51 protein-coding genes (1 of these 51 running past the window's edge) are annotated in these 57671 nt (G+C 37.8%); 13 read left to right on the top strand and 38 right to left on the bottom strand.

Annotation, left to right across the window (positions count from 1 at the left end; translation table 11 throughout):
• From AC58NB_RS12980 to AC58NB_RS12970, 3 genes are all read right to left on the bottom strand, one after another.
• A protein-coding gene (locus AC58NB_RS12980; RefSeq protein ID WP_497427264.1) for a hypothetical protein crosses the window boundary here: on the bottom strand, positions 1-127 show its beginning. Its footprint begins 227 nt before the window's first position; 127 of the gene's 354 nt are visible here — the first part of the coding sequence; it begins with the start codon at positions 125-127; the stop codon falls past the left edge of the window.
• Between the two features lie 236 nt (positions 128-363).
• Positions 364-783, bottom strand: a complete 420-nt coding sequence (locus tag AC58NB_RS12975; RefSeq protein WP_497427263.1) for a universal stress protein — start codon at positions 781-783, stop codon at positions 364-366.
• Between the two features lie 12 nt (positions 784-795).
• Entirely contained in the window at positions 796-2223 is a 1428-nt protein-coding gene (locus tag AC58NB_RS12970; RefSeq protein ID WP_497427262.1) for a SulP family inorganic anion transporter, read from the bottom strand.
• Between the two features lie 166 nt (positions 2224-2389).
• Here AC58NB_RS12970 and AC58NB_RS12965 point away from each other — a divergent pair, with 166 nt between their 5' ends.
• Positions 2390-2890 (top strand): recombinase family protein, encoded by a 501-nt coding sequence (locus tag AC58NB_RS12965; protein ID WP_497427261.1) that lies wholly within the window; start codon positions 2390-2392, stop codon positions 2888-2890.
• A 545-nt stretch (positions 2891-3435) separates the two neighbouring features.
• On the opposite strand, the gene AC58NB_RS12960 is transcribed toward AC58NB_RS12965, so the two are convergent.
• The 9 genes from AC58NB_RS12960 to cax all read right to left on the bottom strand — a co-directional run bounded on the left by AC58NB_RS12960 (position 3436) and on the right by cax (position 16759).
• Positions 3436-4959, bottom strand: a complete 1524-nt coding sequence (locus tag AC58NB_RS12960) for a glycine betaine uptake BCCT transporter (protein ID WP_497427260.1) — start codon at positions 4957-4959, stop codon at positions 3436-3438.
• 1822 nt (positions 4960-6781) lie between these two features.
• Positions 6782-8164: a 23S rRNA (uracil(1939)-C(5))-methyltransferase RlmD gene (gene rlmD, locus AC58NB_RS12955; protein WP_497427259.1), complete on the bottom strand. Its 1383-nt coding sequence runs from the start codon at positions 8162-8164 to the stop codon at positions 6782-6784.
• The gene (locus AC58NB_RS12950) at positions 8136-9038 is read right to left on the bottom strand and encodes a DNA-3-methyladenine glycosylase family protein (protein ID WP_497427258.1); all 903 of its coding nucleotides are present in this window, start codon (positions 9036-9038) and stop codon (positions 8136-8138) included. Before AC58NB_RS12950 ends, rlmD begins: the two co-directional genes overlap by 29 nt.
• Positions 9039-9116: 78 nt before the next feature.
• Complete coding sequence (gene recQ, locus AC58NB_RS12945) at positions 9117-11261, bottom strand: DNA helicase RecQ (protein WP_497427257.1); 2145 nt, start codon at positions 11259-11261, stop codon at positions 9117-9119.
• Between the two features lie 673 nt (positions 11262-11934).
• Complete coding sequence (locus tag AC58NB_RS12940; protein ID WP_497427256.1) at positions 11935-12738, bottom strand: hypothetical protein; 804 nt, start codon at positions 12736-12738, stop codon at positions 11935-11937.
• A 261-nt stretch (positions 12739-12999) separates the two neighbouring features.
• Positions 13000-13815 carry a delta-lactam-biosynthetic de-N-acetylase gene (pdaA, locus tag AC58NB_RS12935; RefSeq protein ID WP_497427255.1) on the bottom strand — a complete coding sequence of 272 codons (816 nt, stop codon included), beginning with the start codon at positions 13813-13815 and terminating at the stop codon, positions 13000-13002.
• A 158-nt stretch (positions 13816-13973) separates the two neighbouring features.
• The gene (locus AC58NB_RS12930; RefSeq protein ID WP_497427254.1) at positions 13974-14177 is read right to left on the bottom strand and encodes an SE1561 family protein; all 204 of its coding nucleotides are present in this window, start codon (positions 14175-14177) and stop codon (positions 13974-13976) included.
• A 138-nt stretch (positions 14178-14315) separates the two neighbouring features.
• Positions 14316-15137 carry a YfkD family protein gene (locus AC58NB_RS12925; protein ID WP_497427253.1) on the bottom strand — a complete coding sequence of 274 codons (822 nt, stop codon included), beginning with the start codon at positions 15135-15137 and terminating at the stop codon, positions 14316-14318.
• 557 nt (positions 15138-15694) lie between these two features.
• Positions 15695-16759 carry a calcium/proton exchanger gene (gene cax, locus AC58NB_RS12920; protein WP_497427252.1) on the bottom strand — a complete coding sequence of 355 codons (1065 nt, stop codon included), beginning with the start codon at positions 16757-16759 and terminating at the stop codon, positions 15695-15697.
• A 131-nt stretch (positions 16760-16890) separates the two neighbouring features.
• Here cax and AC58NB_RS12915 point away from each other — a divergent pair, with 131 nt between their 5' ends.
• The gene (locus AC58NB_RS12915; protein ID WP_497427251.1) at positions 16891-18069 is read left to right on the top strand and encodes an MFS transporter; all 1179 of its coding nucleotides are present in this window, start codon (positions 16891-16893) and stop codon (positions 18067-18069) included.
• Between the two features lie 475 nt (positions 18070-18544).
• Positions 18545-20452 (top strand): heavy metal translocating P-type ATPase, encoded by a 1908-nt coding sequence (locus AC58NB_RS12910; RefSeq protein WP_497427346.1) that lies wholly within the window; start codon positions 18545-18547, stop codon positions 20450-20452.
• A 402-nt stretch (positions 20453-20854) separates the two neighbouring features.
• On the opposite strand, the gene AC58NB_RS12905 is transcribed toward AC58NB_RS12910, so the two are convergent.
• A complete protein-coding gene (locus AC58NB_RS12905) occupies positions 20855-21691 on the bottom strand; it encodes a YihY/virulence factor BrkB family protein (RefSeq protein WP_497427250.1) in 837 nt (278 codons plus the stop codon).
• 32 nt (positions 21692-21723) lie between these two features.
• A complete protein-coding gene (locus tag AC58NB_RS12900; RefSeq protein ID WP_497427249.1) occupies positions 21724-22143 on the bottom strand; it encodes a hypothetical protein in 420 nt (139 codons plus the stop codon).
• A gap of 168 nt (positions 22144-22311) precedes the next feature.
• On the opposite strand from AC58NB_RS12900, the gene AC58NB_RS12895 reads away from it, so the two are divergent.
• Entirely contained in the window at positions 22312-23688 is a 1377-nt protein-coding gene (locus tag AC58NB_RS12895) for an alanine/glycine:cation symporter family protein (protein WP_497427248.1), read from the top strand.
• A gap of 54 nt (positions 23689-23742) precedes the next feature.
• Positions 23743-23976 (top strand): DUF1128 domain-containing protein, encoded by a 234-nt coding sequence (locus AC58NB_RS12890; protein WP_497427247.1) that lies wholly within the window; start codon positions 23743-23745, stop codon positions 23974-23976.
• Between the two features lie 48 nt (positions 23977-24024).
• Here the strand turns inward: AC58NB_RS12890 and AC58NB_RS12885 are convergent, their stop codons facing one another.
• The 3 genes from AC58NB_RS12885 to motA form a co-directional block, all read right to left on the bottom strand.
• Complete coding sequence (locus tag AC58NB_RS12885; RefSeq protein WP_497427246.1) at positions 24025-24543, bottom strand: type 1 glutamine amidotransferase domain-containing protein; 519 nt, start codon at positions 24541-24543, stop codon at positions 24025-24027.
• Between the two features lie 307 nt (positions 24544-24850).
• Positions 24851-25630 carry a flagellar motor protein MotB gene (gene motB / locus AC58NB_RS12880; RefSeq protein WP_497427245.1) on the bottom strand — a complete coding sequence of 260 codons (780 nt, stop codon included), beginning with the start codon at positions 25628-25630 and terminating at the stop codon, positions 24851-24853.
• The gene (motA, locus tag AC58NB_RS12875; RefSeq protein ID WP_497427244.1) at positions 25599-26414 is read right to left on the bottom strand and encodes a flagellar motor stator protein MotA; all 816 of its coding nucleotides are present in this window, start codon (positions 26412-26414) and stop codon (positions 25599-25601) included. Before motA ends, motB begins: the two co-directional genes overlap by 32 nt.
• Positions 26415-26826: 412 nt before the next feature.
• On the opposite strand from motA, the gene AC58NB_RS12870 reads away from it, so the two are divergent.
• Entirely contained in the window at positions 26827-27285 is a 459-nt protein-coding gene (locus AC58NB_RS12870; RefSeq protein WP_497427243.1) for a C40 family peptidase, read from the top strand.
• A 340-nt stretch (positions 27286-27625) separates the two neighbouring features.
• Here the strand turns inward: AC58NB_RS12870 and pflA are convergent, their stop codons facing one another.
• The 4 genes from pflA to AC58NB_RS12850 form a co-directional block, all read right to left on the bottom strand.
• On the bottom strand, positions 27626-28381 hold the full coding sequence (gene pflA, locus AC58NB_RS12865; protein ID WP_497427242.1) for a pyruvate formate-lyase-activating protein: 756 nt from the start codon (positions 28379-28381) through the stop codon (positions 27626-27628).
• Between the two features lie 103 nt (positions 28382-28484).
• Positions 28485-30743 (bottom strand): formate C-acetyltransferase, encoded by a 2259-nt coding sequence (gene pflB, locus AC58NB_RS12860; RefSeq protein WP_497427241.1) that lies wholly within the window; start codon positions 30741-30743, stop codon positions 28485-28487.
• Between the two features lie 331 nt (positions 30744-31074).
• On the bottom strand, positions 31075-31233 hold the full coding sequence (locus AC58NB_RS12855; protein ID WP_497427240.1) for a hypothetical protein: 159 nt from the start codon (positions 31231-31233) through the stop codon (positions 31075-31077).
• Positions 31234-31321: 88 nt separating this feature from the next.
• Positions 31322-32962, bottom strand: a complete 1641-nt coding sequence (locus tag AC58NB_RS12850) for a M20/M25/M40 family metallo-hydrolase (protein WP_497427239.1) — start codon at positions 32960-32962, stop codon at positions 31322-31324.
• 144 nt (positions 32963-33106) lie between these two features.
• On the opposite strand from AC58NB_RS12850, the gene menC reads away from it, so the two are divergent.
• Together menC and AC58NB_RS12840 are read left to right on the top strand one after the other, a co-directional pair.
• Positions 33107-34231 (top strand): o-succinylbenzoate synthase, encoded by a 1125-nt coding sequence (gene menC, locus AC58NB_RS12845; RefSeq protein ID WP_497427238.1) that lies wholly within the window; start codon positions 33107-33109, stop codon positions 34229-34231.
• Between the two features lie 60 nt (positions 34232-34291).
• Positions 34292-34510 (top strand): YczO family protein, encoded by a 219-nt coding sequence (locus AC58NB_RS12840; protein ID WP_497427237.1) that lies wholly within the window; start codon positions 34292-34294, stop codon positions 34508-34510.
• Positions 34511-35353: 843 nt separating this feature from the next.
• On the opposite strand, the gene AC58NB_RS12835 is transcribed toward AC58NB_RS12840, so the two are convergent.
• From AC58NB_RS12835 to AC58NB_RS12825, 3 genes are all read right to left on the bottom strand, one after another.
• Positions 35354-35554, bottom strand: coding sequence for a cold-shock protein (locus AC58NB_RS12835; RefSeq protein WP_497427236.1), 201 nt, complete (start codon positions 35552-35554; stop codon positions 35354-35356).
• A 270-nt stretch (positions 35555-35824) separates the two neighbouring features.
• Complete coding sequence (locus tag AC58NB_RS12830) at positions 35825-36280, bottom strand: hypothetical protein (RefSeq protein WP_497427235.1); 456 nt, start codon at positions 36278-36280, stop codon at positions 35825-35827.
• 139 nt (positions 36281-36419) lie between these two features.
• Positions 36420-36986, bottom strand: a complete 567-nt coding sequence (locus AC58NB_RS12825; protein ID WP_497427234.1) for a beta-class carbonic anhydrase — start codon at positions 36984-36986, stop codon at positions 36420-36422.
• Between the two features lie 175 nt (positions 36987-37161).
• Between AC58NB_RS12825 and AC58NB_RS12820 the strand changes: the two genes are divergently transcribed.
• On the top strand, positions 37162-38295 hold the full coding sequence (locus tag AC58NB_RS12820; RefSeq protein WP_497427233.1) for an amidohydrolase: 1134 nt from the start codon (positions 37162-37164) through the stop codon (positions 38293-38295).
• Positions 38296-38322: 27 nt separating this feature from the next.
• On the opposite strand, the gene megL is transcribed toward AC58NB_RS12820, so the two are convergent.
• From megL to AC58NB_RS12790, 6 genes are all read right to left on the bottom strand, one after another.
• Positions 38323-39504 (bottom strand): methionine gamma-lyase, encoded by a 1182-nt coding sequence (gene megL, locus AC58NB_RS12815; protein ID WP_497427232.1) that lies wholly within the window; start codon positions 39502-39504, stop codon positions 38323-38325.
• 164 nt (positions 39505-39668) lie between these two features.
• Positions 39669-40148: a Cys-tRNA(Pro) deacylase gene (gene ybaK, locus AC58NB_RS12810; protein ID WP_497427231.1), complete on the bottom strand. Its 480-nt coding sequence runs from the start codon at positions 40146-40148 to the stop codon at positions 39669-39671.
• Between the two features lie 14 nt (positions 40149-40162).
• Positions 40163-41839, bottom strand: a complete 1677-nt coding sequence (locus tag AC58NB_RS12805) for an ABC1 kinase family protein (protein ID WP_497427230.1) — start codon at positions 41837-41839, stop codon at positions 40163-40165.
• A 42-nt stretch (positions 41840-41881) separates the two neighbouring features.
• Complete coding sequence (locus AC58NB_RS12800) at positions 41882-42178, bottom strand: phasin family protein (RefSeq protein ID WP_497427229.1); 297 nt, start codon at positions 42176-42178, stop codon at positions 41882-41884.
• A gap of 187 nt (positions 42179-42365) precedes the next feature.
• On the bottom strand, positions 42366-43364 hold the full coding sequence (locus AC58NB_RS12795) for a Gfo/Idh/MocA family protein (RefSeq protein WP_497427228.1): 999 nt from the start codon (positions 43362-43364) through the stop codon (positions 42366-42368).
• 265 nt (positions 43365-43629) lie between these two features.
• Positions 43630-43860 carry an excisionase family DNA-binding protein gene (locus tag AC58NB_RS12790; protein ID WP_497427227.1) on the bottom strand — a complete coding sequence of 77 codons (231 nt, stop codon included), beginning with the start codon at positions 43858-43860 and terminating at the stop codon, positions 43630-43632.
• A 352-nt stretch (positions 43861-44212) separates the two neighbouring features.
• Here AC58NB_RS12790 and AC58NB_RS12785 point away from each other — a divergent pair, with 352 nt between their 5' ends.
• From AC58NB_RS12785 to AC58NB_RS12775, 3 genes are all read left to right on the top strand, one after another.
• Positions 44213-45844 carry a Na/Pi cotransporter family protein gene (locus AC58NB_RS12785; protein WP_497427226.1) on the top strand — a complete coding sequence of 544 codons (1632 nt, stop codon included), beginning with the start codon at positions 44213-44215 and terminating at the stop codon, positions 45842-45844.
• Between the two features lie 324 nt (positions 45845-46168).
• Positions 46169-46594, top strand: a complete 426-nt coding sequence (locus tag AC58NB_RS12780; protein WP_497427225.1) for a DUF1641 domain-containing protein — start codon at positions 46169-46171, stop codon at positions 46592-46594.
• A 90-nt stretch (positions 46595-46684) separates the two neighbouring features.
• Positions 46685-47866 carry an NAD(P)/FAD-dependent oxidoreductase gene (locus AC58NB_RS12775; RefSeq protein WP_497427224.1) on the top strand — a complete coding sequence of 394 codons (1182 nt, stop codon included), beginning with the start codon at positions 46685-46687 and terminating at the stop codon, positions 47864-47866.
• Positions 47867-47974: 108 nt separating this feature from the next.
• Here the strand turns inward: AC58NB_RS12775 and AC58NB_RS12770 are convergent, their stop codons facing one another.
• The 5 genes from AC58NB_RS12770 to AC58NB_RS12750 all read right to left on the bottom strand — a co-directional run bounded on the left by AC58NB_RS12770 (position 47975) and on the right by AC58NB_RS12750 (position 53083).
• Positions 47975-48241, bottom strand: a complete 267-nt coding sequence (locus tag AC58NB_RS12770) for a hypothetical protein (protein ID WP_497427223.1) — start codon at positions 48239-48241, stop codon at positions 47975-47977.
• A gap of 130 nt (positions 48242-48371) precedes the next feature.
• Complete coding sequence (locus AC58NB_RS12765) at positions 48372-48992, bottom strand: TetR/AcrR family transcriptional regulator (protein WP_497427222.1); 621 nt, start codon at positions 48990-48992, stop codon at positions 48372-48374.
• Positions 48993-49000: 8 nt separating this feature from the next.
• A complete protein-coding gene (locus AC58NB_RS12760; protein WP_497427221.1) occupies positions 49001-50965 on the bottom strand; it encodes an ABC transporter ATP-binding protein/permease in 1965 nt (654 codons plus the stop codon).
• A 254-nt stretch (positions 50966-51219) separates the two neighbouring features.
• Entirely contained in the window at positions 51220-51981 is a 762-nt protein-coding gene (locus tag AC58NB_RS12755) for an SDR family oxidoreductase (RefSeq protein ID WP_497427220.1), read from the bottom strand.
• A gap of 316 nt (positions 51982-52297) precedes the next feature.
• Entirely contained in the window at positions 52298-53083 is a 786-nt protein-coding gene (locus tag AC58NB_RS12750; RefSeq protein WP_497427219.1) for an SDR family oxidoreductase, read from the bottom strand.
• Positions 53084-53429: 346 nt separating this feature from the next.
• Here AC58NB_RS12750 and AC58NB_RS12745 point away from each other — a divergent pair, with 346 nt between their 5' ends.
• Positions 53430-54323, top strand: coding sequence for an SH3 domain-containing protein (locus AC58NB_RS12745; protein WP_497427218.1), 894 nt, complete (start codon positions 53430-53432; stop codon positions 54321-54323).
• Positions 54324-54436: 113 nt separating this feature from the next.
• On the opposite strand, the gene AC58NB_RS12740 is transcribed toward AC58NB_RS12745, so the two are convergent.
• The 3 genes from AC58NB_RS12740 to AC58NB_RS12730 form a co-directional block, all read right to left on the bottom strand.
• Positions 54437-55936 carry a malate:quinone oxidoreductase gene (locus AC58NB_RS12740; RefSeq protein WP_497427217.1) on the bottom strand — a complete coding sequence of 500 codons (1500 nt, stop codon included), beginning with the start codon at positions 55934-55936 and terminating at the stop codon, positions 54437-54439.
• Positions 55937-56434: 498 nt separating this feature from the next.
• The gene (locus AC58NB_RS12735) at positions 56435-57019 is read right to left on the bottom strand and encodes a class D sortase (RefSeq protein ID WP_497427216.1); all 585 of its coding nucleotides are present in this window, start codon (positions 57017-57019) and stop codon (positions 56435-56437) included.
• On the bottom strand, positions 57012-57671 hold a 660-nt coding region (locus tag AC58NB_RS12730; RefSeq protein WP_497427215.1), incomplete at its 5' end, for a SpaA isopeptide-forming pilin-related protein. The genes AC58NB_RS12730 and AC58NB_RS12735, both read right to left, overlap by 8 nt.

Genomic DNA, 57671 nt, shown 5'->3' with positions numbered 1-57671 from the left:
CAGAAAAAATAATGATTATACTAAATAAAGGAACACCACACCAAAATCCAAATGTAAGAAACAATATCATTAACGCGGCAAGAAAAATAAATATATTTTTCTTTATTGAATGAAAATAGATTTTCACTTTTATCCCTCCTAAGAAAAAGCACCTTTATTTCACCATATGTTCCAATACAGGTTGTTTAATGCCTAAAAGAAAAGGATTAGAATGTTGAAATAATCGGGGAGAGCGCTCAACCTACCTTTATTTTACATTATTTAATTCAGTAGCAATAACCATAAAAAAAGTAATCTTTAGACCAAATAAAAACGCAAAGGCAGTTAATACCTTTGCGTTCACTTAGGTTCTCTAGCAGTGGATTATTTCACAATTAAAGCAGGACAGGTAACCCGTTTTATGACTTTGTGGCTGACGCTTCCCAATACCATTTCTTGAAGACTATTTAATCCGCGGCTGCCAATCACGACAAGATCAACAGATTTTTCATTAGCATAACGGATAATCTCAGGACCAGGGGTTCCTTTTAAAATAGTTATTTTGATTTTCACGTTGGCTTCTTTGATCAGCTTTTCAATAGCAGCAAGCTTAGCACGGCGTTTAAGTTCTAAGCTTTCAGCTGAGTTTGCATGCAAAACCTCATTTTTAGCCTTATTAAAATCAATCACATAAACAACCTCTATTAATGAATCGGCTGTTGCACCAGCCAATTTCACAGCCTCATGCGCCGCTCTCAACGAATTTTTAGAACCATCAGCTGCCAATAAAATATGTTTATACATTATTTACCCTCCTTAATGTCCACTTGATAATTCCCAAAGCTTGTTATACAGTTGCTTACTTGTTGGATTCATCCCTTTGAGTGTAACCGCTACATCTTGCTCTTCCAGTTTATTCACTACCTTTACAATCGATCCAACCGCTGATTCATCCCAAAGATGACTGCTTGAGAGATCAATCGTAACTTCTTTTTCATCCACATTCTCAAATGCCTGGACAAAATGTTGTGTAGAGGCAAAGAATAATGGACCTTCCACGATATATACAGAGCCTTCCTTATGCACGTTTACTTTCGAAATTCTGCCAACGAAGAAAAGAGCACTAAGAACAACTCCAATCACAACACCAATTGCCAGGTTATCTGTATAAACCACAATTCCTACAGTAAGTACCATGACAATTGCCTCTGTACGAGGGGCAGTAACCATATATTTGAATGATCCCCAATCAAATGTCCCAATACTAACCATAATCATAATCCCAACCAGGACTGGCATTGGTATTTTAACCACTAAATCCCCAAGGACAATAATGAGGAACATCAAAAACAAGCCTGCTACAAGAGTAGATAAACGTCCTCTTCCTCCTGATTTCACATTAATAACCGATTGACCGATCATCGCACAACCAGCCATACCTCCAAAGAATCCATTGATAAAATTAGCGATTCCCTGCCCGCATGCTTCACGAGTTTTATTGCTTTTCGTATCAGTCATATCATCTACAATTTGTGCAGTCAGCAAAGATTCCATCAACCCAACGATTGAGAGCGCAATGGCATAGGGTAAGATGATTTGAAGCGTTTCTAAGTTAATTGGTACGTTAGGCAATAGGAATGACGGAAGACTTTGAGTGATAGTTCCTAAATCTCCAATTGTCTTCATATTCGCACCGGACCAAAGGGCCGCAATAGTTAATAGAATAATAGCAATTAGGGGAGCTGGTATCGCCTTAAAAAACCTTGGTACCGTGTAAACAATCAGAAGAGTCAGAGCAACATATAAATAGGTAATCCATCCCCCACCCCATATATGTGGAACTTGAGCCATAAATATCAGGATGGCGAGAGAATTCACAAAACCAATCATGACAGAATTAGGAATAAAGCGCATCAGCTTAGCAATTCCCAGTACCCCAAATAAGATTTGGATAATACCGGTTAGAATAGTGGCTGCCAATAAATAATCTAATCCATGATCTGCAACCAAATCGCCCATTACAAGCGCCATAGCCCCTGTTGCTGCGGATATCATCGCTGGTCTGCCACCAACAAATGCAATAATGACAGCGATACAAAATGATGCATATAATCCAACCATAGGATCGACGCCCGCAATAATCGAGAAAGCGATCGCTTCTGGTATTAATGCCAGTGCTACAACAATCCCCGATAATATATCTCCTCGTATATTACCGAACCATTGTGTTTTTAAAGATTGCATATTTTAACCCCTTTCGTTATAGTACATATAAACGTCCCATAATCAGACTGTTTTGGGACAACATTCCTTATCTTATCACGTGTATTCCCAAAAAGGAAATGTTTTGGGAAAGCGAGGAGAAAACATGATATATGGTTACAAACGCCCTATTGTGGGTGATGAAGATATGAAAAAACAATTGATCAATATTAAATATGATTCGTTATTTATAGAGGGTCATCCTTATGCTAAAAACCGCAGTCAACTGGAAGAATTGTTCATGCACCTACAATCTGGAGACCAACTCATTGTCCAGAGCCTTGTTGTTTTAGCAGATTCGTTGCACCAATTAGTTGACGTTCTGCGTATTGCAGATAAAGACAATGTTGAAATGATTTTTTTGGAGGAGAACCTAACAAACCGTACCATGCCAAAAATGGATTTTTCCCATTTGGCTGCCTTCTTTGCTGAGCTACAATCACAATGTTTACGCCATAGTACAACCTTTGGCTTACAAGGGGCCAAAGAGCAAGGCAAAATGATTGGACGCCCCAAAAAATCGAATGAGAGTTTAGAGCAAGCTTTTCAAATGTACGAAAGTAAACAATATACATTACAGGACATTAAAGAAAAAACAGGGATTAGTAAATCCACATTGTATCGCTATATAGATGCCATGAATCAGTAAATGTAAAACAACATCTCATTGATTCAAAAAGAATGCTCGTAAGCCACCAATATAAGATCCAGAGAGATTGAGACTCCCTGGGTTTTTTACTCTAATGAATTTAGGTATGCTTTTCACTAAAAAATTACCTATCATCTAATAGATCAATTAATTAATGCCAGTAAGGAACGTCCTTATATGAACTAACCACACATTTAACCACTCTTTACTATCTTAAATTAACAGTTTTTCTTCTCCGGAATATCAGCACCTCCTAAATCAATGAAACTTGATAACCAGATTTCCTTTCTTGATTTACTCTCCCATTAATTTACTTCCTCTTTCATCTGTTTATTTTTAAATTTGACCTTATGAATCTTCCTCTTTTTTTGTTTTTGAACACACATAATATAAATAACAAATGAAAAACAGCCCCTAAGAAGGAGCTGCATTCTATATTGATTGCTTCTATAAAAAGAAACGTTTCTTACTTATAAAACCCTGCTAATGGACTCAGAGATTATTTCTCTTTACAATCTTCATAACAAATGGTAAATGATCATAGATTAAACATCTGTTTTTTTCTTTAATGGTTTAGGTTTGATATTTAGGCCAAGCTCCTTTTTCTCTTTTGCTAAAGATCGATAAAGAGAGATCATCATTAACACTATAATAATAGAGAATGGAAAAGCCGCTATAATTAGTGAATTTTGAAGCGCCTGTAACCCGCCGCTATATAAAAGAATTAGCGCAATAGCCGATTGTGCAACTCCCCATGTTAGTTTTACGGAATTTGGAGGTGTGAGAGAACCGTATGTGGTTTGCATTCCCAACACAAATGTAGCTGAATCCGCAGATGTAATAAAAAATGTAGATATGAGCGTAATCACAATTATCGAAAGAATAGTAGACCATGGCAATTCACTCAAGACTGCAAATAAGACCTCTTCCGTGGCAAAGCCTGTTAAATCAATATTCCCTGCACTTTGGACATCAATTGCAGAAGTACCAAAAACAGAGAACCATATAAAGCTCACGAGAGCAGGCAGCAATAAAACACCGGTGATAAATTCTCGAATTGTCCTGCCTTTTGACACACGAGCTATAAATATACCGACAAAAGGAGACCATGAAATCCACCATGCCCAATAGAAAATGGTCCAACCGTTTATCCATGAACGATGTTCCTCATTAAGAGGAGCAATCCGGAAACTCATTTGAACAATATTTTGTATATATCCACCAATTGTATCGGTAAACATATTTAATGTCAGGATGGTTGGCCCTGCAATAAATATTAAAATAAGTAACACAAGAGCCAAACCGATATTTGCATTACTTAAATATTTGATTCCTTTTCCTAAGCCAGACCAAGCTGAAATCATAAACAGTACTGTAACCACAGCTACTATTATAAATTGGATAGTAAAGTTTTTTGGAATTCCGAATAAGTATGATAAACCACCATTAATTTGAACTGCTCCAAACCCGAGAGTGGTTGCAACCCCAATGACTGTAGCAAAAACTGCTAGTACATCAACAACCGTCCCCAGTGGCCCTTCCATTCGCTTTCCAAATATCGGTTTTAAAGTTGCCGAAATTAAACCCGGCTCATTTTTTCGGAACTGAAAGTAAGCCAATACAAGGGCTACTATCGCATATATTCCCCATGCATGAAGTCCCCAATGAAAAAACGTATACCTCATAGCCTCTTTTTGTGCCTCAGGTGTACCTCCTTCAGCCAACGGAGGAGTTAAGAAATGCGATAACGGTTCTGCTGCTCCCCAGAACACAAGGCCGATTCCCATTCCTGCACTAAATAGCATGGCAAACCAGGTACCCTTCGAAAACTCAGGCTTGTCCTCAGGCTTACCCAGCTTTATAGCACCAACCGGGCTAAATATAAGATAAACACAGAAAACTACAATGATCGTAACTAATATCAAATAATACCAGCCGAAGGAATTCGTAAGAAATGACTGAAAGTTTGCTGTTGCTTTTTCAAAGCTTTCTGGAGCTAACACACCATATAAAAGAGCTGCCAACACAATCCCTAAAGTAATCCAAAAAACGTTCGATACTTTTTTCATCAAATGTTCCTTTCTTTTAAATCTGTATTTCTAATCCCAAGTTTTTACATCATACATCAAACTGTTTAGAACCAACAGCAGTTTTTAGGTAAACCAGCATTCAACCTCTCAGTTTATACGCGCATCCAATCTATCAAAAGATAAGTTGAAATTGTGTTACCTAAACATAACGCAGTAGTTATAGTAAATTATTAATCTATTACCTTCTAAATACATTACAGGGTAGACAATAACTAAATTTAACTCTTTATCAGACAGATACCTTACTAGGATGAGGTTCAGTTACTGTTATCTGTTAGATGATTATTAGAGACCACGTATCATCCAGTACTTGCAGACAGAAAATCGTTCTTCTCTGCATCTATGCCCATCCGTGAGACATAAGCAGACTCGTCAAAGGAATACAAAGGTATATCCTACTACTCAGAATGCTAGATCTTAGTGCTTCTACCCTAAACAATTTTATTAAATGGATACAAATTCAAGATAAACTACCCAATCTACACATAAAACAATATTCCTTATATTATTCTAGTATAAACATTCACAAAACTCTAATTCAAATATTTAGGGCTGGTTCATACTAAACTAAATATAATTTGTTTGGTTACAAAATAATTAAAAATACCTAACCCACAGATCCTTCAGTTTAGTTATTGCATATACAAAAGAACTTTGCATCTGTACAGTATCCCAAAGCTAAAAGAAAAAAACTAATTCATAGGATGTTTCTCCACAGCGAAACAATTTTAAAACAAGAGAAGTACATAGGGGAAAATTAGTATGTAGAGTTAAAACGAAACAAAAAAGAAACAATTACTAGAATAATAAATGCATTAAGCAAAAATAGGCTGGCTTAAGTTCAGTACAATACCAAACTCAAACCAGCCAATCTGCTTCATAATAAAAACACTCACTTTATGGGATCACTACCAGAGTTCCTTTTTATCATCACCTTTCTTTAGCAATGTACAATCATCAAATTTAACCCTTAGATATATTTATTAGACACCAAAAATACACATAACTTTTCACGTAACTAGCTTACTATTCATGTTGATATCTTACTTTTTCCTTTGCCCATTCTGCGGACACGATTTACGCCACCTATCAAGGCTGGTATTAAGATAGGCAACATTACAAAGCTTAATAAATAAAAGTAGTCCAAGAATCACAATCATTGCCACTTGATGATTTCATGTCCGTCTGTTTCTCTTTTTCATTTATGTTGAACTTTATATGGAGTGGGAGAGAACTAAATAGATAATGTCTCATACATACAGATGAGCTGCACATTCTTTTTCTTTTTATCCTGTAGCAGAGGGTTGATTGGCATTAGAGATGAATGGAAGTGGGTACTTTCCTGCTGGATCATGAGGAATGAAAACTGAAAAAAGCCCGGATTCGTATCGGATGGAACCTAGGGAGATATTGAAAAAGACCCAAAAATTCGGAAAACTTTATTTTGTATAGGAAAACTATTTTATGGTTACACCTTCTGTTAAACATTAAAAAATCCTTGCTTTTTCACCCCTTCTCAACCCGCATTCCACCGGTCGAGTTAAAATAAAGTTTTGCTTCGAAACCCCCATTTTGGACTTTTTTTGAATCAAAAATGACCGTTTTTTTTTCCTGTTTTTTCACCGTTTTCTCGGCATATTAAATAAAGTTTTGGGAAAATCACCTGTAGAGAATTTGGAAGGAATCCAGATGGTACAAGGGTTTGAACACGAAAAGACCCCGATTTCGCAAGAGATTATTCATACGAAAACAGGGTCGATTAGCAAATGTTTATTTATGAGGCAACGAGTTTATTAATTGGTTACACCTTCAACATAATCTCTACAACACATTCAACGTGGGAAGTTTGTGGGAACATGTCTACTGGTTGAATATATTTTGGTCTGTATTTTTTGCTTAGGTAGTCCAGATCCTTGGCCAGTGTGGATGGGTTACAGGATACATAGACGATTTTTCTTGGACGTGTTCGCAGAATGGCATCCATTAGCTTTTGATCCAAGCCGCTTCTTGGTGGATCAACGACAACGACATCCGGTCTCCAGCCTTCGCGCAGCCATTTAGGCATGAGGACTTCCGCTTTGCCTACTTCATAGCTGACGTTATCCATGTTATGCTTCTTAGCGTTTTGGATGGCATCTTCAATCGATTCCGGAATGACATCCATCCCACGGACTTCTTTACAATAATCTGCAAGCCATAGTCCAATGGTTCCCACTCCGCAATAAGCATCTACCACTCGTTCATGACCATGAAGGCGGGCTGCTTTTTTCACTTCATCATAGAGCTTCACTGTCTGAACCGGATTCAATTGGAAGAAGGTACGTGCGGATAGCTCATAAGATAGATCGCCGAGTTCTTCTTCAATTGCTTCCTCTCCCCAGAGGTGAATGGTCTTTTCACCGAATACTAGCGGAGTCTGTTCTTTATTCACGTTTTGAACAATTGAAACCACTTCCGGTAAGCGTTTGTTGATTTCTTCAATGATTTGGCGCTTCTTAGGTAGCTTTTCAGAAATGGTGATAATCACTACTTGGACTTGGTCTGATGAGAAACCAACACGGGTTACGACTGTTTTAACGATCCCGCTTTTCTTCTTCTCATCATAGGCCGGCAATCCAAATTCCTGCAGGATATCTAGTACCGTACGGGTAACTTTATTTGTCGCATCATGCTGAACGATACAATTTTCGATATTAATCAGATCATGAGTGTTAGCCGCATAAAGACCAGCAATCAGTTCTTGTTTCTCATTGGTACCTACCTGGAATTGATTCTTATTACGATAATTCCATGGATTTTCCATACCAATTGTTGGACGGATATCTACATTGCTGGCATCAAATTTGCTATGACGCTCCAATGATTGAATAACAATATCACGCTTTTCCTTCAATTGTTGGCTATATTCTAAATGCTGCAATTGGCATCCGCCGCAAACGTCATAAACCGGACATGGTGCGTCAACTCGATGCGGTGATGCTTTTTTTATCTTTCTCACAAGACCTTCCGAATACTTCGGATGGACCTTCGTAATCTTTACTTCTACAATTTCATCCGGCAGAGCACCTGGTACAAATACGACTTGGCGTTTATAGTAGCCGACTCCCTCACCATTTATACCAAGGCGTTTAATTGTTAGTAAGATCTCTTGTCCTTCACGGACTAATGTTGCCTGTTCGTTCATCCATATTCCTCCGTTTTTCAATGCTTCTCCATAAGTAAAGCGTGGCGTAGCTTAAATAAGGGTGCCACTCCTTACTGAATTGCTCCATCTCTTCCATTGTTGGCTTTCGTTCTAAGTTATATAGCAACTTAATGGCATTTTGAATACCAATATCTGCTTTTGGAAATAAATTCGGACGGCCAAGGCCAAATAACAGGAAGTTTTCCGCAGTCCACCTGCCGACACCACGAATACTAGTTAATTCTGCTATAATTTCTTCATCCGTCTTTGTGCACAACTCTTCCAACCTGAGTTCACCACTTGCGACTTTTTCTGAAAGACCAATCACATACTCCGCCTTCCTGCCGCTGAATTTCATTCCTTTTAGCTCATCCACCGTCAGAGCAGCAGTTGTTGCTGGGGATGGATAAAACCATACTCCATCCTTTTGAAACCCATAGGTTGTGACAAAATCCTTCGTCAATCTCTGGGCAAACGTCATATTTAGCTGCTGGTGAATAATGTTTTTTACGAGGCAGCTGTATAGATCAAATTCCAAAATAAGCGGGGTTCCACGATGGAGAGTAAAAATGTCCTTTAGTTCTGTCCCTCCAAAATGGGCATGTATATCAGAAAGTGGTAGATGCCACTGAAAAATCTCCATTAAACGATTGGTAGCTAGTGTCTGTTCCTCTTTTCCGGTAATCACAAAAGCCGGTTCATCGACATTCCCAATCGCTTGAACGGTATATACATTCGGCTTTCCGTGAATCAGTAAGGGGACATGAATCAATCGATTACGGTAATCTATTTCATACAAAGGATCAAGACCGATCCTTTCCAATACAAGGTCAAAATCATAGGGAGCTTCTACATGGATGGTTTCTTTCCACATCACTATCACTCCTTTGCAGACTAGTCCCGTTATTATAACAGGTTTTACTGCGAAATGGGTACATAGGAAAACGGCCCATCAAATCGGAGCCGTATCCATTTTCTTCTTCAATAGCACCGCCTTGATAGCACTATAGCTGATTTCATCAGGAAGCCTTTCTTTTATTGGCTTTAAAAATTCACTATCTGACTGCTCAATAGCCTGCAAAATCTGTTCTTCCTCATCAGGCGAAAAGAAGAATTTCCAATCAAACGGCAATCCTTCCTCTACACAACGGAGCAAGTGGCCTTCAACCGTAATTGGAGACAAGTCTCTCTCCTTTGCTATGTCCTTCAATGTATGCCCTTGTTTATATAATTCGTACGTATCCAAATGTGAATTAGCTGATCCAGCCTTTGCTTTTTTCACTGCCGACTTGTTCTCAACTGCCACCGCAACCGATGCCTCATATTCATTTTCTTTTAAAAATCCACTGATTGCTTCAACAAATCGAACACCATATTTATCAGCCTTTTGGGCACCGACTCCCTTAACTTCAAGGAAGTCATCCGTAGTCTGCGGCAGTTTTACACACATATCATGCAAAGCTTGATCGGAGAAAATTAGATATGGAGGTACTTTTTCCTTACCTGCAATTTGTTTTCGAAGGTCACGCAGTACTTCAAATAAAGGATCATCTTTTGAAATGGTTGCAATACGCACATCTTCTTTTCTCATTACCGTTCGTTTACCGAGCAATACTTCCTTACCGGCAGGCGTTACAAATAAAAGCGGATATTGCCCGCCTGTGATTCCAATCAATTGTTCAGAGGTTAGAAAATCAATAAAATCAGCTACCTCTTTCGTTGATTGACTTTTCATCAGCCCGTAAGTAGATAAAGATTGAAAGTTCTGTTCAAGCAATTTTTTATTGGATGAACCTGTTAACACTTGAGCAATCATTGTTTTTCCAAAACGTTCACCTGTTCTGATCATACAGGATAATACCATTTGCGCATCCTTTGTTACATCCTTGGTGCTTCGTTCATCCAGACAATTAGAGCATCGTCCGCAATCCTCTGCCTCCAATTCACCAAAATAGTGCAGAATATAGGACTGCAGGCAGCCTTGTGTATGGCAATAATCACGCATTTGATAGAGCTTTTGCAGCTCTTGATTTTTATGATTCTCGTCCCCAAAGGATTGATCGATCAAGAAACGCTGAACCTGTACATCCTGCTCAGAATGAAGCAAAATACATACACTCGACAATCCATCACGTCCGGCACGGCCGGCCTCCTGATAATAACTTTCCATATTTTTAGGCATTTGAGCATGAATCACATAACGTACATTTGATTTATCAATCCCCATACCAAACGCATTGGTTGCGATCATGATGGAAATTTCATCGCTCAGAAATCTACTTTGCTCCATGTCGCGTTCAGCACTTGATAGACCCGCATGATACCTACCAACTGCGATGCCTTTTTGCTGCAGGCGCTCATATAGGTGATCCACTGTTTTCCTTGTAGCACAATAAATAATCCCTGATTCTTGTTTATTTTTCTTTACATATGCATCAATATATTTTTGCTTATTTTGTCCCTTTACGACCTGGAAGCTTAAGTTTTCCCGTTCAAAGCCGGTTATGACTGTACGTGATTCTTCAATATTCAGGGACCCGCGTATATCTGCCTGTACCCGCGGAGTAGCGGTTGCAGTCAAGGCCAGAACAACCGGATTTGAATCCAATTGTTCAGCTAATGATTGGATGCGTAAATAACTCGGACGGAAATCATGTCCCCATTGTGATATACAGTGAGCTTCATCGACGGCAATTAATCCAATCGGCAATTGGCGGATTTCTTCTATAAAACCTTGGGATTCAAGTCTTTCTGGTGCGAGATATAAAAGCTTATAAGCACCCTGCTGGATATCATACAAACGATCATTCACTTCACTCGCGGTTAGGGAGCTATTAATGTAGGTTGCGGGAATTCCTGCCTGATCCAGTGAATCTACCTGGTCCTTCATGAGAGAGATTAATGGAGAAATAACGAGGGTAACACCCGGTATCATCATCGCCGGGATTTGATAACAAATCGATTTACCTCCACCTGTTGGCATAATTCCAAGTGTGTCAATCCCTTGTAATACCTGCTCAATAATCCTGGCTTGTCCATCACGAAAATGATCATACCCAAAATACTTTTTTAAAAGAGAGCTCGCTTCTGTAAGCATACATTCCCTCCTCCGTTCATTTATCATTCTACCTTTCATTATAGCTTATCTGCCTCTAACTATTCTAGTAAGGCAGAACTGCAATAAGCGTCGAATCACCCAAAAATTTAATATTACGGTAAAACTGAGCAGCCAATGACCGAAGGCTCCCCTAATGCTACCTGATTCCCTTTATTCCTATTCAAAATGAAACAACTCGAAATGAAGGATATACAGAAACCCCTTTTAATCGGTACTTATCATCATAATACATTACTGGATCATTCCCTATTGGTTCCTATGGGGAAATTGGTGAATTTTATTTAGGAAGGCCAAATAGAGCGAGGAATCTTTCATCCTAAATTAAAAGACAGATAGTACTGAGAATAAACCTTCCGCTCTCTTTACTATCTGTCTTTTTCTATTCTCGATTATAAATAGCAAATACTATCTAATCAGGAGGTTGTGTACACTTAGGAGAATCTTCTTTTATTTCTTTTCACATTTTCATCAAAGAAGAATCTGTAATCCATTGAGTCTATCAACCATTCTTCGCCTTCTCATTATAGATCAGCGTAACTTCATAGGTCTGACCTTGATTTTCAAGTTCAGGAGTTGCGCTCTCATAATAGCAACATGACTTTTTATAAGAGCAATAACTTTAGCCCGCCAAGCATCTGAAAATGAATGATAATTAATATCCACCGATGTATGACTGAATAGTAGTGATGAGTGAATCAAAAAGCATTTCTCCCATAATTAGTATGACAAGAAAAGTGAGTATGTAAGTCAACAAAGTTCCATATACGGCATCCAAGCCTTCACCATGTGAACTTTTTTTATAGAATGTAATAAGTACAGGAACAGCGATATAGACGGATCCAATTAAACCAATTGCCAGGAAATAAACAAATAGACTTACTTCTAAAATGGACAGGACAAGTCCGATAGTGAGTATAAAAACAAAAGGAATAAGCAACAGTCCAAATCTCGAAAACACTTCTTTAAACGTTACATTTACTCGTCCCAATTTGATAGACATAAAAGTAAAAACAGCTACCAATAACATAAATATTGCAAAAGCAAAAAATGGCTTTATGACGACGTCCATAAACGGTAGAGTAATATCAAAAGTTGTTCCCAAACTGAAAGAGCCCAAGCTGCTTATGATTCCTTTTATTCCGAAGTAAATCATTAGCGGTATGAACAAGCAGTATAAAATAAACGTGATAATTGCATAAAGAAAATGTTGATTTTCCATGGAAGCATGCAGACTCGCATATGGTTTTTTCACTACATCCATAAAATAGGTGAGATATTGTTTAGATTGTTCCTTTGTCTTTTTTAAATAATCTTCTGTCTGAGAATCCCCTGTACTTTCATTGGTTTGACCATTAGGTTGTTGCGCAACACTTTCTGGCGCTTCAACCAACCGCGTGCCACAAATTTCGCAAAAATTTCCTCCTTCATTTTCATGACTACAATTTGGACATTTCATCTGATTCTCTCCTTTTCTCTATAGAACTAAAAGTCAGGCTACCTTACACTATTAGTAGGTATTTAGACCTATAAAATATTATATAAATTTTCATCCTCTTTATCACTGCTTTTGAACAAAAAATCAAAAAATTCAAAATAGGTAATCCAGATAAGTAGAGGACAATCTCGGAAATTATTCTGATGTCCTCTCTTCACCATAGTCTTCTAAATGCTAAAAACCGCTCACTAAAACGTAAGCGGTTGGTTTAGGGGGATATCATCAAATTTTTATATCTGATTGTGGCTTTTGTGGTGCCTGTTGTGGTTTTTCACAATTTATATCGTTCAAGCTTTTAAAGGTATATCCTCTCTTTTTTAAATCCGTGATGACTTGGCCCAAAGCTTCTGCATTATCTTTCGATACAGAATGTAGGAGTAATATGGCTCCCGGATGAATTTGGGCCATAATCTGATCATAGGAGTGTTTCCACCCCTGCTGACGATTTACATCCCAGTCCAGGAAGGCAACCGACCATAAAATATGCTTATACCCAAGATTATTAGCTGCCTGGAGCGTACGTTCACTAAAGATTCCACGAGGTGGTCTTATATAGGCCATTTCTTTTTGCCCCGTGATTTCCTCTGTTTTTTTCTTAACCTTATCCAATTCCTCGGCTATTTTCTCATCTGATACCTGTGTAAAGTCTGGATGACCCCAGGAATGGTTACCGATTATATGCCCTTCCTTCGCCATTCTTTTCACAAGAGGTTCGGCTGTATTCAAATAATGCCCTGTTACAAAAAAAGTAGCCGGTACTTTATGTTCCTTCAATACATCCAGCACTTTTTCCGTGTATCCATTTTCATATCCATTATCAAACGTTAAGTAAATCTCTTTCTTGGTTGTGTTTACTTTATAGATCGCTCCATATTTTTCAACAACTGCATTATATTTCGGCCCCGCATCTGCAGGTTGTTCATTCTTACCTTTATTAAATCCCCAATCATACCGAACATTTGAAATCGCCTCCGCGACACCAAAGAATGTACCCGAAAGTATGATGGCGGATAATCCGGTGATAAGCCATTTTTTCACTATTTTCCCTCCTGAATATACATTAATAAGGATAGTTTTAATCAGAGTATGGGAATTTATGCAGCCGTTTAGTTAATGAATTTAGATGTAATAAGGAAATATTCATAAGTAAAAAGGCAAATCCTACGCTTAATAGGATTTGCCTCATAAAAAACTACTTATGCATTCTCCGGATTTGTGTCCGGTCGATTTTGAAAGCTTTGAAACTTTTCTTCGATTGAATCTACGATTTCAATCAGGCGGTCTATATCTTCAATATCCGCTGTTTCAGGCTCTATACGGTCTAATACTTCCATAAATAATTCAAGTCTGTCTTTTAAGTATTTTACTTGTTCATCTTTGTTATAAATTGGTGTTGTCAAAACTAATCCGGCTCCTTTCATGCATAAATATTATCCTAAACGATAGTAACCCAATTCGCAACTAGTCACTTTTATTTTTACCCAAAGAAAGAAGCTTCAACCATTCTCGGCTGAAGCTATAAGATCATGATTTTGCAATTAGTATGGTCGGTTTACAGCTCTAAATTGATAAGAGACATGGTCCTGAATGGGAATCCAAGCTCCAATTCCCTGCGAGGTAACATTTCTTACTACAATTTCACGCTTACTTCCTTTTAACACCAAATAGACTTCACCATACGTGACTTTCCCCTTTTCATTAATAGCAGGCGCATATCCATATAGATAACCCAATCTCATGGGCGGAATATTATATACTCGATCTTTCTTTGTTCCGCCACCAACAACCGTTTCAAACGCTAGTGGAAGTTTTGATTTTTCAGATGCTCTCGCCAGCATCATTTTTTTAATATCCTCGCTGGATGGAACTTTAGCTGTCAATCCACCTCGAACTACTTTTTGCGATTCTTGTACATAATGAATTTGAAAATTCGTATCCCCTCCACGATTATCATAAAAATTTGTATTAATTTTTTGATATTCCCAGTTTGGAGAGGTTTCCATGGATTCATAATTTAAAGCCCATTTCCCTAAATAAACGGTAGCCCGATACCAGAACGCAACAGGATTGTTTCCAATATTGGTTTCATTGAGCATATGAATCAGTTCAGGATTTTCAATTTTAACATTGCTGGAGCCCAGTAATTGTTTGGATAACTCACTTGGCTCGAGCATAGGCGAGTCCTGACTAGGATTCGGATACGTATTTTCTTTAGTAATCGATAGAACGGATTCCGGAATTTTATACTTAGTATCCTCTAACTTAGATTCAGGTCCATCTTTTTGGGCAGCCCAATTATGCTGGGTCGGAATGATGATAAGCATAGCGATCACGACCATAATAAAAGCATTTTTTCTCATGCTTGAAGCTCCTTTCTAACATACAAAAAAGAATGATTGTGCTGTTATTTTCCCTCTTAAGCAAAAAATCTATTCAGAATGCACTTATTCTTTTATCCGCTCTGTTTGATAAAACAGAATCTGATTTCAAAAAGCTATAAGACATTCTTTTACCGTCTCTCTATATTGTTACAGTACACAAACTTTTGTCATACTTTTGTAAAATTTAGAATATTTACAAAAATGATAATTACTGCTATACTGATAACAATATAAAGTAAAGGAGGCGAAATCAACAACTGGAATAACGACGGGGAGGAATGCTTATTGAACCAATCCTCACATAAGAAAACATAAAGGGTAGATTTCGTCATGAATTTAGAAAATCCAAGCAAAAGGATGTGACCTATAGAGCTAACTGACATGACTGTTTTTATGAACGGGAAGACTCCTTAAAAAAGAATACTTAACGTTAGAAAGATTAGAATGTAGTTAGACAGGGCATATGAAGAATCAAATAATAAAAACATAAAAAGACTCTGAATCTTAATTAGATCAGAGTCTTTTTTGATTCATTCTTATAATAAGAAAAAGCCGATTCCCATTACTAAATAGGCAGCAAGTAAGGTGAGTCCTTCAAACCAGTTAGTTTCCCCATCGTTGGTAATGACAATCATTAAAAAGACAGATAGTACCATGGCTACCAGTTCAGGCATTGTGAAAACAAGCGGCATTTGTGTTTCAAATAATAAAGAAATCAGAACTAACACCGGTGCTACGAACATGGCCACCTGTAAAGTGGAACCGACCGCAATTTCAACAGCAATATCCATTTTATTTTTATAGGCAAAAATAATAGCAGATGCATGCTCAGCGGCATTCCCGACAATTGCCACAATAATGACCCCAATAAACAGTTCCGACCATCCGAGCTGATTTCCTACTTCTTCAAATGTGTGTACCAAATTCTCTGACACATAGGCTACTGCCACAGTTGCTAAGGCTAGGACCATAATCGCCCATTTCTTGCTCCACTCTGCTTCTTCAACTTCTTCCTCTAAGACAGTCAACTCATCCTTACGCTGATAAACTCCTCGATGAGTGACCAGCTTAAAGAACAAAGCAGCCAGATATAAGCAGATTAAAATAATAGAAATACCTGCACTCATGACCATTTGGTTGTTTGCCTCCATCTCACCAGCAAACACCTCTGGTATGATAAATGCTACTAAAACTCCAAAGGTCAAAAGCCCAGCATTATGCCTGGCATCAAATACATTAAATTTTTGTCGCTTATATTTAATACCACCTAAGAAAAATGAAGCTCCAGAAACTAATAGTAAATTACCAATAACACTTCCTGTTAAAGAAGCTAATACAATTCCAACCAGTCCTGCTTTTAGTGAAAAAATAGATATAATCAGTTCGACTGCATTACCGAATGTCGCATTTAAAAGTCCGCCGATTCTCGGTCCTGATATGATTGCTAAGCTTTCAGTTGCTCTCCCCATAAAACTTGCTAATGCAATAATCGTCAAACAATAAACAGCAAACATGAACAGGCTAGGCCAGTGTAAAAGAGAGCCCGCCACAGAAACCGGTAGCCCAATGATTAACATCGTTGAAAATATTTTTTGTCCCATCCCCTAAATTCCTTTCCAAACTAAAATATATTCCTTTATTCCCGAAAAAACTTTAGATTACTCCCCTCAATTTTTCTTGCTAAAGTGTACAAACAATTCTAATATGGATTTCAGATAGAGGAGTGATGAGAATGAATTATCAAAAAATCAGGTTTTCCGCACTTATTATTTTGGTTGCTGTTTCAGGTTTCTCACAGGGGATGCTATTACCATTAATCGCTATTATATTTGAACAAGATGGAGTCAGTTCCGGACTAAACGGATTAAATGCTACAGGACTTTATCTTGGAATTTTATTAATCTCACCCTTCATGGAAATCCCTTTGCGAAAATTCGGATATAAACCTCTGATTGTTTTTGGCGGACTGTCTGTCATTATTGCGTTTTTATTATTTCCGATTCTCGATTCCTTTTGGTTCTGGTTTATCCTCCGTATGATCATTGGGATTGGCGATCACACCTTACATTTTACTACTCAAACATGGATTACTGCCTTTACTCCAATAAATCATAGGGGAAGAAACATATCGATTTATGGACTATCTTTCGGGATTGGTTTCGCCGCAGGTCCATTACTGACAAATTTAATTGAAATTAACCGTGCTTTACCCTTTATCGTAGCATCGGCAATCAGCCTTGTTGCTTGGTTGAGTGTCTTTTTATTAAAAAATGAATTTCCGGACGAGGATCTAGAAACCACCAATGTCTTCGGTACTTTACACCGTTTTAAAAAAGTGGCCAAATATGCTTGGGTCGCCTTCTTGCCTCCTTTTGGATATGGGTTTTTGGAAGCCTCTTTAAACGGGAATTTTCCTATTTATGCATTGAGACTTAATATGGATGTCCAACAAGTTTCTATCATCCTCCCCGCTTTTGCAGCAGGTAGTATTATCACTCAAATTCCCTTAGGAATATTAAGTGACTCTTTAGGAAGGAAACGTATCCTTCAATATGTCCTTTTTGGTGGATTTTCTATCTTCTTAACAGCGGCCTTAATTGAACAAACTGTTACGGGATTATTTATATGCTTTTTTATTGCAGGCATGCTCGTTGGTTCTACCTTCTCATTAGGAATCAGTTATATGACCGATTTACTCCCTAAACAACTGCTTCCTGCCGGTAATATTATTTGTGGTGTAGTTTTTAGTCTAGGAAGCATTTCTGGTCCGTTTTTTGGCGGATTGGCCATTCAATATTTGCCAAATGGGAATTTCCTTCTGATCATCAGTATTATTCTATTGCTGATTTTCATTGCTCTTATTAAATTCAAACAAAAATCATATACTACTAACATTCAATCCTCTGTTTAAGCAGAGGATTTTTTAATTGTTTTCAATAGATTAGATACTTCTTCATACCATGAATAAACTAAGTTCCATTTCGCTGTAGCCACCGACTCCTGCGGGAAGTAGAGGAAAGGCTGAGACCTGAGCATGCGTAGCCAAGAAGGCTTCCTCTCCACGGAAAGCGAGTAGCTGTAGTGTAATGTCTTTAAAAGTATCCTTCTCTAACAAACTCATAATAGAAATTTTGTTTTTCACTTTTCTTAAACAATTACCTTAACATATTAGGCTATATATGTTATACTTATACGTAGATAATAATTATTATAAATAAGTATACGAATTATTGCTGTCACAGTATTTGTGGCAGCAAAAGTTATTTTATAAGCTTAATGATTTTGAACATCATTCTCAATTAGAATTAAAAAATAGGTAATAAATGAAATCGATTCTCAATTATGAGGAGGTTAATGACATGGAAACAGTTCTGAATAAAACAAGCATGAAGAATTCACCTAAACCATCCAACAGATGGAAAGAACTGGGTGCTAAACTCACTTCCAATTGGGAGCTTATCGCTGCTGGTTTAAGCGGTATTCTGATTTTATACGGGTGGTTGTTGTCCACAAAGGATTCCGCTGCTGCGTCTGCGTTCGTCTATATCCTGGCATATGTTATCGGCGGTTACGCAAAAGCGAAAGAAGGAATCACGCAAACAATCGAAGAAAAAAAACTGAATGTGGAACTCTTAATGATTTTGGCTGCAATTGGTTCAGCCATCATTGGATATTGGACTGAAGGAGCCATCCTGATTTTCATTTTCTCATTAAGTGGTGCACTTGAAACATACACAATGAATAAAAGCCATAAAGAAATTTCTTCTTTGATGAATTTACAGCCAGAAATGGCCCTAAGGATTATCGATAATATGGAAGAAATCGTTTCAGTATCTTCCTTGCAAGTTGGTGATTTAATTCTTATTAAGCCTGGAGAACGCATTCCTTCTGATGGAGAAATTATATTTGGTGAAACCGCTGTTGATGAAGCGGCTATTACTGGAGAATCGATTCCCGTCAGTAAGCATATTCAAGATGAAGTATTTGCAGGCACGGTCAATGGACATGGAACCATAAAAGTAATAGTTACAAAGCCGAATAGTGAAACTTTGTTCCAAAAAATTATTACACTCGTTCAAAATGCACAAAGTGAAAAATCTCCTTCACAATTATTTATAGAAAAATTTGAGGATATGTATGTAAAAGTGGTTCTAATCGTCGTTGGGATTATGATGTTCCTCCCCCATTTCGTGTTGGGATGGTCCTGGACCGAAACCCTTTATCGTGCAATGGTTTTATTAGTAGTAGCCTCACCATGTGCACTAGTTGCATCCATCATGCCGGCGACTTTATCTGCGATTTCGAACGGCGCTAAAAACGGGATTTTATTCAAAGGCGGTGTCCATCTCGAAACCTTAGGTAATGTTAAAGCCATCGCATTCGATAAAACTGGAACACTTACTCAAGGAAAACCAATTGTAACGGATATTTTAATCCGTGATGATATCGATCGAAAAGAATTTTTACTAAGTGTTGCATCCATTGAACAAAACTCAAATCATCCACTGGGCCAATCCATTGTAAAGTTTGTGGAACAGCACTACCAACAGACGTTGCCACGGGTAGATTCAGAAGAGATATCCGGATATGGTGTTCAAGGATATGCAAACGGACATTACTGGAAAATTGGCAAGAAGGATTTCGTTGGGCATGACGATGCCCTCTCATTTAAAGGTGGGGCTGCAATTGAATTAATGTCTGAGGGAAAAACACTTTCCTACGTACAAGATGAAAAGGGCATAGCCGGAATCATTGCTTTAAAAGATGTCATTCGTGAAGAGACGGCAGTAGCACTGCAAACATTAAAAGAACTAGGTGTATACACTTGTATGCTGACTGGTGATAACGAGCATACTGCACAAGCGATTGCTAAAGAAAGTCAATTATCAGGATTTGTAGCGGGTTGCTTGCCTGAAGACAAAGTAGAAGAGGTTAAGAAGCTAAGAGAGAAGTATACCACTGTTGCTATGGTAGGGGATGGTATTAATGATGCACCCGCTTTAGCTACCGCTTCTGTCGGTATTGCAATGGGTGAAGGCTCTGATGTGGCCCTTGATACAGCGGATATTGTCCTGATGAAAAACGACTTGCCAAAAATAGCTGAGGCCATTCAATTATCTAAACGCATGAATCAAATCATTCGCCAAAATGTAATCTTTTCTATTTCAGTCATTATAATTTTAGTGGTATCAAACTTTTTCCAGGCACTTGACCTACCATTTGGCGTAATCGGTCACGAAGGAAGCACCATTCTTGTCATCCTAAACAGCCTGCGTTTATTAAAATCCAAATAAAAGACGATCTAATTTAGCCTTAGGACCTTGTATACTGGTGGGGAAAACTTATTGGTTTTCTCCACCTTTTTTGTCTTTTTAAAAAAACTGAGGAGGAAGAAGAATAAAGCGCAAATGAATAGATCGACTTAGGAACTTAGCCTAGGACTGAATCCTCTCTTTCTAACCTTCTGAAATTGACAAATAGGCTATTTCTTAAAAATTAGACATAAAAAAGAGGCTGTACAATAAGCACTTAATGGCCTCATTGGACAGTCTCCAATTTTTTATTCAATAGACATTTTAAAGAAAAATTTTTCGCTTGGCTGAACTATCTGTTCATTTAGTAATCAACTGCCAGGTATCCATACTTTAGGGGTGATCGATTGGAGTAGAAAAATCTCTGTTTTCTTCTCTACTCACCTAAATCGTATAACCTCTCCTTTTTCTGGACCAAACTCCATTTATCTCTCCTCCGATAATAATCACAAGCCCGGATATATATAACCAGAGCATTAACACGATTATTCCTCCAAGACTACCATATGTGGAAGAAAAATTAGAGAATGTATTGACGTAGAATGAAAATCCCAGAGATGATACAGCCCATCCAACACTTGCAAAAATGGCTCCCGGCAAAGAGTCTATCCATTTCATCTTCAGATTAGGTCCAAACCAGTACATGATCATAAATACAAAGGTAATCACCGCAATAGAAATTACCCAGCGCAGTATATCATAAACAAAGGATGGTTCAAATCCTAGGAAGTCAAATACAATATTGAGAATGTATTTCCCAAACACAGGCAATAGCAAAGATATTACTACTACCAGGATTAATCCAATCGTTAAAATCAGAGCTAATCCTCTTACTTTAATAAATGATCTGGTTTCCTCAATATCATATGCATGGTTAAGTGCCCGTATAATGGCATTTGTTCCATTCGATGCAGACCAAATCGTAGCCAAGATCCCGAATGATAATAAACCACCGTTTTGTTTAGCCATGATATCCTTTAAACTTGATTCTAATAAATTCGCCGATTCTGCCGGTGCATACGCATGCAAAACCTCCATCAAATCAGCTTGACTAACCGGTAAGAACGGCAATAATGTGATAGTAAATATCAAGAGTGGGAAAATGGAGAGTAAGAAATAATAGGCTAATTGTGCTGCCAGACCTGTTACTTCATCCTCTTTAATTTTATCATATAAATGTCTTGCCATAGACTTATTCACATACTTTTTCGTACCTTCCATCTCTGGACCACCTCTATTCAACTGAGTCATCTTTATTTAGGAGTAGAAGTGGTACCTAAAGCATCAGTTGAAGATGAAGTGCCTTTGGCTTCTGAACCAGAATTTGAATTGCCGGAAGATTTTTTATCCACAAGAACTTCTTTTGTTTCTTTAATCACTCCTGCTACCTGTGGCGGCATTTCTTTCATTTCATCTACTTTCTCAGATATAAAAGAGACGTCCTGCCCAATTTGATCTATGTTTGTACGAATTTTGCCAGACATATCTTTTACATTTTCCACTAATGAATTAGGATCTTTCGCCACCGATTTAACATTGGTCATCATTTTTTGGCCGCCTGTCATCACTGTATTGCGAGTTTTCTTATCTAATAAACTAATCGCAAAACCCGCTGCTGCTCCACCTAAAATGGCCATCCATAGTTTACTTCCCTTTTGATCGCTTCTATTCATCATTATCCCTCCAGAATTAATATTACTTACTTATCTTATATTCATAGATTTACCTATAATGAAGGAATTCTAAACATAAAAATGTCAAATGGAATTTTAATAACTTGACGCAAAACTATTACAAGAATATTCTTAATATTAACAACATACAGATAGGGGTAATTTTAATTGGAAGATTTTTCAAAATATTTAACCATACTCTTAAAATCAATAAGTGATTTTCTTTGGGGTCCGCCACTCTTGATTTTAATTGTTGGAACAGGTATATATTTAACATTTCGAATTGGATTCCTACAAATTAAATTATTGCCTTATTCACTAAAATTGGCGTTCACTAAAAAGCAGGATAAACAATCTGATGGGGACATTTCCCATTTCCAAGCTTTAATGACTGCTCTTGCTGCAACAGTAGGTACAGGCAATATCGTCGGAGTAGCCGCAGCAGTTGTCAGCGGTGGACCGGGAGCCGTCTTCTGGATGTGGGTTGCTGCTTTTTTTGGAATGGCTACGAAATACGGCGAAGCAGTTCTAGCGGTTAAATACAGGGTCATAAATGACAAGGGTGAAATGTCAGGTGGCCCTATGTATTATTTAGAAAAAGGGTTAAAAATGAAATGGCTTGGCGTTGCATTTGCGATATTTGGCGCGATTGCAGCCTTTGGAATCGGAAATATGGTTCAGGCCAATTCAGTGGCTTCAACTGTCCATGATACTTTCTCCATCCCAACCTGGGTAACAGGGATTATCCTGACTATTTTTGCAGCACTTGTTTTGGTCGGGGGAATTAAAAGCATTGGTAAAGTCACTTCCTTTTTTGTGCCTATAATGGCTGCCTTTTATTTAATTTGTGGAATTTTGATTCTCATCTTGAATGCTGAACTGGTTCCAAATGCAATAAAACTTATTTTTACCGATGCTTTCTCTGGTGAGGCAGTAGCTGGTGGTGCAATAGGTACTGTCATCCGATGGGGAGTTGCACGTGGTGTGTTTTCCAATGAAGCCGGTTTGGGTTCAGCACCGATTGCGGCAGCTGCGGCCAAAACGGACTTCCCTGCCCGTCAAGCACTGGTATCGATGACGCAGGTGTTTATAGATACAATTATTATTTGCTCCATAACAGGTATTTCAATAGTTATGGCAGGCCAATATAATAACGGTCTGGAAGGGGCTGAATTAACATCGACTTCCTTTGATTTATTAATGGGCCCTGTTGGTTCCTATGTCGTTTCGATTGGTTTAATTTTCTTCGCCGCTTCCACAATTATTGGATGGGCTTATTATGGCGAGAAATGTTACTCTTACCTATTTAGTGATCGAACGGTTCTAGCCTACCGCATATTTTTTATTTTAGCTGTATTTATTGGTTGCGTAAGCTCTCTTGATCTCGTTTGGAGTTTCGCAGATGTTATGAATGCGTTGATGGCTATCCCTAACTTGATAGGTCTCCTTGGGCTTTCAGCAGTTATCATAGCTGAAACAAAAATTATCATCAAAATCATTAACAGTGAAAAACAAAATAAACGTATAAAAACGTTTGAAACTTGAATTTGACAGCAGACGATTTACATGGAATGATATTTTAAGATACGTGTAGAAGGGATGAATGAAGTGGCAGATTTATCAGTTAAATCCACCGAAAATATTAATTATATGATTACAGGCATCCAAGAAAAATTGCAAATGATCAATAGTTCCGCGATGCGACCAGATAGCTTCAAGGAAAGCGCTTATGAAGATTTATTGGAAATATATGAAATGGTCATGTCCAAGGACCGCTTCAGCCCCAGTGAAATGCAAGCAATTGTTGAAGAAATCGGAAATTTAAGAAAGTAAATCTAGTTAAAAAAACTCCTCTGCTATTATTAACAGAGGAGTTTCTTATTATTTGGATAGTAAAGCCAACGATTCCCTATTAAATGCCGGTATATCATCTGGCTGCCTGCTTGTTACTAATTGCTCTCCACAGACAAATACTTCTTCATCATGATAGGTGGCACCAGCATTTTCAATATCCACTTTAATTGATTTGTATCCTGCTACATCTCTTCCTTCCAGCGACTTTGCAGTTATCAATAATTGTGGGCCATGGCAAATTGCAAAGACTGGTTTCTTTGCATCCATAAAAGCTTTCGAGAATGAAACAAATCGATCATCGGCTCTTAAGATGTCAGGAGAGAATCCCCCAGGGATGAATAAGGCATCAAATTCTTCTGCTGTTACCTCATCAATTCCTTTTTGAATTTCTACCTCTTCTTTTCCTTGCTTCCCTTTGACTGTTTGTCCTTTTTCTGTGCCGATGGTTACCACGTCATGCCCAGCTTCCTTATACGCCTTGGCTGGCTCAGTATATTCAACATCTTCAAACATATCTGTTATAACACATGCGATTTTTTTACTCATATAATCAATCTCCTTTATAAAAAGTAGTCGATACCTTTATCTTCTTCCCCAGAAAATTATTCATAAACATCCGCTTTCTACATATAGAAAAACAGTGTGAAATATTCACACTGTCTGAGTGATCCCTTTGTCATTAAACTGTAAACTTTACTAATGAAATCTGCAGTTCCTCTGATCAATCAGTGCTTATCTAATCTCTATCATCAGGGTATTTTACGAGAACCGGCCTACCACCATTCAATTACCCCTCTACATGAATGAAACCTGCACCATTGATCTTCTTGAAATATAAAAATCATGAGAAAGATTAATTACCAATTAATGTTTTACGGGGCATGATAAGAATTTCTACACGTCTGTTTTTCTCTCTGCCACTATCAGTATCATTAGATGATACCGGCTTAAATTCTCCAAAACCTTTTGCACTAAACCATTCAGGGTTTAACTTTTCATTATCTTGTAAAAGCTTCATAAAATTGACGGCCCTCATAACGCTCAATTCCCAGTTTGACTCAAAATCAGCATTACTGATCGGTACATTATCCGTATGCCCACTGATGATAATATTTCTCGGAGGGTCCATCACTAGCAGGTCTGATATTTCCTTAGCAATTTTTTCGTCATTCTCTCTGACCACAGCTATTCCAGAGTCAAATAAAACATTATCCCTAATGGTTAATAACAATCCTTCCTCTGTTAAAGAGGTTTTTAAGTTTTTCTTTAAATGACTATCTTTAATATAGGCATCCATTTTTTCCCGAACTTCCTTCAGTTCTTCCAGCTCTGGACTGGTACTGGTACTGGGCTCCTCTTTTCTCTCCTCTGCTTTCCCGTCAAACTTTTCAGGGTCTGTCTCTGTCATCATCCCCTCAGGCAATGGACTGGGATTTTCAAAAACACCTGTCCCTCCATCTAGTGCTTTATTAAAAGCTCTTGATACTTCAGAAAACTTCTGGGCATCTACAGAGCTTATAGCAAACAGTACAATAAATAGAGCCAATAATAACGTTAATAAATCACTGTATGGGAGCAGCCATGCTTCAGACATATGCTCCTCATGCCGAGACTTCCTTTTTCGCTTGGACATTGTTTCTCATCTCACCTTCCAACCATTTCTTCCTTTCCGCAGCAGGTAAATAAGAAGATAGTTTTTGCTCTATTGTCCTTGGTGCTTCTCCTTCTAAAATAGATAGTATGCCTTCTACCATCATTTCTTTAATGCGGACTTCCTGATTTGATTTTCTCTTTAATTTATTTGCAAACGGGTGCCACAACAAATACCCCGTAAAAATTCCCAATAATGTAGCAACAAATGCTGCACTTATGGCGTGCCCCAGCACTTCAGTATCACTCATATTTCCCAGTGCCGCGATCAATCCTACTACCGCACCTAAAACTCCAAGGGTCGGAGCATAGGTACCAGCCTGTGTAAATATCTGTGCCCCTATTGCATGCCTATCCTGCATAGCATCAATTTCTTCTGATAGAATATCCCGTATGTAATCAGCACTTTGTCCTTCAACTGCTAGATTCAGTCCATTTCTTAAAAAAGGATCTTCCACAGATTCTGAAATTTTTTCTAACGCCAGTAATCCCTCTTTACGCGCTATTTGTGCCCATTCAGAAAATGTATGAATTAATTCTTCCTGTGAAACCATTACTTTCTCTGTAAAAATGATGACAAATAGCTTAGGAAGCTTAATCAGTTCATGTACTGGAAAAGCAACTGCAATCGCTGCAGCCGTTCCCAAAAAAATAATTAATATGGCAGCAGGATTGACAAGAACCGCAATATCAACACCTTTTAGTACCATCCCCACACCAACTGAAACGATAGCCATAATAATTCCTATGATCGAAGATTTATCCATCTTATTCACCCGTTTTCTACTATTCTTTTATCACTTCTAGTATCGACATTTCCGTACATTCCTTTACATAAATAAGTGGTTTAAAGCCCTGGATTATCAATATTTAGGTAAAAAGACACAAAAAAAGTGATGAAAATTCATCACTTTTTAATAGATTATAAAAAGAAGGTTGATTTAAATCTAATACGTTAGCTAGAGCTCATTAACCAAAAGCCCCATGCTACACGTCATTCGGAGTTTCATAAGGATTTTTTTAACAAATATGTCGAAGTTATTATGATTATGTAATATTCTTGTAAATTAAACTCAATATTCCTGTAACCACAGAAACTAGTATTTTAGTTATAGTATAAAAGTAGAGTAAAGGCGGTAAGAATTTACAAAGCTGCCAAAAAACATTTCGGGGGTCAACATGAAAAAAATTATAATTGCTTTAGCTGTTTTTCTGTCATCCGCACTTGTGCCTTTTGGACCATTTAATTCTGAAGCCTCAGCTGCTATGTCAAATAGTAACGTCAATAAAGTCGTATCCACAGGAAAAAAATTTATTGGAACGCCTTATCGATCCGGTGGCACAACACCTAAAGGCTTTGATTGCTCTGGTTTTGTGGGATATACCTATAAAAAAGCAGTAGGAAAGAAACTTTCACGAACATCAGCCAGTATGTATAAACAGGGGCAAAAGGTTGCGAAATCTAAGCTCAAAAAAGGAGATTTAGTTTTCTTTAACACTTCCGGAAAAGGAGTCTCCCATGTAGCAATCTATATTGGCAGCAACAAAGTTATTCACTCCGTTTCTAAAGGTGTCAAAATTGACTCACTAAGCTCATCTTATTGGAAGAAACGCTATGTAGGCGCTAAAAGATTATAAAATCAACTTTTCCAGGCGGACATGTTTCGCCTTTTTATTTTGCTTATTTTCATAACCGTCTTCCATATATAGAAAATACCGATAGGATTCCCACAGTTCCGTTTATACCCCCACTAGGTTCATTATCTTCAATGCACTCATTATTCGTATGTCTATTATCTTCCACCATCTAATTAATTACATGTATCTTTTAATCCTTTTTCCATACTTTTCTTTCCGTCTTAACAAAAAAATAGTAGGAAAAACCTCTAAATGAAGTTTTCCTACTATTCATAAACTGATTGGAATGTCTTTAAATTATTATTAAGACTGCGTCTTTCCTGCTCGCTTTTAAAACTGGTTAGACTGCCTTTTTGTTTTTCATATACTTAGTTAACATTTTATAAGCATGTTCGACACTTTCATCACTAGGAGATTGGATTCCCGCTAGCGGATATTTATAGCCTAGCGTTTCCCATTTATAAACACCCAATTGATGATATGGTAAGATTTCTACCTTTTCAATATTATTCAGTGTACCTAAGAATTGTCCCATTCTTTCCAGGTATTCGTCTTGATCATTTACAGTTGGAACTAATACATGTCTGATCCAAACCGGTTGTCCTTTTTCAGAAAGATAACGAGCACAATCTAAGATATGTTCATTCGGTTTACCAGTCAACTTAATATGGCGCTTGCTGTCTATATGCTTAATATCCAACAGGATTAAATCTGTATATTTCAATAGTTCATCGAATTGCTCTAAAAATTCCGGCGACCTTGAAAAACAGCCAGCTGATGAATCGATTGTTGTGTGAATTCCTTTTTCTTTGCACAATTTAAATAGTTCGATTATAAACGGAATTTGCAATAGTGGTTCACCGCCACTTACAGTAATCCCGCCACCTGACGCATCCATAAACGGTTTATATAATTCTAAGTCTGCAACGATTTCTTCAGGACTCACCTTCTTGCCCTTACCAATTGCCCAAGTATCAGCATTATGACAATACTGGCAACGTAATAAGCAACCTTGTGTAAATACAATATAACGGATCCCCGGGCCATCTACTGTGCCGCATGTTTCAACGGAATGAATATTCCCATATGTTGTCATGAGATCCCATCCTTTCTTTTCAAAAAATATCCAATGGATTGTTAAAAGTTAGTCTCCCTGCCAATACAGGGAGACCTTCCTCTTAACACGTTACAGAATTATATTACATAGTTTCGTGGAACGTACGGTTGATTACATCAATTTGTTGCTCACGAGTCAACTTAATGAAGTTTACAGCGTATCCAGATACACGAATTGTTAATTGTGGATACTCTTCTGGGTGTTCCATAGCTGCTAGCAATGTGTCACGGTTGAATACGTTGATATTCAAGTGGTGACCTTCTTTGGAAGCATAACCATCCAGGATTGCCGCAAGGTTCGCCTCACGTTGCTCTTCTTCACGTCCAAGTGCTTTTGGCACCATAGAGAATGTGTTAGAAATACCATCTAAAGAGCACTCGTATGGAAGCTTAGATACAGAAGATAGAGAAGCTAGAGCACCTTTTGTATCACGTCCGTGCATTGGGTTCGCACCTGGAGCGAATGGTTCGCCAGCACGACGTCCATCTGGAGTGTTTCCAGTTTTCTTACCATATACTACGTTAGAAGTAATTGTAAGAATGGATTGCGTGTGCACAGAGCTACGGTATGTTTTATGCTTTTTCAATTTAGTCATAAAGTTTCTTACAAGTTCAACAGCCATGCTGTCTACGCGATCATCATTGTTTCCGTATTTAGGGAAATCACCAATGATTTCAAAGTCAACCGCTACACCATTTTCATCACGAATTGGTTTAACTTGTGCATATTTAATCGCGCTCAATGCGTCAGCTACTACGGACAATCCAGCGATTCCTGCTGCCATTGTGCGAAGGATTTCAACATCATGTAATGCCATTTCAATACGCTCATAGCTGTATTTATCATGCATGTAGTGGATTACATTCAATGTGTTGATATATAGCTCTGCAAGCCATTCCATTGTGCTATCGAAGTTAGCCATAACTTCATCAAAATCTAACACTTCAGAAGTAATTGCCTTGAAGTTCGGTCCAACTTGGATTTTAAGTTTTTCATCCACACCGCCGTTGATTGCATAAAGCAATGCTTTCGCAAGGTTTGCACGAGCTCCGAAGAACTGCATTTGTTTACCAATACGCATAGCGGATACACAGCAAGCAATTCCGTAATCATCGCCGTATTCTCTGATCATGATGTCATCGTTTTCGTACTGAATCGCACTTGTTTGAATAGACATTTTAGCACAGAAACGCTTGAATCCTTCAGGGAACTTAGTAGACCATAGTACAGTCAAGTTTGGTTCTGGAGCTGGTCCAAGGTTTGATAATGTGTGCAAGAAACGGAAAGAGTTTTTCGTTACAAGCGTTCTTCCGTCTAATGCCATACCACCGATGGATTCAGTTACCCAAGTTGGGTCTCCGCTGAATAATTGGTTGTAATCTGGTGTACGAGCAAATTTTACAAGACGAAGTTTCATAACAAAGTGATCAATGATCTCTTGTGCTTCTTGCTCAGTTAATGTACCTTCACGAAGGTCACGTTCAAAATAAATATCAAGGAAGGAAGAAGTACGTCCAAGAGACATTGCCGCACCATTTTGTTCCTTAATTGCAGCAAGGTATGCAAAGTATAACCATTGTACTGCTTCTTTTGCATTTGTAGCTGGTTTAGAGATATCATAACCATAAATCTCAGCTAATTGTTTTAATTCACCTAACGCACGGATTTGTTCGCTTAATTCTTCACGTTGACGAATAACGTCTTCGGACATTGTTCTTAAGCCATAGTTTTTCAAATCTTTTTTACGTTCAGCGATTAAGAAGTCTACACCGTATAATGCTACACGACGGTAGTCACCAATGATACGTCCGCGTCCGTATGCATCTGGAAGACCAGTGATGATACCAGCTTTACGAGCAAGTTTCATTTCATCAGTGTATGCATCAAAAACACCTTGGTTGTGCGTTTTACGGTAGTCAGTGAAGATTTTTTGTACTTCTTCATCAACTGTGAAGCCGTAAGATTCTGCTGCAGCTACTGCCATACGGATACCACCGAATGGTTGTAGGGAACGTTTGAATGGTTTGTCAGTTTGGAAACCAACGATTGTTTCTAGGTCTTTATTTAAATATCCAGGACCATGGGATGTAATAGTTGAAACAATTGTAGAATCTAGATCAAGTACGCCGCCTGCTTCACGCTCTTGTTTAGTAAGCTCCATTACTTGCTTCCATAATTCTTTTGTTGCTTCAGTTGGACCTTCTAAGAATTCATCATTTCCAGTGTATGGAGTGATGTTTTTCATGATGAAGTCACGTGTATTTACTTCTTTCTGCCAGTCACCGCCAGCAAATCCTCTCCATGGATCTTGAGTATTTACTTTATCCATAACCATTGCCATTTTTATTTACCTCCTAATATTACATTCAGGAATATTATTTCAAGTTTCTTGATGTTTCAAGTTTCAATTGAATATAACAGGTTTCTATAGGTTTATAATACACGTTATATGTGAAAATGTGAACATGTAAATTATGACAATACAGTGAAATCGAAAACAAACCTTTTAAATCAAGGTTTGACTATTATCATTTTATAATTCTGATATTATAGACCCTTGAAAATACACAAAACTGTTATAGTAAAATCAACTATAAATACAGAACTGTACTATAAAAGGCACCTGTTTCTTTACCACAGATGCCTTTAACTTCCATTATATAACAATTACGTTATTTATGCTCGTCTACTCTATTTTTAAAGGCTTCCTTCGTTACAATATATTGTTCATGGTTTGTGTGTTGTTCTTGATTACCACCCGTTTCTGCATGATGCGGAAAATTTCCGGGGTGACTTTTACGCTTATGGTTAAACCCTTTACCTCTCGCCATAACTAACCCTCCTTCCCTTATCATCATTTTCTGCAGAAAGGTGAGAATTATGGCAGGTAAGTTGAGGCAATATACTAAATAACACCCATTACCGATATCTATAAACCGCGTGTTTAAGCAACTTCGGAACAACATCAGTGGAAAAAGGGATATTCAGTCTTTCTGTACGCTTATGCGCATCTTTTCCATAAGGACCTATATTGATGGCTGGGATATCCAGTTCCCCAATAACTGAAAGCGGAAGATTATACCCTTTTCCATAGAGAGGCATTTCGTTTTCCAGTACCGACATAACTTGATCACGATCTCGTAAACGGCAATAACTCACATCTGAAAGACCAGGGAAATAAGACAGAATCTTTATTTTCTCATTATATTTTTCTTCAGCAATCCTTACACATACCTCTATTATTTCTTTTGCTTTCCGGTCCCTTTCATCTTCTTCCAAATATACGTGCGGATAATATGGCGGAGCAAGCATCACCATATAAAATGGAGCTTCTGATTTAAAGTATGCCGCAACCACATCAGCAATTTCTGCGGTCAATTTCGCCATATTCAATCCAGCATCCTGTTCCAGCAAGGTAATCTTTGCATTTATTTCTTTAACAAACACATCACCATATTTTATGCATCCTTTTTGGAATAATTCCTGATAGGAAAATACTTTTGGCTTAATGATTCGCTTTCTTAACTTATGCTTATCGTATCCCAGTTTGTCATAAAGAGTTGAAAGTCTCTCTGCAATGTACTGACTACTTTCTTCTCCGATCCCTTTCAACTTGTTTAGCACCTCTTCAGGGCTTTGTTTCAGTGTAAGAATATTCGCAAGCACATATGCTGCTGTTGGCGTCTGAACATTATAGGCTTCTTTTAAATCCATTAGTTTTAATATAGTGGGTAGAGGATTTTGTTCCCCACGTTCATTCTCTAAAAAAGCTAATGATAACTCCAGTCTCTCTGCAATCACTCCTGCCATCCAAGCTGCATTCATCCCTTCAAGCGGCTCTCCCACATGCGTCTCTCTCCCCACACAAAAAATAAGTGGGAGCAATTTACCTACAGATCCCGTATAGAAATATTTTGAACGATCACCTGGATAGGCACCAAAGCTCGGTTCCGAACAGATCGCCACATCTAAATCAAGTTGATAATGATCCCTAATTTCCTTCACTAATTCGACTCCGGCGAACATTCCTGCAGAATACCTTTCTTCATCCGGAGTAGCCAAAAATAACAGATTATGCTCTAAATCTTTTTTTTCAACAGCTTCTGAAAGTAAGGCCATTTGGACGGCCAGTCCTGCCTTCATATCCATAATTCCTCTTCCAAATATCCATTCTCCTGACTTCAAATCCTCCTCTACATCATTAGAAAGATCTTCTTCTGCCAGAGCACTTGTAAACTCTAATGGAGAAAAAGCCAGCGGTGCAAGACGGCCATAATCTTCAACACCCACGACGTCATAATGGCTTAATAAAATAATGGTTTTTTTACTCTTTTTATTTCCTTTATAAAAGGCAGCTATCGCTTTTCGATTCAATCCATCTCCATGGATTTTATTCCGATATACTTGATCCGGGTATTTTTGAAAATACGGCATTTCCATCAGGATTGCAGCAATTTCTTCCTCCATACGCAACTCTCCCCTTGTGCCAGTCACACTGGGCACTTTCACAAGACGATATAATAACTCCAAAATTCCTTCCTTCGTATTCCAGTGGCGCATGCTTTCTCCCCCGTTTCTCTCTTTCCTAAAATTATATCAACAATATATGGAATATTCAGTTAAATGATTATTACAAACCTCTTTTTTTGCTGTGGCATATCAGATATGATACGGTATTCTTACAATTAAAGGAGCGATTAAACAATGGCTAGTCCCATCATAATAAAAGAGATAACTTTCCACTATATTTCGATGGAATTAAAAAATCCTTTTACGACGAGTTTTGGCACCGTGAAAGACCGAGAAATGATTATTATTGAAATGGTTGATAGCGAAGGAACCGTGGGATGGGGTGAATGCGTAGCCTTTCGGGAACCATGGTATACAGAAGAAACACTCCAAACAGCGGCTCATATAATGAAAGATTTTCTAATTCCCAAGCTACTTGAGGTACCCATCCATCACCCTGATGAACTACAGAAGCTATTTTCTCCTGTTCGGAAAAATCCAATGGCCAAGTCAGCATTGGAGGGAGCTATTTGGGATTTATATACAAGAAAAAATAATATTTCATTATCGAAAGCTTTAGGCGGTACTAAAAATGCGATTGATGCCGGAATCAGCATAGGGCTTCAACATACAGATGAGGATTTATTTCGATTAATCGATCATAGCCTTGAGCAAGGATATAAAAGAGTGAAACTAAAAATCAAACCCGGTCGGGATATCTCGCTTATTCAAACAGTCCGCAAAAGGTATCCTTATCTACCGATTATGGCAGATGCCAATTCTGCATATTGCTTAGCAGATATTGAGCGCTTAAAGGCATTGGATGAATATGAACTCATGATGATTGAACAACCACTTCGGTTTGACGATATGTATGAGCATGCCATACTCCAACAGCAAATCTCTACTCCGATTTGCCTGGATGAAAGCATACAATCATTTGAAAATGCTAAACAAGCAATCGCTCTCGGCAGCTGTAAAGTAATCAATTTAAAAACGGGAAGAGTAGGCGGCTTATCAGAGGCTGTTAAAATCCTCAACTTATGTGAAGCCGAAAATATCTCAGTTTGGTGCGGAGGGATGCTTGAATCAGGAATAAGTCGGGCTCACAACATAGCTCTGGCATCCTTGCCACAGGTTAATCTGCCTGGTGACATCTCAAGTTCAAGCAATTATTGGAATCATGATATTACGTTCCCCGAAGTAATCGTCCATAACGGAATCATTGAAGTACCTGACAAAGCTGGAATGGGATTTGAAGTTGATCGAACCTGGTTAACCCATTACTCTATTCACAAGGAATCATTCACTTCCAAATAATGTGTATTCTTTTTCTATATGGGTATAAATATAGAAAACTAACTATGGGAGTTGATAAGCATGACAAAGGAAAAGCAGCCCTTATCCAAGAAAAAAATGGATAATCCTGAGAATTCAATGACAGATAAAGAGCATATGCTTGATAAATTTGAAGATGAACAACATGTAGATACGATCCCTATTGAGGATTTACGCGAAGAAAACCTTGAAGAGAAAGATAAAACAGCTACAAAAAGCACCTCCTCGAGCGAGAAAAAATACGAACCTGAAAAACAGTAACAATAAGAGCCGGTGTATGCTGGCTCTTATTTTGTAGTTTTCTTTGGTTTCCTGCTCCGATAAAGTTCCCCCTATAAACACATCATTATTCAAAAATTTTCCACAAAATAACACAAATTGCTCTACTTTTTATTGATAAAGCCAATACTTAATTAGTGTATATCAGTGGGGGGAGTTAAATTGGTTACAGAAAACTTGGGTAAAGTGCAAGAAATTGTGGCAGGCACTGTAAGTTCAGATCCTCACAGGAGATTCTCTCGAATATAGAGGAACAAAATCAATTAATAACCGACATCTCTCATAGCTTCAATGAACTGGACACGCTAATCGAGAAATTGGACGAATCTGTACAGATATAGAAAAATCGCCCATATCATTAATTTAAAATTGTTCTTTCTACGAAGGCTCTCATTGGAATAGTGTTGCTATGATAACATTAGATTAGGGATTGTACATTTACTATGTTATATTTAATCTACCATTTTAATACTACTTGTTTCATTTATTGTTGCACAAAAAACCTATTCATTCATTGAATAGGCACCATATAGGCAAAGTCCTTATTTTTAGGACCTTGTCTATTTTTTATTTTCCACAATTCTTCCCTATACGTTTAACACTATTTTCTACAGGATGGGCCCAAAAATGGCCTGAATAATAGTATAGAACAGGTTTATCCTTCTTGAGCATGGCGAACAATAAAAAAGGAATTTAGATAGACTCCATGAGCCCTTCTAAATTCCTTTTGCCTACAATTAAAACCTATTCATTCATGGAATTGGCTATCATTATATGAAGCTCATAAAAGCAAAAAAAGACTCGCACTGAGTCTTTTTAGGTTAATTAAGCTCTTTGAACATTAGTAGCTTGTGGGCCACGTTGTCCTTGTTCTACTTCAAACGTTACACTTTGTCCTTCGTCTAAAGTTTTGAAACCTTCGCTTTGGATAGCTGAAAAATGTACGAATACGTCTTCTCCACCTTCGCGTTCGATGAATCCAAAACCTTTATCTGCGTTAAACCATTTTACTTTACCTTGTTCCATAGTTATTGCCTCCTAGTGTGGATTATACCCACACAATTTGTTACTACTCTTGCTCAAATACCTTAGACGAAAAACAAAATTTTATTCTCAATCTGAAACCGAACAAAAATAATTCTTCTTTAGAATAACATTATTTTTTAAAAATATCAAACATTAAGAACTATCGGTCGGATCCTCTCATCAACTCTTAGTTAAAATGTCATTCTCTTCAACTTCATAATCCTTGAACATGTTTCTTTCTTAATCCATATTAAATCCAAAAGAACCCTCTTAATTTACTTCAATAACAAATGTATAAGAAGCTTCCCCAGTTGACCATTTACCTCTCACTTCAATGATATGCCTCCCCATTTCTGAAGGTAGGATAATTTCCTGCTCAGATATAGATAAATCTTTTACTACCGATCTTTCATCCCATAAATATGCCTGTAATACAGGCTTAGATTCATCGCTGAAAGAAATGGCCGCAATAGAACCCTTATCAACTTCACCTACTTTTAATTCAAATTCTTCAGCAATTTGATTAGGCGCTAACGCATCTGCAATAGTGGTCTCTGTAGTAAACCATTTTTTTACGCTCCACTCATATCCTCCTTTTACTGAGTCGATATCTTCTCCATTAATTTTGATCACGATAAAAGGTGGTTCAGTTGATTCGATACCAGTGCATCCTCCAATAAGTAGAATCAGTAGACTAAGCCCCCATACATAAATCCATTTTTTCATCATAAATCCTCACTTTACATCCATATAATAGGCACGGAATACTAACTAGTTCTTTAATAGGAATGAAATATCCTTTATTTCCATTAAAAAAATGACGTGTATCTCACTCACACGCCATTCATCAATTTAGTATATTGTTTTATCGCATATTATAGCCATTGACAACCACAGACAGTTCTCCAGTTGATGGATGAATAACCATTCCCGATACCGGCACTTGAGCAGGCATCAAAGGATGATTCTTAACCAAATTGACACTCTCCGTTACCGATTCATTTACATTCGAGAAGCCTTTTACCCACTGTTTCACATCAATCCCGACATGTTCGAGAGTGGAAAAAGTGTCTTCTGGAACTCCATTTTCAACCATTTGTCCAATCAATAATTCTGAATCCATAGCAGCCATTCCACAATCCTCATGACCCACGATAAATACTTCTTCAGCTCCCAAGGCATGAATGGCAACAATAATCGAGCGCATTACACCGCCGAATGGATGGTTTACAATAGCTCCAGCTGTTTTTATAATCTTTACATCTCCATTGGCAATGTTCATTGCCTTTGGCAACAGCTCGACTAATCTGGTATCCATACAGCTTACAATAACGATCTTCTTATCCGGGAATTTTGTAGTTTGGTATGGTAAATATTCTTTACTTTTTACAAATTCCTCATTATAAGCAAGAATTTCATCTAATGTATTCATTTCTCTCTCCCCTTCATTTAACCTTAAATCCATTGTACAGAAGTGTTTAAAATAGTTGAAATAATATACAAATTTTTCTGAAGGAAACTTTAAATGAAAGATGCGTAAACTATCATAATAAGGACAGTGCAAAACGGGACTTCTGTAAAGAAGTATAGGAAAGGATCCATTTACATTGAAAACAAAATTAAGTCAACTTGAACCTTATGTACATTCCATTTTTGACTATTTACACGCAAACCCTGAAATAAGCTGGAAAGAGCATGAGACCTCAGCCTTTATTGAACAACGATTGAGGGAGGAAGGAATTATATGCAAACCTTTCCCTTCCTATCCAGGATTAATTGCTGAAATCGGTTCCGGAAAACCGGTTATTGGTGTACGCGCGGATATGGATGCCCTTTGGCAAGAATGCGACGGAACTTATAAAGCTAATCATTCATGTGGGCATGATGCGCACATGTCAATTGTATTGGGTGTAGCTTTAATGATTAATGAATTGTCTCCCATTGAAAAAGGAACTGTCCGATTTATTTTTCAGCCAGCTGAGGAGATAGGTGAAGGGGCCAAGGCGGTTGTTGACCTCGGAGTTGTGGATGATGTTGATTATTTATATGGCCTCCATCTTCGACCACTAGAAGAATTACCTCTCGGTCAAGCTGCAGCAGCTATTAATCACGGGGCAACCTGTCATGTTTCAGGAAAAATCATTGGAGAAGATGCACATGGAGCTCGTCCACATTTAGGGACAAGTTCAATAGAGGTCATGGTGATGATGCACCAATTACTTCAGCAAATTAAGCTGTCACCAATCAAGCCTCATTCTATTAAAATTACCCGCTTCGAGGCGGGCAATGACAATTTAAATATCATACCAGGGACCGCTTTATTTGGAATTGATGCCAGGGCTCAAACAAATGATGACTTACGCATTATACAGGAAAAACTAAAACAGACATTTGCCCTTTTGGAATCCATATTCAGCATTCAGATCCAACATGAACAGCATCCTGATACACCCGCTTCCATTATCTCCAAACAAGCGACTCACTATATGGAAAAGGCTATTCTGGACACAATGGGGCGCGAGGCGTTAAGCCCGATGATTATCACACCAGGAAGTGACGATTTTCACTTTTATACGAAACTACGACCTTCCATAAAGGCGACGATGCTGGCCCTCGGTGCTGATTTAAATCCCGGTCTTCATCATCCAAACATGACATTTGATCGTTCCTGTATGATGCATGGAGTGGAAATCCTCACAAGAGTAATCCTCCACACGATAAAGGCTGAATCTCACTCATAAAGATTCAGCTTTATCATCATATTCTTTTCATTCACCAAGCGCTTGTTCAATATCCACCCATAGGTCCTCCCAATATTCTAATCCTACGGATACGCGCAGCAACTGGTCTGTTACACCCATTTCCAACCGTTCCGCTTCAGGAATAATAGCATGTGTCATGGAAGCTGGGTGACAAATCAACGTTTCAACATCCCCTAGACTGACTGCGATTTTAATGAGTTCCATCTTGTTAAGGAAGGCTTGCGCATCCTCTTTCCCACCTTTTATCTCAAAAGCGATGACCCCTCCAGGCTGGCGCATTTGTTTCATAGCTGCCTCATATCCAACATTTTGCTGATCCCCTGGAAAATAAATACGCTCAACTTTTGGATGTTCTTTAAGTTTTTCATATAATTTTTGAGCATTTTCGCTATGACGATCCATACGAATTGGCAATGTTTTAATTCCCCTTAACAAAAGCCAAGCGTCAAAAGGTGCCATAATACCGCCAACATCCTTTAAGATTGTTTTTCTTACTCGTGAGATAAATTCGTGAGAGCCAGCAGCTAAGCCTGCCACTACATCGCCATGTCCGCAAATATATTTTGTTGCACTATGGACGACAACATCACATCCCAACTGAAGAGGCTGTTGCAAGTAGGGGGATGGAAATGTATTATCCACAACGACTGGAATCCCATTTCTTTTCGCCACTCTTGCCACCATCTCCAAATCAATGACTCGCATAGTTGGATTAATTGGCGTTTCAACAAATATGCAAGCAGTTTCAGGCTTAATTAATTCCTGTATTTGTTCTTCTGTTTCCATTGGGCTAAAATCATACCCAATATTATATTTTTCTTTCATCATGACTAATAAATCAAATGTACATCCATATATACCGAGCGAGCAGAGAATATGCTCATTTGCTTTGGTCATTTCCATTAAAACAGCTGATACAGCCGCCATACCTGACCCAAATGCAATTCCTTCTTCTGCGCCTTCCAATACAGCAATCTTTTCTTCTAAGGAACGTACGGTTGGATTGCCTAAACGGGAATAAATAAATCCATTATCAGTACCCGCAAATCGCTGTTCCCCCTGTTCAGCAGATTGAAAAGTAAAGGTGGAAGTTTGGTAGATAGGCATGGATAAGCTTCCCTGATGTTCATTAGAATCATATCCGGCATGGATAGCAGCCGTTTCGATGTGTGTATATTTTTTATTCATCTAATTCGCCCCCTTATAATTCGAAAAATTTCTATTCCCCTCCTCTATCATATGGCACAAACCCAAATATTGTAAATAAACTTACCTAATATTCCTAAATTGAATAAAGAACTCAATGCTGATTATTAAGCAGATAACAAAAAAAGGCCTTCATCGAGACCTTTCTACCTATGTATAACTTCAGCCAACTCACCATTCACAGCTGCAAGCAAATCTTCAACTTTTAATTTCATTTGCACACCAATTTTCCCTGCACTGACGATGATCTTATCCTGATTTTCAGCTGACTCATCTATGTACGTTCGATATAGCTTTTTCATTCCCACTGGAGAACAGCCGCCCCGTATATATCCCGTCCACTTTTGAATATCTTTCATGGGAAGCATCTCGATTTTCTTTTCACCAGCTACTTTAGCTGCTTTTTTTAAATCCAACTCTGAATCTACAGGAATCACAAAAACATAAATGGCACCACTTCCCGAAGATGTGACGAGGGTCTTAAAAACAAGCCTGTAGTCTTGCCCTACTTTTTCTGCAACGGATATTCCATCTATTTTTCCATCTCGATTGTCGTATTGAAACATCTCATACTCAATCTTTTTTTGATCTAATATGCGCAATGCATTCGTCTTGACATTTCCCACGTAAAATCTTCCTCTCAAAATCTGCCTGATTTAAAGATTGAATACAGTAAATAAAGTACCATTAAGGTTGCAATAACGGAACCAATCTCTATAATAGGCACTTGCCATAAAATAGAACTACCATCTCTCGATGATGAGCCTATAATCAAACCTGCCATAATAATACTAAAAGATAGCAGAATAATCGCATAAGAAAGCTGGTTGGCAACCTTATCCATTTTACCAAGAAATACATCTAGCTGCGGTACTTTTATTTGTACACTGAATTTACCCTCTTTCAGCTTATTTATTAATTCATTTAAGCTGCGGGGCATCTCGTCTAGGATATCCGTGTATTCCACTACTTTATTCCACAAAGAGTCTGCTAAGTTTTTTGGCTTCACTCTCTCTTTAATGAGCTTCTCTCCAAATGGCTCTATCACATCAATGATATTGAATTCTGGGTTCAGTGTCTCGACCACTCCTTCAACTGCAAGGAAGGTTTTACCCAGCATAGTGAGATCAGATGGAATACGGATATGATGCAAATAGGTTAATGTAAAGAAATCATTTATTGCATCACTCATACTTAAGGTATTCAATGGCTGTCCATAGTACTTATCAATGATTTCCTCCACATCAGATCGCAGTTTATCATAATTGATATCGTCGGGCGTAAAACCTAGTTTTAGAAGAGCCCGCATAACACTGTCCGTATTGCCTCGTTTCAGGGCGATAATCATCGTCGCAAAAGCATACTTCATACGTGTATCCAAGTGTCCTACATTTCCAAAATCCATAAAAACAATCCGGTTTCCTGGTTGAATTAAGATATTGCCTGGATGAGGATCCGCATGAAACAGGCCAGTGATTAAGATTTGATTCATCATCGCATCTGTAAAACGCTCGCTGATTAATTGCCTGTTAAAATCAAGTTCATTCAACGTATCAACATCATTAATTTTTATTCCCTCTACATATTCCATTGTTAATACCCGCTTAGTAGAGTAGTCCCAATAAATAGATGGTATCTTAATTTTGTCATTGTCGATAAATTGATTGGCAATCTTTTCGGAGTTCCTTCCTTCTATACCATAATCAAGTTCTTGGTGTAAGGAGTGGGAAAATTCATCCACTATATCACTTATTCCATAATCTTCTGCCAAGCTAAATCGTTTTTCTGCTAATCTCGCTATATTATGCAGAATTTCAAGATCTGTCTCAATATTCCCCTGGATGTTGGGACGTTGTACCTTGACAGCTACCTGTTCCCCTGTGTGCAGAACAGCTTTATGTACTTGACCGATGGAAGCCGCGGCTAATGGTTCTTCCATAAATTCGGCAAATAGTTCTTCAATTGGCGCTTCCAAATTATCTTCAATAATCTTTTTAGCTTCTTCAGGGGAGAATGCAGGTACATGATCCTGTAGCTTTTCCAATTCCAAAATAACGGAGGGAGGAACGATGTCAGGCCGTGTACTCAGCATTTGTCCAAGCTTAATAAAAGTCGGACCCAGTTCCTCAAGGATAGCACGAATCCTTTCGGCAGCCGGCCGATCCTTCACCTCCTTACTCTCAAATGTCCACTGTCCTCCAAACGGCAACATATCGGATAATCCAAGTTCTTTTGCAATAGATCCGAACCCATGATGAATCATAGCGCGTATGATATCCTGATACCGATTAAAGTGACGTATCCTCTTTTTAAGCACCTGCTTCTCCCCCTAACCACACATTCTTAATGGTCTAATTCCTTATTGGTTTTTTGCTTCTAACAAAGCAATTCGCTTTTCCAGCCGTTCAATATCTTCTTTTGTAGCAAGATCCATTTCAGCCATACGTTGCTTGACCTTTAAATTGATTTGTTGTTCAAATTCTGTCCGGGCTTCATCTCCCTTTTTCACCAGTTCATCAACCATTGATTTGGATTCAGCACGAGATACCTCTCCCTTTTTCACCAATTCATCAACTAATTTTTCAATTTGTTCCTTACTGGTTACAGCTGCACCAATTCCCATTGAGAACGTCTTATTTACAATGTCTCTAATCATTGCTCACTTCTCCTCCTTGAATTTATGATTGATAGTAATCCGTAAATCAAAGTAATTCCCTTTATTACCTTTCCACGGTTAAATTAAAACAAACTTATAAATTGTGTACTTTTCGTGAATAGTGCAAATTATCAGTTTATAAAAAAAACAGAAGACTGTTCCATTGAGCAGTCTTCTATCAAAGCGATTAACCTTTGTCTATTTCTTTTTCTGTGCCGAATACAATTCCATTTTCTTTCCGGGAGCGCTCAGTGACTTCAAGTACGGCTCTACTGATTTCTATTAATTGTTGGTAGTTAGCCAGTTTATCATGCTTGATAATATCGACAAATGCTTCAATCTCATACGTCATATCATTCTCTTTTTGAGGGATGGAAAATGGTTCACATACTTTCGTTTCTCTATCAATATACTCAAGCTTTTGAATCGTTCCTGATCCAGGGAAGATGATATTCCCTGACTCTCCATGGATTTCATTTGATCCATAAGAATTCACGATTTTTGAGCATACAATAATACATACAAAATCTGAATAGTTGAGGACCAGTGTTCCCCCTCCATCTACGCCACTTTCAAGCATAACAGGGGTATAGGTTGTGGAAATAGGTTTACCAAAAAGAGCGATCGCCATAGATAGGGGATAAACCCCAAGGTCTACCAAAGCTCCTCCTGAATAGTCAGCCGAGAATATATTAGGTACTTCCCCCTCCAGGAACTGATCATATCTGGAGGAATATTTCATATATTGTAAATTTACATTGCGAATTCTTCCCACGCGCTTTAGGTTATCTTGCAGTAATGTAAAGTTAGGTGTATGAATGGTTCGAATAGCTTCAAAAAGATACACCTTGTTCTCTTTCGCGGTTTGATAAGCTCGATTCAGTTCAGCTATATTCGAAAATATCGGTTTTTCACATATGACATGTTTCCCGTTCTCAAGCATTAGTACTGCTTGTTCGAAATGGCATGAATTTGGAGAAGCAATATAGACAATATCAATCTCATCACATTTGGCCAGTTCCTCCAGTTGATTAAAGACAAGATCAACCTCATGCTTATTAGCAAAACGGGAGGCCTTATCCAAATTCCTGGAATAGATTGCCTTCAGATTCAGGGCTTCACTTTCCAATACAGCGTTTATAAAATTGTCAGTGATCATACTTGTACCAATTGTCGCTAAATTCATACTAACCTCTCCCTTGACTATCAAAATAAAGACCCATTTTTAAACAAATACAACTGTATACTTACTGTTACCCAATTAACTTTCATACGTACCCAAATGGATACTATTTTATAATGGGCTACTTATATTTAAATCATATCAAAAAAAGAACTTCCTACATTAAATTAAAATTTATTTTCCACGCGAATATAGAATTACCTTGCCAGTTAAGTAAAAGTAAGCGGAATAGTGAACTAAAAAAGGTGGCTAAACAGCCACCTTCCCATTAATCCTCATCTTTCGCATCCCAATCTTCTGGAATCGGTTCTGTTAACCATTCCTGGAATAGCTTCTTGTATTCCCGCAGCTGTTCTTGATAATTGGAAAATTGATCATTGTTAATCAAATATTGTTCCCCATCAAATACAGCCCGGATTTTCTTTTGCTTAATCAGTGTTTCAAGATAGGATTCCGGCAATGATAAGTATTCTGCTGTTTCTTTTACGGAAAGATACACTGATCATCCACCTCTTCTCCCGAAATTAGTTATTTCCTAAGTCTATCATATTTTTTGATGGTCTTCATTCAGATACGGATGACGTTACTTAACGTACAGAAATTCTTGTGATATCCATATCTGTAGGCATTCATTTCAATAATGAAAAGGATCATAGGCTTATTCGATGTTAGATACGTTTAACTCATTTATTATTAAATACTATATTTTTTAAATTTATTGATATATTACACGAACGTAAAGGTCCCGTAAATTTGTGTAAACATTTGTAATAAGTATTTACTTTCATCATTTGGTCTATAATAATTATACTCAGTAAAAAGTTTTCCAAAATAATAATGAGGTGTAAATAGTGGATGTAAGTATTCAACAGATGCTTTTTGAGTTTCTTGGCGGACTAGGTATCTTCCTGTTTGGTATTAAATACATGGGAGATGGACTACAAAAGTCTGCAGGAGACCGACTAAGAGATTTATTGGATAAATATACAACTAATCCTATCATGGGGATTTTGGTCGGTATCCTAGTTACTGTTTTAATACAAAGTAGTTCAGGTACAACGGTTATCACGGTCGGATTGGTAAGTGCCGGGTTTATGACACTTCGCCAAGCGATTGGTGTCATCATGGGGGCCAATATCGGGACAACCATAACGGCCTTTATTATCGGTATTGATGTCGGTGAATACGCTTTGCCAATTATCTTTGTCGGTGCATTTCTTTTATTCTTCTTTAAAAACCAGAAGCTACACAACTTCGGTCAAATCCTATTTGGATTCGGGTTATTATTCTATGGCTTAGAGCTAATGAGCAGCGGGATGAAGCCACTTCGCTCCTTCGAATGGTTCCATGATTTAACTGTTAGCTTAAGTGATTATTCAATACTAGGCGTTCTAGTAGGAACTGTCTTTACATTACTCGTACAAAGTTCCAGTGCGACAATCGGTATTCTTCAGGGATTATTTGGTGAAGGGCTTATTGATCTCCAAGGTGCTTTACCCGTACTATTCGGTGATAATATCGGAACAACCATTACTGCTCTTCTTGCGTCAATTGGTGCATCAATTGCAGCTAGACGCGCAGCTTGCGTACACATCCTTTTCAATGTGTTTGGAACCATCATCTTTATGATTTTGCTCGTACCATTTACCGCTCTTATCAATTGGTTCCAGCAAACGCTCGGTTTGAATCCGGAAATGACAATCGCCTTTGCACACGGAACGTTCAACATTACGAATACACTGATCATGATTCCATTCATCGGTGTATATGCTTGGGCAGTTACTAAACTCATCCCAGGAAAAGATACTGTGATTGAGTATAAACCTGAGCATTTAGATGAAAGAATCATCGACCAATCTCCGTCCATTGCACTTGGACAGGCTAAAAAGGAAACATTGCGAATGGGCGAGTTTGCGATAAAAGGATTGGAAGAAACGTATAACTACTTGTTAACGAATGATACTTCTTCATTAAATACGGGTAATCAAATTGAAGAGGCTCTAAATAATTTGGATCACAAAATAACAGATTATCTTGTTAAAGTCTCAACAAGTTCATTGTCTGCCCATGAATCAGATGAACATAATATTCTGATGCATACGATCACAGATATTGAGCGAATTGGAGATCATTTTGAGAATATCCTCGAATTTGCAGAGTATAAAAATGCAAATAAAGCAACATTCACTGATGAAGCGACAGAAGGCATGTCTCAAATGTTCACTACTACTATTGAAGCTGTTAAAGAAGCAATCGCAGCCATAGAACATAACGATAAGCAAAGTGCATACAAGGTGCTTGAGTTGGAACGCAAAATCGATAAGATGGAGCGCCAATTAAGAAAGCAACATGTTATCCGTTTAAATAATGGATCCTGTTCTGCACAAGCAAGCCTCGTTTATGTTGATATTTTAAGTAATCTCGAACGAATCGGCGACCATGCTAAGAACATTGCTGACACAATTATCGGTGAGCAAGAATAAAATAAAAAGTAGACTCTCCTCGGGGAGTCTACTTTTTTATTCCATTCATTATTCCACTATTATAAAACCTTCTAATAAAACCTCTAAAATCGATTCATTCATCTTCTAATAAACAGGTAAAACCTACCCAAAATAGATGATTTAACAGAATTTACACTATCAACATAGTGAAAATAGTATTTTTTAAAATTGGAAACGCTTTCTTAGAGCAAATCGTTTTGTGAATGTATACACAAGGAGTATGCTTAAAGTAGAGAATTTATGGTTATATAATAATAACTAATTTAATTTTTTGCTATAACAAACAGAAATGGGGTATTTGCTATGTCAGACACATTGAAACAGCAAGTAGAGACACAATCTTCTCCAGTAGCTTCACAAGAAGAGTTGCTCTCTCAATTATCAAAACCAGAAGTTCAGGAATCATTAATTACTCTATTAAATCAATTACCACAATTAACTGAAGTTGTAACAGCATTGAACAAATCTTATGAAATTGCACAATCCCTAGCTACAGATCAAGTATTGGTGAGTGATTTTGCCAATACTGCGAAGGAATTTGCAGAGCCTGTTACGAAAACAGCCAAAAATATTGCTGCCAATGCAATAGAAGCAAAAGAAAGAGCAGAACAAAGCAAAGAAGTCGTCAGTGTGTTTGGTTTGATGAAAATGCTTAAAGATCCGCAAATCCAAAAGGTTCTTCGTTTTGCCAATGCTTATCTTCAAATAAGCAACGAACGTTCTAAATAAATACTTATTCATTTAGTTTATAAGCACTTATTATATGATTTTTGAAAAATACTGGGTTTAAAAATACTACAAACAAGGGTGGAACATATCATGGCACAAGAAATTGTTATCTTAGGAGCAGGATATGGCGGTCTTCTTTCAGCATTGTCTGCACGTCAGCATTTAACTCCTGAAGAAGCTACTATTACAGTTGTTAACCAATATCCGACACATCAAATTATTACTGAATTGCATCGTTTGGCAGCAGGCAATATTAGTGAAGGCAGAATTGCTATGCCATTAGATCGTTTGTTTAAAGGAAAAGACATTAATCTACTTATCTCTAAGGTTGAATCTATTTCAGCTGATGAAAGAAAGGTAACTCTTTCAAGTGGAAAAATCTTAACTTATGATAAATTAGTCGTTGGTTTAGGCAGCCAAACTGCTTATTTCGGCATTCCTGGTCTTGAAGAAAATAGCATGGTCTTAAAATCAGCGGATGATGCCAATAAAATTAACAAGCATATCGAAGATCGAATTAAAGAATATGCAAAAACGAAAAATCCAGCAGATGCAACGATTGTTATCGGCGGTGGCGGACTAACCGGTGTTGAATTAGTTGGGGAAATTGCAGATACGACACCTAAAGTTGCTAAACAATATATGGTTGATCCTTCTGAGCTTAAATTTATTCTAGTTGAAGCAGGTCCAAAAATTTTACCTATGCTTCCAGATCATTTAATTGAACGTGCTATGACAAGCTTAGAAAATCGTGGAGTTCAATTCTTGACTGGACTTCCTGTCACAGGTGTAAATGGAAATGTGATCGATTTAAAAGATGGACAACAAATTATCGCCAATACATTTGTATGGACTGGCGGCGTACAAGGTCTTCCAGTTGTCGGCGAGTCCGGTTTAGCTGTAGATCGTAACCGTGCAACGGTTAATGAGTATCTTCAATCCACATCACATCCTGATGTTTACATTGCTGGTGACAGTGCAGTTGTCTTCCCTGCTCCTGGTGCAAGACCATACCCGCCAACTGCACAAATGGCTTGGCAAATGGGCGAATTGATTGGATACAATATTGCGGCTTCCATTAAAGGTACTCTTCCTGAAGTATTTGCTCCAGTAAACTCAGGTACATTGGCAAGTCTTGGTCGTAAAGACGGTGTAGCCGTTATTGGCGGCAATTCTACGCCATTAAAAGGCTTACCGGCTACATTGATGAAAGAAGCAAGTAATATCCGTTATCTATCACATATTAAAGGGTTATTCAGCATCGTTAATTAATACAATTAAAACTCCTGTCCGCTAAGTAAGCAGACAGGAGTTTTTTATTGGCTTTATATGCTGCAATATATCATTCTTCTAAGATCAGCTGCAAATTACAATCTATGTTCACTTATTGCCGTCTAAAAATTCACCAATTGATTGATTAAAGGCTTCACTATATTCCCAGAACATCAGATGTCCACCGAGGACTTTAATCTTTGATTTAGGTGAAATTTTCTCCGTAAAAACCCTAGCTGTTTCTGCCCAATGTTCTGCAAGAATAGTTAATGTCGCTCGTGACTTACTCGCGAGTTTCGCTTCCTCCCGATAATCCGAAAACATACCAGAAGCGAATAAATTAGCGGCTATATAATAAGGTGTTTTTACAGACACTGATCAATCGCTGGATGCCTATAATACCATTTCGAAGATAAGCAGCCTGCTATCTTTAAAGACCATATACATTCGAGTAAAAGCTACCTGGACTTTATAATAAAAGCCTTGAACCTGTTTCTTAACAAGTTCAAGGCTTATTCAGTACACCATATTTAATAAAGTGAAATTGACGCTCCATCTCTTCTCTTTTCTGTTTCACAGTTGAAAGATCTGTTAACGCCAGAATAATTTGATTGAAGGTTATATTTCTCAAAATTTCAATAACACGAAGTAAATCCTCTTTATTTTCAATCTTCAATAAATGAATGTTTGTAATCAAGTTCATTAAGATTTCTTGCTTCTCTTCCAATTCACGAGCATCCGTAAAGCTCATTAAATGTTCAGCCAGTTTGATATCCGTCCGTGTAAAAACATTGATTAGAAACTTGGAATGCGCGGAATCCATCGCTTTAGCGGTGATATAATCAAACAGCGTGAAATGAAGTGAAAAAATATCGCTTGCCTGATTGTCAATCATGCTACTGATTAGATTAAAAAGGTCACTCTTGTACTCATTTAATAGATACAGAAACAGATCCTCTTTATTTTCAAAATAACGATAGAAACTTCCCCGGGGAATTTGCGCCTCCTTAATAATTCGATTTATCGATGCATCATAAAAGGAGTATTCACTGAATTCCACTTTAGCAGCTTGGATAATCCTATTTCGCTTTTCAGTTGGTAAATTAGCAAATGTTTGGGTTGGCATATACTCTCCTATTCTCTTCGTAAAGAATCCACCGGATCTAATTTAGCGGCTTTATTAGCTGGCATAAGTCCGGAGAGCATGCTGATGATAATACTTGCAGCAATACCAAAAGCAATGTAGACAGGCGTCATCCGTACAATTTCAAAATCAATCAAGTTGGTAGATAGGCTATTGGCCACAACCGTTAATAAAGACGCCACCAGAACACCGATGATGCCACTGGATAACCCAATCAAAAACGCTTCCGATACGAAAATTCTTCTTATATCCATACGGCGTGCACCGATCGCTTTCAGTACTCCAATTTCCTTCGTACGCTCAACCACGCTGATATGAAGAACAACCAGGATCATAATCGCTGAAACAAACAGAGATATACCTGAAATTCCAGTTAACACATAGGTTAAAACATCCAGCATCTCGTTCATCATGGCAGTCATCGTTTCCTGTGATGAACCGCTGTAACCCATATCCTTTATTTTAGACTTTATGTCTTCCGTATACTCTTCATCATTTGCAACTAAATAGATACTAGTCGGTTCTAAGGTCTGACCGTTATCCTCAGCAAGCTGAACAAGATCATCATAATTGGCATAGATTAAGTCCATGGCCGCCATTTGATTGCCCAACGATATAATTCCGCTAACCGTATAGGTTTTTTCATATAATTGATCATTTAGCATCAGCGTTACGTTAACATCTTTACCGATCATATCTCCGCCCAATTTTTCAGCTGTACCTTCCGCAAGGAGAATTTCTTGCTTTCCAGGTAAAGACCCTTCTTTCATACTCGTTTCGGTTAAATTAGAGGAGACGGTTGAAATCATCATCAAGTCAACTTTTTTATCTTTATATTTAACCGCATTTGATCCAAATGAAATAAGATTGAATCCTTTTTCCACTGAAGAGACATGCTCAATCTCGGATAGTTTTTCGATATCCTTTTCCTCAAATGGTGTTTGCTCACCTACCATTGATAGCATCATAGCCTGATTTTCATCAACATTTGATGGTAACTCTTCTTCCTCAGAAGGCATATTGACTTCCACAACAAGCGGATTCACCATACTATTCATCGAGTCATTCATATAGGTCTTCACACCATTTCCCAGCGAAAGGAAAAAGATGACACTCATGATGCCTATGCTCGCGCCCAAGGAAACCCAAATATTTCTACCAAGCTTCTCTTTCATATTTAGAAAAGCGAGCTTCACTGCCGCCCCAAAGCTAAGATTTTCCCCGACCTTCTTTTCCACTTGAGTGGACTGAGGGTTTATTTGTTCAAGAGGTTCTCCTCTGTCATCGCGGATAATTTCACCATCTGCAATTTGGATCACCCTTGAGGAATGGTTTGCTACTCGCTCAGAGTGAGTAACCATGATAACCAGCTTGCCTTGCATCGCAATCTCTTTAATGATTGCTAATACTTGTTCTGTTGTTTCAGAATCAAGCGCTCCTGTCGGTTCATCGGCAATAATGATTTCAGGATCATTGATTAATGCACGCGCAATCGCAACCCTTTGCTTTTGACCGCCAGATAATTGATTTGGCTTTTTATAAATATGATCCTTTAAACCTACCTGAGTCAGAATCTCTTCTGCTCGTTTAATGCGTTCCTCTTTCCCTACATTTGATAGAGTCATCGCAATCGTTACATTATCGAGAACAGATAAATGCGGAATTAGATTAAAGCTTTGAAAGATAAAGCCTATTTTATTTTTACGATATTCATCCATTTGTTTATCATTAAACTCACCAATATTCTTCCCTTCAAATTGAACGGAACCGGTAAAGTCAGAGTCCAACCCACCAATCAGGTTCATTAAAGTAGATTTTCCACTTCCTGATTCACCAATGATTGAAACCAATTCCCCCTTCTCAAAAGAAACATTAACATCTTTAAGAGCAAGGAAATATTGACCATCTGCAATCGGGTATTTTTTATTCACCTGATGCAATTCAAGTACTTTCATATAATTTTATGACACCCTTTACTTGTTAGTCTTCTTGATGTATTAGCCTGTTCATTTATGAGACAATTTATCAAGTAAATCCAATATAAGGTGACAACCTGTCACCTGTCAATAAATTATATTAAAATAATAATAATTACCTTCACTATTTAAAATTGAATAAATTTTGTTATATAAACATAATAAAAAAGGCAGTCTATTCCTCTAAAATAGAGAAACAAACTGCCTAATCGTACTTAATAGTTAATTGTTTATTAGAACGCTGAAGTCCAGCCACCATCAACGACAAGAACTGTTCCATTTACAAAACTGGAATCCTCAGAAGCAAGGAAAAGGGCAGCATTTGCGATTTCTTCTGGTTGTCCCACTCTAGGGATTACAGCTTGTGCCAATCTTGAACGTCCCATACCAAATTCATTTATATTTTTCATAGATGCAGAAATATTGGTTTCAACCGCACCTGGTGCGATTGCATTACAGCGAATACCTTCCTGTGCATACATGAAGGCAGTATTTTTAGTAAGACCAACCACAGCATGTTTGGAAGCTCCATAAGCTGCACCGGCATGGGCACCGTTTAATCCACCAGTAGAGGCAATATTAATAATGGTACCTTTTCCTTTTTCCAAGAATACAGGAATCGCCTTACGCATAGAACGCATAACACCTTTTGTATTAATGTCGAAAATCAAATCCCATCTATCATCCTGGATATCCGCAACAGGCTCAAATCCATCCATAATGCCTGCATTGTTAACTAAGATATCTAAAGTTCCAAATTCCTTAACAGCTGTATCAATCATTCCTTCGATATCTTCAAGCTTTGCAACGTTCACTTGTAATGCTTTTGCTGTACCGCCATTGTTTGTAATATCTTCAACTACTTTTTCAGCACCCTCAAGATTAACATCAGTCACAAGGACCTTAGCCCCTTCTTTTGCGTAAAGCTCTGCAATCGCTTTCCCCATTCCGGATGCTGCACCTGTAACAACCGCTACTTTTCCTTCTAATTTCATTTAAATTGCCTCCCCATCAAATTATAAATCAGTCTGTTTTATAAATTTACTGAAATTTATATTGGATTTACTCGGACAACCTTATACCCTTCTCCAATAAAATCAACTCAGCAATTGCAACTTAACATAGCCTATTTTACCTATTTTAAAGAAAGTAAGTGTTATCATTAACAAACTCTCTTCATGAATAGTTTACCTTATAATTTATTTCTTTCAAAACAAAAACACTTAATCTAGTAGTTCAAAAGTCGGACTTTCAGCACAAATAGTAGTTATCAAGAAAAATCGGTGAAATAATATTTATGGTTCAGCTGATTTATATGTCCATCATCCATTTTTTCTGTTCAGCTTCCTTCATCTGTTGTTCGGTTTCCTCTGGATATACAGTACGGAATCTATGATGTTCTGCCGGGATGATTTCTATCATCTTTTCAATCATATGATCTGGATTAAGTTGATTTTTTAACCCTTCTTCCATTTGTTTCATATCTTCTTTACGAGTATAATTCTCTTCCTCATTAAACCATTTCCATTTTTCCTCTACTGCTCGATCATTGAAACCCGTGTCGAATGAACCTGGGTTAATGGTCGCTACCTGTACACCAAACTCTTTTAGTTCATCCTTTAATGTTAAAGCAATCGCTTCAATAGCATGCTTTGTCGCCGCATATGGACCCGCATAAGGCGTTGTCATAATGCCCGCCATCGAACTTAAGAAAACAATTTTCCCTACACCCTTTTGGACCAGCTTCCTGGCGGCAATTTGAGCTGTTCCAAGAGTAGCAAATACATTCACTTCAAAGATCGCGCGAAACCGCTCCATTGGTATTTCACCGAGCGGTCCACCTTCATTAATGGCGGCATTCGCTACAAATATATCGAAATCATATTTTTCAATTTCTCTTAAATCAATAGGATTGGTAATATCGAGTTTAAAAACCTCCATATTCACGTCTAGGTCTCTTGTTTCCCGTATAAGCGCTGTTTTTTGGGATGTCGTCTCAGTAGTCGCTATGACGTGATGACCTTTCTTCGCCAGGCCAATAGCCGTACCTTTACCAAGCCCACTTCCAGCTCCTGTTATAAAAATTGTTTTTCCCATTTTGTAATTCCTCCTTCTCCATTCTTTCGCCTCCTTTTCTTCTTCCCGATAGGTATTTACATAAACCTACCTGGTTATTGTCCGAATTGTATAGACATAAATCCTATTCTATTTCAAATAAGTAAAATAGATCTGCTACAAAATGGAGAACATATGGTTATCTCAAAACTTCAACTTCTTTTTTTATTCAGATAAAACTCCGATACATAGAGCAATCGAACTATTACTGTACTGCAGTTGAGAAATTTAAAATCAAGTAAATGGACAGGATGAATCGTTTTCTGCATCTTATATATGTGGATAAAATAAAGAGATTAAACTTATCATTTTAAGGAGAAGAGATAGCATGTTTTATAAGTTTCTAGCCATCTTAGTCGCACTATTCGTTTTTGTTTCAGGTTCTCCTATGGAAAAAAATGTACAAGCTGCATCATCCAAAACTAAATATGTCACGGCAAGTACATCGAATATCCGCAGTGGTGCTGGGACTAAATACAAAGTCATTACAACTGTCAATAAGAACAGCTCTGTTAAAGTAACTCAGACGAAAGATTCTTGGAGAAAAGTAACTGTTGGAAATAAAAGCGGTTGGGCTTCCAGTAAATATTTGACCTCCAAAAAGCCGACAGCTTCTAAAAATCTAGCTGAAGGCCTAAAGACAGTGGAGAGCAACAAGCAGCTCATTCTTGTTACTTCAAATGGCTATAATACATCAAATGCTGAAATTCGCACATTCGAGAGAAACTCTAAAGGGAGTTGGGTGCCTGTATTAACAACCAAAGGCCATATAGGGAAGTATGGATTCGCGAAGGAAAAGGATATGAAAGAAGGCGGCAAAAAGTCTCCAATTGGAAAGTATACAATCGGCACAGCTTTTGGGAGGAAAGCGAATCCTGGAACAAAGCTGAATTATCGTAAAATCACAGCTGATGATGTATGGGTGGATGATCCTAAATCAAAACTTTATAACACTTGGCAATCCAAAAAGAAAACAAAGACTCATTGGAAAAGCGCTGAAAACATGAACATTGCAGCATACACGTATGGGTTTGTGATTAACTACAATACAAAACGAATACCCTATAAGGGCAGTGCTATCTTCTTCCATATTGGCAATAGCTATACCTTAGGCTGCACTGCAACTTCTGAAGAAAACGTAAAAAGAATTCTCAAATGGTTGGATCCTAAAAAGAATCCAGTTATTATTCAAACTCCGATTAATGAGTTAACTAACTATTAATAAGTAAACCCTGCATGACTAATGAATGCAGGGTTATATTGTCCGCTTCCATTCTAGTGGGATTTAACCAAAATAGAGTATCTACCAATATGGTTAGATACTCTACTTTAAAATTAATGGCAGACCATTTCTTTTGTGCATAGACCCAGTGCTTCCGCCGTTGACTTATTGATTTCCTTGAATAGGTCTGGATTTTCCATCAGGGACATTCCATAAGAAGGAATCATCTCTTTTATTTTCTGTTCCCACTCCGTTTTATATTGCGGGAAACATTTATCTAATAGCTTAAGCATAACGTGAACAGCGGTAGAAGCTCCTGGTGAGGCACCGAGCAATGCCGCAATTGATCCATCTGCGGAACTGACAACTTCTGTACCAAACTGCAGTGTCCCCTTGCCTTCTTCCGTATCTTTAATCACTTGTACACGCTGGCCTGCCACTACTGTATCCCAATCTTCGATGTTCGCATTTGGAATAAATTCTCGTAATTCTTCCATGCGCTTTTCATCTGATAACATGACCTGCTGAATCAGATACTTGGTCAAAGCCATCTCTTTGACACCGGCTGCCAGCATAGTAATCACATTATTCGGTTTTACAGATCCAATTAAATCCAGATTGGAACCTGTTTTTAAAAACTTCGGCGAGAATCCGGCAAACGGTCCGAATAACAAGGTTTTTTTACCGTTGATAAAACGTGTGTCCAGATGCGGAACAGACATTGGAGGAGCACCAACCTTGGCCTTTCCATACACTTTGGCATGATGTTTCTCTACAATCTCAGGATTGTTGCATACCATAAACAACCCGCTTACAGGAAACCCTCCAATATGTTTGGACTCTGGAATCCCTGTTTTTTGAAGTAAAGGCAGACTTCCACCTCCACCACCGATAAAGACAAAATCCGCAGTATGGTATTCAAGTTTACCATTCTCCATATCATGCACTTTCACTTGCCACAAATCATCATTAGTACGCTTAATATCCTCTACACTGTGCTTGTAGTTGATCTCCACATTGTTATTCTGTAAATGTTCAATCAACATTCGTGTCAACGCCCCAAAATTAACATCCGTTCCGGAGTCAATTTTTGTAGCTGCAATTGGTTCTTCTGATGCGCGCCCTTCCATGATAAGCGGAACCCATTCTTTCAGCTTTTCAGGGTTCTCCGATAATTCCATCCCATCAAACAAAGGATTTTTAGAAAGCGCTTTAAAACGTTTTTTCAAGAAAGTTATATTATCTTCTCCCTGTACTAAACTCATATGAGGGATTGCCATGATAAAATCTTTAGGATTGTGAATCAAATTACTTTTAATAAGATAGGACCAAAACTGCTTTGATTGCTGAAACTGTTCATTAATTGTAATAGCCTTGCTAATATCTATAGATCCGTCCGCTTTTTCGGATGTATAGTTAAGCTCACACAGCGCAGAATGACCCGTCCCTGCATTATTCCATTCATTAGAGCTTTCTTCCCCTGCACTTGCAAGTTTTTCGAATACTTTGATATCCCATTCAGGTGCTAACTCTTTCAGCATAGACCCCAATGTCGCGCTCATAATCCCGGCACCAATTAAGATAACGTCTGTTTTCTTCTGCATGTTGCTCATTATAACCATCCTTATCCCCTAAATTGTAAAAAAAGAGACACTTTCCTGTTAGATGCAACAAAAAGAAGGCTTTACCCAGGAAACCCTTTCATCTCAAAATTTACCATATCACTTTTATTATAATGATTCATCCACTAAAATATCCACTATTTACAGATAATTATAAACTATTTGATGATTTTTAAAAAGGTAGAACCTTGTACTAAGAGGGATGGAGGTTCAAAGGAATCACACAGATTCCTAGATACCGAACAAAAGGAACATGATTACTTTAAAGGTTATTTAAAGATATTTTATGAATAAGAGATGAAGAAGCCCATAAAAACTTTTTCGCAGAATGAATACTCTCGAAAAAGCGATGTATCATTCAGAGACAAACTAATAGTTGATTCTTGATTCTAAATATCAATAATTTCCAGAAATTTTTTTTTCAAACCACTCATTATATTCTTATATAATAAAAGGCTCCTATCGTTTTCTAGATAGAAGCCTTTTGAATCAAGATGTGAGATATCCTTTAACAACAAGACGTTTAGTTCCACTGGCCGTACAGGTAACTAGAGTGATTTCATTCTTATTCGGCTGATCATTTAAAATGTCTACATTTTGGGGAGTTACTATTTCTATTGAATCTACTTGATAGGTATAAACATCCTCTCCATCTACTAAGTATATTTCATCCCCTATCACCAATTCATCCAAACGATTAAAGTGCCGTCCTTTTACTGAACTATTATGACCAGCAATCGTATAATTCCCCTTTCCTGGGACTTGGTTACTTTTAATCTGAGTTAATGCTATGTTTAAATATTCTTTTGTTGTTTCAGAAAGCACTGGAGCTTGTAAATCAATCGCTGGTATACGTAATTCCAATGCTTCCATTAAAACATCATTCTTTATAGACAAGGAAGAAGATAATTCTTCTTCCTGTCCAGTTTCTATCTCAGTTTCTTGAATTCTATTCAGTGCGGTCTGTAATTTTTCTATGTCTTCCCCTTGCTTTTGATGCATGAATAAAGGATAGAGGATGCATGCCACTCCAAGTAAAAGAAGTAATATTCCAAACTTCTTCATTTTATCCATGCGTTTTAGAACGTCTTAACATGAAGATTCCACCTACTACAATTAATAAAATGCCTAGTGGGGTTAACACTCTGAATAATACTTCTCCAGTTTGCGGAAGGCGCTCTATTTTTTCATAGATATTTGAAAAAACAGTATTCTTGTTAGATTCAGCTTTTATGTTCGCTGAATCATTTACTTGACTGCTTGATGAATCTGTTTCATCAACTGAAGGATCAGTTGAATTTACATGTGAGTCGGAATCAGTTTCTTCTGATCCTGTTGATTTTTTATTCTCAATTGTCAATTCAACATATAGATTATCATTATTAATTGTAACTTCTTTCTCTTGCTCGATCAGAACATATCCAGCCGGTGCTTTTGTTTCAGCTAATTTATATATTCCTACGGATAGATCGTCGAAGATCAGTGTTCCCTCTTCATTTGTCGTACCTGTTTTGATCACTTTCCCATCTTGAGTAAGCGTAAATTCCGCTCCTGCTAACTTTTCTTTTGTATCTACATCTACTTTTGTAATTTCAAGGGAGCCTGTCTTCACTTCTGGGATTATGGCTTTGTCCTTAAACGTAACTTGGACGTGCTGCTGGTCTCCCTCTCCGATTGTAATGCTTTTCACTTCGGGATTAATCTCATAGCCCTCTGGGGCTTTTGT

This window comes from Pradoshia sp. TA40_28, from assembly GCF_059694525.1.
This window is presented reverse-complemented; position numbering and strand designations above follow the sequence as displayed.

Bases quoted from the DNA above. Each gene is read 5' to 3' on its own strand.
- AC58NB_RS12740 (WP_497427217.1), bottom strand. From the start codon at position 55,936: ATGAGCAACATGCAGAAGAAAACAGACGTTATCTTAATTGGTGCCGGG.
- AC58NB_RS12975 (WP_497427263.1), bottom strand. From the start codon at position 783: ATGTATAAACATATTTTATTGGCAGCTGATGGTTCTAAAAATTCGTTG.
- AC58NB_RS12840 (WP_497427237.1), top strand. From the start codon at position 34,292: ATGACAAAGGAAAAGCAGCCCTTATCCAAGAAAAAAATGGATAATCCT.
- rlmD (WP_497427259.1), bottom strand. From the start codon at position 8,164: ATGAACGAACAGGCAACATTAGTCCGTGAAGGACAAGAGATCTTACTA.
- recQ (WP_497427257.1), bottom strand. From the start codon at position 11,261: ATGCTTACAGAAGCGAGCTCTCTTTTAAAAAAGTATTTTGGGTATGAT.
- pflA (WP_497427242.1), bottom strand. From the start codon at position 28,381: ATGACAACATATGGGAATATTCATTCCGTTGAAACATGCGGCACAGTA.
- AC58NB_RS12745 (WP_497427218.1), top strand. From the start codon at position 53,430: ATGTTTTATAAGTTTCTAGCCATCTTAGTCGCACTATTCGTTTTTGTT.
- cax (WP_497427252.1), bottom strand. From the start codon at position 16,759: ATGGGACAAAAAATATTTTCAACGATGTTAATCATTGGGCTACCGGTT.
- AC58NB_RS12800 (WP_497427229.1), bottom strand. From the start codon at position 42,178: ATGATTAGAGACATTGTAAATAAGACGTTCTCAATGGGAATTGGTGCA.
- AC58NB_RS12735 (WP_497427216.1), bottom strand. From the start codon at position 57,019: ATGGATAAAATGAAGAAGTTTGGAATATTACTTCTTTTACTTGGAGTG.
- AC58NB_RS12760 (WP_497427221.1), bottom strand. From the start codon at position 50,965: ATGAAAGTACTTGAATTGCATCAGGTGAATAAAAAATACCCGATTGCA.
- AC58NB_RS12940 (WP_497427256.1), bottom strand. From the start codon at position 12,738: ATGAAATGTCCAAATTGTAGTCATGAAAATGAAGGAGGAAATTTTTGC.
- AC58NB_RS12780 (WP_497427225.1), top strand. From the start codon at position 46,169: ATGTCAGACACATTGAAACAGCAAGTAGAGACACAATCTTCTCCAGTA.
- AC58NB_RS12970 (WP_497427262.1), bottom strand. From the start codon at position 2,223: ATGCAATCTTTAAAAACACAATGGTTCGGTAATATACGAGGAGATATA.
- AC58NB_RS12765 (WP_497427222.1), bottom strand. From the start codon at position 48,992: ATGCCAACCCAAACATTTGCTAATTTACCAACTGAAAAGCGAAATAGG.
- AC58NB_RS12850 (WP_497427239.1), bottom strand. From the start codon at position 32,962: ATGCGCCACTGGAATACGAAGGAAGGAATTTTGGAGTTATTATATCGT.
- AC58NB_RS12950 (WP_497427258.1), bottom strand. From the start codon at position 9,038: ATGTGGAAAGAAACCATCCATGTAGAAGCTCCCTATGATTTTGACCTT.
- AC58NB_RS12825 (WP_497427234.1), bottom strand. From the start codon at position 36,986: ATGAATACATTAGATGAAATTCTTGCTTATAATGAGGAATTTGTAAAA.
- AC58NB_RS12915 (WP_497427251.1), top strand. From the start codon at position 16,891: ATGAATTATCAAAAAATCAGGTTTTCCGCACTTATTATTTTGGTTGCT.
- pflB (WP_497427241.1), bottom strand. From the start codon at position 30,743: ATGGCAATGGTTATGGATAAAGTAAATACTCAAGATCCATGGAGAGGA.
- motA (WP_497427244.1), bottom strand. From the start codon at position 26,414: ATGGATAAATCTTCGATCATAGGAATTATTATGGCTATCGTTTCAGTT.
- AC58NB_RS12925 (WP_497427253.1), bottom strand. From the start codon at position 15,137: ATGAGAAAAAATGCTTTTATTATGGTCGTGATCGCTATGCTTATCATC.
- menC (WP_497427238.1), top strand. From the start codon at position 33,107: ATGGCTAGTCCCATCATAATAAAAGAGATAACTTTCCACTATATTTCG.
- AC58NB_RS12795 (WP_497427228.1), bottom strand. From the start codon at position 43,364: ATGAATTTAGCGACAATTGGTACAAGTATGATCACTGACAATTTTATA.
- AC58NB_RS12775 (WP_497427224.1), top strand. From the start codon at position 46,685: ATGGCACAAGAAATTGTTATCTTAGGAGCAGGATATGGCGGTCTTCTT.
- megL (WP_497427232.1), bottom strand. From the start codon at position 39,504: ATGAATAAAAAATATACACACATCGAAACGGCTGCTATCCATGCCGGA.
- AC58NB_RS12870 (WP_497427243.1), top strand. From the start codon at position 26,827: ATGAAAAAAATTATAATTGCTTTAGCTGTTTTTCTGTCATCCGCACTT.
- AC58NB_RS12855 (WP_497427240.1), bottom strand. From the start codon at position 31,233: ATGGCGAGAGGTAAAGGGTTTAACCATAAGCGTAAAAGTCACCCCGGA.
- AC58NB_RS12960 (WP_497427260.1), bottom strand. From the start codon at position 4,959: ATGAAAAAAGTATCGAACGTTTTTTGGATTACTTTAGGGATTGTGTTG.
- AC58NB_RS12965 (WP_497427261.1), top strand. From the start codon at position 2,390: ATGAAAAAACAATTGATCAATATTAAATATGATTCGTTATTTATAGAG.
- AC58NB_RS12900 (WP_497427249.1), bottom strand. From the start codon at position 22,143: ATGAATAGAAGCGATCAAAAGGGAAGTAAACTATGGATGGCCATTTTA.
- AC58NB_RS12830 (WP_497427235.1), bottom strand. From the start codon at position 36,280: ATGAAAAAATGGATTTATGTATGGGGGCTTAGTCTACTGATTCTACTT.
- AC58NB_RS12910 (WP_497427346.1), top strand. From the start codon at position 18,545: ATGAAGAATTCACCTAAACCATCCAACAGATGGAAAGAACTGGGTGCT.
- AC58NB_RS12755 (WP_497427220.1), bottom strand. From the start codon at position 51,981: ATGAAATTAGAAGGAAAAGTAGCGGTTGTTACAGGTGCAGCATCCGGA.
- motB (WP_497427245.1), bottom strand. From the start codon at position 25,630: ATGTCCAAGCGAAAAAGGAAGTCTCGGCATGAGGAGCATATGTCTGAA.
- AC58NB_RS12885 (WP_497427246.1), bottom strand. From the start codon at position 24,543: ATGAGTAAAAAAATCGCATGTGTTATAACAGATATGTTTGAAGATGTT.
- AC58NB_RS12905 (WP_497427250.1), bottom strand. From the start codon at position 21,691: ATGGAAGGTACGAAAAAGTATGTGAATAAGTCTATGGCAAGACATTTA.
- AC58NB_RS12750 (WP_497427219.1), bottom strand. From the start codon at position 53,083: ATGGGAAAAACAATTTTTATAACAGGAGCTGGAAGTGGGCTTGGTAAA.
- AC58NB_RS12835 (WP_497427236.1), bottom strand. From the start codon at position 35,554: ATGGAACAAGGTAAAGTAAAATGGTTTAACGCAGATAAAGGTTTTGGA.
- AC58NB_RS12890 (WP_497427247.1), top strand. From the start codon at position 23,743: ATGAATGAAGTGGCAGATTTATCAGTTAAATCCACCGAAAATATTAAT.